The sequence below is a fragment of the Desulfococcus sp. genome, from assembly GCF_041737845.1.
Lineage (GTDB): Bacteria > Desulfobacterota > Desulfobacteria > Desulfobacterales > Desulfococcaceae > Desulfococcus.
The window spans coordinates 1-55,898 of sequence record NZ_JBGSQX010000146.1; the positions used below are offsets into that span (position 1 = coordinate 1).

Below are 55,898 nucleotides of genomic sequence, written 5' to 3' on the forward strand. Positions count from 1 at the left end.
ATAATAAAACCGCTTGCAGGCATACTTCTCATCGTCATGGCCACATGGGCCTACAAGACTTTTGACCTCATGGGGCTTTTCAGCCTGGACCGTATGACGGAATTCGTCAATTCTCTTGGTGCTTTTGGGCCAGTGGCGTTCATCTGCCTGTGCATTGCAGGCGTGTTTCTGCATGTGCCCGAGTTTTTGGTCATTGCTCTTGGGGGCGTGATTTTCGGCGGTGTCAAAGGATTTTTCTACGGCTGGATAGGAGCGCTTACCGGGTCGACAGCAACTTTTCTCTGCATGCGCTATTTCATGCGCGACACGGTGCAGGCATCACTCAACGGGAGGTTCAAACGGCTTGATGCTCTTGATGCACGTTTTGCCGAGCATGGTTTTCAGACCGTGCTCATGCTGCGGCTGATTCTTTTTATGGCTCCGCCGATGAATTGGCTCATAGCGCTCACGCGCGTACATTTCCTTCATTATATCGCAGCTTCGGCTCTGGGCATCATACCCGGTGTTGCCGTCATCTGCTACTGCGCAAGCACAATCGTCAAGGCCCGCTCATTCTCCGATGTGCTGACGCCTGAGTTTATCCTGCCGTTTGCACTGCTTGCAGCCCTTGTTCTGGGCAGCGCCCTTGCAGCCCGGCGCCTGCTCGGCAGCCGGCAGGAGGCATGATTTATGGGCTCTATCACCATAACCTCCGGAACATTGCGGGGCAGGCGCATACAGACGCCCGAGGGCAGCCAAACGCGGCCTCTGCTGACGCGGCTGCGCAAGAGTCTGGCTGATATTCTCCGACCGCGGCTTTCGCAGGCCCGGCTTCTGGACCTTTTCGGCGGCTCAGGCGCTATCGCCTTCGAGCTTCTGTCAAACGGCGCGGCAACAGCGGTGGTGGTTGAGCTTATCCCGAAAACAGCAGGGCTTATCAGTCTCAATGCCCGGTCGCTGGGGGTTGCGCAAGCAGTGGAGGTTGTGCAGGGTGATGGTATTGCCGCCATTGAGGGACTGTCACGGAAAAATGAAGCTTTCGACATCGTCATCGTTGCACCGCCCTATGGCCTCGGGCTTCAACAGAAGGCCGTTGCCTCTCTTGCCCGCCATCCGTTATTGAAACCAGGTGGGGTCATTATCGTGCAGCGCGAGGAGCGGGAGCCTCAGGTTGCGCCGCCCGATGGCCTTGCCTTTGTGCGCATGCGGGAATATGGCCGCACGGTGTTCGACTTTTATGCGCAAGGCGCTTTTGGCGTCCAACCTCTTCAAAAAGCTTAAATTTTTACTTGACGATGACTATGCTATTATATACTCTACCCAGCATTGTTGAAAGCCCACGCAATGCCAGGTATATTACTAGAGTGAAAGGTTAGACGCAGTATGGCAACGGAAAAAAAGGCCTCAAGCATTTCTCATATCAAGACTATCGGCGTGATCGGCGCCGGGCAAATGGGCAAGGGTATCGCCCAGGTGGCAGCTCAGGCTGGTTATACAGCCATCGTTGTTGAGCCCTATGACGAGGTCATTAAAAAGGCGAAGGCCTCCATAGAAAAAAGCCTGTACCGCGCTGTTGAGCTTGGCAAAGTAAAGAAAAAGGACAGCGATGCAGCCCTGTCGCGCATGCATTTTAAAAAAGAGCTTCAAAGCCTTGAAGAAGTTGATTATGTGGTCGAGGCCGCGGTGGAAAACGAACCCGTGAAAATGGATATTTTTTCAAACATTGACAAGATCTGTGCGCCGCATGTCATCCTGACCACGAACACGAGCTCCGTGCGTCTGGGCAGGCTGGCAACCGCAACCGGCAGGCCGGAGATGGTGCTCGGCATGCACTTCATGTACCCTGCGCAGATGATGAAGCTCGTTGAGATCATTCGAACGCCGGCCACCTCTGAAGAGAGCTATCAGACGGTGCGGGACCTTGCTCTCAAGATGGGCAAAACACCCGTTACCGTGACCGACAGCCCCTGCTTTATCACCAGCAGGCTTATACAAACCTTCATCAATGAGGCCATTTTTTGCCTGCACCAGGGCGTTTCGACCAGGGAAGAGATTGATACGGCCATGAAGCTGGGGATGAATCATCCCATGGGGCCGCTTGAACTCGCCGATTTTATCGGCCTTGATGTGGTGCTTGCCATGCAGCAGTCGCTGTATAACGGGTTTCAGGATCCCAAGTACCGGCCCTGCCCCCTGCTGATGAGCCTTGTCGAAGTGGGGCATCTCGGGCGCAAGACAGGCCGAGGCTTTTTTGAATACAATAAGGACGGCAGCAGGAAGGGCTGAAATGAGTCTGTGAAAACCCGTCTGCCGGAACAAGCAGTATGCCGCAGTGCCTTGCGCGCCGTGTATATGATGTTTCTTGCTTTAGTATGCAGAGTCTAAACCTTGACTATTGAATAGTGTTGTATGAAAAAAAATGATTTTTTAGCGGCCTCTGTTCTTTGTGCTTTCCTTGTATGCGGTGGTGCGGAAACGGCGCCTGCCCAGGTCGAAGAGGCCGGCGGCAGCGAGATGGTTTCGTGCGCCAATGGCATGATCAAGGTTGATGCGCCTAATGTGAAGCCAGAGGACCTGATTCGCGATATTGGCGACAGGTGCGGCATTAAGATTGTGGTATTCGGCGAGGCTTTCGACGAGAAGCCCATCGGCGTCAAATTTCAGCAGATGCCAGTGCGCATGGGCATCCAGCGGGTGCTGCGTATAGCCAATATGCCCAATTTTGTTTTGCACTTCGACAATAGCACGAGCCCCCGCATTGTCGAGCTTGATCTTATGGGCAAAAAAGGCGGCGAGCGCCAGTTGACCTCGGGTGAGGGGCGCCCGGCATCTTCCGGGCCTGTATCTGCCCCTGCATCGAAACCATCTTCAGTGCCCGCTTCCGTAAAGGTGCCGGAAAAGGCGGCGCCGCCGGTTAAGAGCGATGCTAAGAAATCCCCCACGCCCGATCCCAAGGATCTTTTTTCTGACAAGGCTCAGGAAGATTTCATGAGGGTCATGGATGAGATGATGCAAGCCCAGGAGTCGGGCGAAGAGCCGGATCCGGCCGAGGTTCTGCGGATATTCAATGAGGTGGTGCCGCAGGAGGTTCGCGATCAGATACCGCCGGATGTTCTCAAGGAAATTCAAGAGTTTGAGAAAAATCCGGACTCTTTTATGCCATCGGCAGCAGGCGGGAATTTGAAAAAGAATAAGTAGGCATTGCTGAAATCAAAAACACGCAGTGTTGAAGACACTAAACAAAAAACAAAAACCGCGCTACTTCAAGCGCGGTTTTTGTTTTTAGGCTTTTTTATCTCTATCAGGCTAAGCAACTCCAGGCGGTTTCAGCCGATTATGCTTTGGACAATGCTCACAAGCCGTGCAGGCTCGACGGGCTTCTGAATAATGCCGATAAAGCCAAGGTCGCGGATCTGCGTTGTTGCGGCGGTCATGTCAGCGATGCTGCTTAAGAGAAAAACGGGTATATCGTTGTTCAGTTTTTTGATCTGCTCGGCGGCCTGCATGCCTGAATCGATGGCTTCCATCATCATATCGCACAGAATCAAATCGGGATTGGCCTGCTGAGCAAGTTCAAAGCCCTGCTTGCCGCTGGATGCCGAGATAATGACATAGCCTTTGGCCGACAGTATCGTGTGTACGGTTTCAATAATATCGGGATCATCATCAATCACAAGTATTGTTTTTTTTTCTGCCATGGCTTTCTCCTTTGCAATGATTACCTCTCGCGCAGCGCCTCATGGACCGCATAGCTCACGAACATTTTTCTTAATATTATCCCGCAGAACAGACAAAACTGCAACATGATTTAAGGGCACGCCGTCAAGCTGCTCACGAAGCTGGCTGGTGTTGAAAGAGTATTCGCGGGCACCCGAGCGGCAGACAAAGCGTAGCTCGATATCTGGACTGGCAAGCAGCAGGGCTGCCACAGTGCCGGCCACATCCCCCAGCGGTTGCCGGTCGATATGGCTGTGCTGAAATACAGCGGTTATGCAGGTGCCCATCCCCTCCTGCGACGTGATGGAAAATGAGCCGCCCGCCCGCTGCGCGGCATTAGCCGCAAGCGGTATGCCAAGGCCTGTGCGGCGGGTTGTCTTTGTCGTGTAGAAGGGGTCGGAGACGCGGGCCAGAACTTCAGGGGACATGCCCCGGCCGTTGTCGGAGATGAGCACTGTGAGGGTGTCGGCAGCCTCATCGCGCTCCAGGGTGATGCCAAGCTCCGTTGCTCCCGCACGCAGGGCATTTTCTGAAAGGTCAAGAATATGCAGCGCAAGCTCTTTCATGGGAGGGGCTCCTCAACACATCGTCCGCCTCTGCGGGCAAGGGCGAGCTGTATCTCCGCAAAGCACGGGCTTTCGAGATACATCATGGTGCATGAGCGGCCCACATCGTTCAGGCAGTGGGCATCCGATGAGGTGATGAACGTGTACCGGGAAAGACCGGGGAACCGGCGCCTGCCGCCTGCTATGCCGAGGGCCGCCGATATTTCAAGCCCGTTAAAGCCCGCGCTTTCAGGAACGCAGCCGAGCTGGCTGATGATGCTGAAAAATGAGCGGTCGATATGGGAGGCTATGGCAATGCCGCCCAGGCTGTGGATGTTTCCGGTGACATCATTGAGCGCCATGGTTGTTGCGCTGAATAAAAGATGCGTATTAAATGCTTCAACCTCTTCCCGCTCATTGACGATGGGCTGGCAGCCGAAGCGGCGTTCGTCGTTATCGCCGGGCAGGCGGCTGTAAATTATTTCCTGGAACAGCCCCACAGTTTCAAGGCTTGCGAACAGAGCCAGCACATGAGCCTCTTCTTTTGTGGTCACCTCCATTCCGGGGATGACGACAAGAGGCGTATCACGGGCTGCCTGCATGACATGGACGATGTTTTCCGAGGCATTATGATCGGTAATTGCCACCAGGTCAAGACCCCGTGCAAGGCAAGCCGCAACGAGAGCTCTCGGGTGCATATCGAGCTGTGCGCAGGGCGACAGGCAGGTGTGGTTGTGTAGATCACAGGCATAGAGTCGGGCCATGGCTGCTCTCGGGAAGAAGGGGGAGAGAGTTTTTAGCTGTTCAGCAGCCGGTATATTTTGCCCACAAGCTCAAAAGACTGCAGGCTGCTTACCATGAGGGGGATGCCCTCGGCAGCAGCCTTTTCAATCGTGTCGGCTTCGGGTTCGGCTCCCTGCACGATGATGATGCCGGCATGGTCTTTGAGGGATGCCACGGCAATGATGTTCTGATGAGTCTGCCGGGTGATCCAGAGATGGCCGGCGGTGCTGTTGGCCATGACATCGCTGAGCAGGTCGCCCACAAACCCGCCGGTCACATCGGCGCCGAGGCGGTCGGGCCGGCACTTTACCGAAAGCTGAAGCTCTTTGACAATGCTTTGTACATCCATGGCTAGAGTTCCTTTATGTCATGATGTCTGTTGATGATGCTGCGCAGATAGGTCCCCTTGTTGACCTCTGAGGAAATTTCAAAGGTATCGGAAAATCGTTTTATGTTTGCCAGGCCCATGCCGGCGCCGAACCCCAGAGACCTGATGGTGTCATCAGCCGTTGAGTAGCCTTCCTGCATGGCAAGGTCAATATCGGGAATTCCCGGGCCGCGGTCGATGGCTTCAAGGGATATCTGCTCGGGGGCCACATAGCAGAAAATCGTGCCATGATCGGCGTAGGAGATGATGTTTACTTCAGCCTCAAAGGCAACGACTGCTACGCGCCGCACGATTTCTTCGGGTATGCCCTGGGTTCGCAATGTCTTTTTTATTTCATTTGCCGCGCGGCCTGCTTCGGAAAAGTTGCGGCCCTGCACCCGGTGGCCGCTTTCAAAACTTGCGGTCCCGAGCGAGATGTTCACCTCGGCGACATTAACGGCACACCGGCAGCCGGCCATGCCATGCTGAAAAAGCAGGCCGCAGGTTTCGAACATTATATGGGCAGTGGCAAGTATCGGTATGCCCAGTTCGCCAGCCATTTCAACGGCCTCGGGTAGCGGTTTTTTGCCGCGGCAGATGACTATGGCAGCTATGTCCAGAGCAAATGCCGTACGCACGGACTGGGCATTGGTAATTCCGGTAATCAGCAGGCAGTCGGGCTGGGCAAATGCCAGCACATCGCTCATGAGATCGGCGCTGAAAGCGGTTTTTACCTCAAGGCCGAGATGGTCATGACCGGTATACACAGCTGCTTTAAGAATATCTCGAACTTCGGCAAGCGTCATGCTAGATTCTTAGCACAGCCCTGGCATGCATGTCAATCAACAGGCTGGACTTCAGGGTGCTGAAAATGCCCCTATCCGCGGCAATCTGCTTGACCCTGAATCTGTTTCGGGTTATCAACCAGCATGGAAAGACAGGAGTCAGTCCGCCGCGGCGGATTGAAGACAGGAGTCGGAAGGGGCGGATAGGATTTCGGTGCGCAGGGGCGTTTGGCAAACGCCCTCTGGTTCAAAGTAAAGAATTTTATGTTGGGGCGGGCTTTATGCCCGCCCTGAGTGGACTCGCGAAGCGTACAACGTTCGGTTCAAATTTTCAACATGAGTCACGATAATAAATACTGCATCTATTTGCTTGAGTGCCGCGATGGTTCTTATTACTGCGGGATAACCACGGACATGGATCACCGGCTCAAGCAGCATAATGAGGGAACTGCATCCAGGTACACACGAGGACGCACTCCGGTTACAGTTCTTGCGCGAACCGGCAATTGCTACTCAAAAAGCATGGCCTTGAAGTTTGAGCGCCAAATCAAGAAGTGTCCTAAGCATAGAAAACCTTTTATGGTGACCATAATTACAAAAAAAGGGGAGTAAATAGCACCTCCCTATTATTTACCCGAAAGCAAAACCTGTATGAGTCATTTCAGAAACCACCGCACTATTGAATCGATATGCAACATGGGAGATACACATGAAAAAAAGAGAATTCAAAATTGAGATCGTTAGGGAAGGGGCTATAGGCACAATGATTCTGGGCGCCAGCAAGCTGCCGGTAAAAAAGATGGAAGAAGTTATGAACCGCTATGGTGCGGAAGGCTGGGAAATGAATTTTATGGTGCTTGAGCAGCACCGGATGCTTCTGTTCTGGGCGAGGGAAGCTGCTGTTATCACATTTTCACGAGAGATTGCCTGAACTCAGAATTTTCATGAGCCTTCAGGTATGGTTGAGGAACATATCCCGGTATCTTTTCATCAGGAGAAAACGCCATGATCCTGTATGTGGGAGCAACAGGCAAGCTGGGCAGCGTCGCGGTGCGGGAGCTCGCACAAAGGGGGAAAAAGATCCGGTGCCTGGTGCGCTCCGGCTCCGATGTGAGCGGTCTTGCGGCGACGGGCGCGGAGATGGTCCGGGGCGATCTGCGGGACCAGGCATCGGTGAAGCAGGCTTTGGAAGGCATCGATACGGTTATCAGCAGCTTTGCCACCAATATCGCCAAAGAGCGCAGCACAGCCACCCTCTGGGCCAATGACTATGAGGGCAATCTGGCGCTCATACGCCTGTCGAAGAAGGCGGGCGTCAGGAAGTTTGTTTTTGTGAGCTATTGGGGCCTTGCCAAGTTTGGCGATTTCGAGCACGGGAAGATAAAGAAAATGGTGGAGGACCTGCTCACGGTCAGCGGCCTTGACTATACGGTGTTCAGGGTCACCACGCTTGCCACGGACATGTCGGAGCTGCTGGGCTCCACGCTGCTTCGGAAGGGCCGCGTGCCGCTGCTCATGAAGCCCCATGAGAAGATCAGGCCCATACTGCTTGAGGATTTGGCCTGGTGCATGGCCGATGCCATCGACAACCCCAAAGCCTGCCGGCGGATCATCGAGGCGGCGGGAGAAGAGGAGTATGATTTCCGCAGCCTCGAGCAGCTCTTCTGCCGGGCGATGGGCAAAAAAGCTCGTTTCATTTTCGTGCCTCTGCCGCTTGCAAGCTTTGCCGCCTCGTGCATCGATTTCGCGACCGGCAACCGCTACAATGCCCGGGGCATACTCTCGGCCTTCACCGGCGGCAGCACCTGCGACATTAGCGATATGAAATCGATTTTTGACGTCCGGCAGGGCAGCTTTGCCCGGTACCTGGAGGATTTTTTTAAAGAAGCCCGCGGGCAGGCTGACAAGCATGCCTGAGTCTATGCCACTGGGTTAAAATGGTGGCGCAACCGACCCTGAGCTGAGGGATATCAAAGGAAGCTTGCCTTGAAAATGAGACGAGTCATCAAATTTGTACAAGTGTTTTTTGCCTGCGCAATCTTACTGGCGCATGATTATTCTTATGGCGCAAAAAAACCGGCATAGATAACAAATGATCTTTCTGCCAGCGGTACATTGGGGGTGGAGATAATCGAGTTCCCCAATCTTATTGATGCTGCCAGCGGCAGGAAAGTGCCGGTCAAGGCATTTGTGCCGGTCGAGGGCGGGCCGTTTCCGGTAGTTATCGTGTCGCATGGAGCGGGCGGAAACTGGGATGCCAATTTCGCACAAGCCCGCCATCTGTCCTCGCACGGGTATGCAGTGTTTGCCGTGGAACATATCGGAAGCAACACTGAAGCTTTGGAGCGCTCGATGCGCTTCATAGCCAACCTCAAGGCAATAACAAAGGATGCGGGCGAGGTGCTCGGCCGGCCAAAAGACATCAGCTTTGCCATCGACCGGGCGGATGAATGGAACAAGACGAACGATAAACTGCGCGGACGGCTGGACATGAAACATGTCGGCGTTCTGGGGCACTCATTCGGCGCGTATACTACGCTGGTCGTTGCCGGCATGCGGCCGGCATTGAAGTGGCTGAAGCCGGCTGTTGCGCCGGGCCAGGGGCTGGGGCCGGACCTGCGCGACAACCGTGTCATCTGCGGCGTTGCGCTGTCGCCGCAGGGACCGGGCGAGCCTTTCTTTATTGAAGCCAGTTATGCGTCGCTGAAGATTCCGCTGCTGGGCATCACTGGCAGTAAAGACAAGCAGCTGAACGCCGGGCCGGAGAATCGCCGCCGGGCGTTCGAGCTCTGGCCGCCCGGAGACAAGTATCTGATCTGGCTTGCAAACGCCGATCATCTTTCGTTTTCAGACGCAACGGGCTCGCGTCGCCACATGCTGCCGTCGCTTGTTCGCGGAGACGTGCAGCCTGTGGTACGGGCCGCGACGCTGCTGTTCTTCAACGCGTACCTTAAAAGGGATGCCAACGCACAGAAGTCGCTGACGACAACCGGGCTGAAGCCGTATTTGCGTGGAGCGGTCAACACTATCGAGGTGTTGAACAAATAACGTCTGTTTGAAAAATGGGAGACAACCTGCCCGCTATAGTTTCAGGTATTTGCCTTGACACACAAAAGCCCTGTGCCTGTCTTCTGTTTATCCAAAAGCTCGCTATGAGAATGCAGGGCTCCAGCAAAAATAAATGCTCTAGCGCTTTAAAAAAAGCCAGATAGTATTTATTTATTTATTTCAACATCGCGTACTTGAAATTCTGCTGATTAAAAGCTATGAGATACCTACTGGCAAGCTTAGTGTAGCGGCCTGCAGCAGCGCACGCATCATAGAGCTGAGGTGCCGCGGAATGATTCAGCGCCGGCGACAATCGGCCGGCATGCCTGCCGGTATAAACACTCTGAGTAAGGAGTACGCGCATGAAGAGAAATAGTCGTAAAAAAAGACCGCAGATCGCAGAACTTGCTCTGGCATGTGCCGTGCTGCTTTTTGCAGGCGGGTGCGCCACGACTTCCGGCAGCAGCAGCGCAGCTGCCATGAAAATAGCTGAAAGCGAGAGCTCCATTGCTGCCGCGCACAATGACTGCGTTCAAAACGCAGCAGATTTGGTAAACGCCGAGCTTAAGCTGACGCAGGCCAGGGCGGCTTTGGAGGCGCGGGATTATCTCACTGCAGCCTGGCGGGCGGAAGAGGCAACTGCTGATGCGAATTATGCCCGTACACAGGCCGCATTAGAGCAGGCCGAGCTGTCTGCAGAGCAGCTTCAAAAGTCAAACGCGAGACTGAAAATGGCTATCGGCAAATCCAAAAGCAATTAAGGGAGGAGTCATCATGACCTTTAAAATGCATGCCCTGTCCGGATATGGACTCATGCTGGCCCTTGCACTGATTTTTTCAGGCTGCGCAGCATCCCATCAGGAAATAATGGCGCGGGATCATCTGGCAAGAGCCCGGACAGCCTATACCATGGCAAAAGCTGATCCGATAGTGGCGGCCAATGCCCCTATACCGCTCATGGATGCCGGGAAAACCCTTGAAGCCGCTGAGCAGGCCCGCGATTTCAATGAAATGAACCACTTGACCTATATAGCTGAAAAACAGACTCACATCGCTGCTGCCATGGCGCGCATAAAAGTGGCCAGACAGAAAAGCGGGGAGCTTCGCCGCGAAAACGATCAGATGCTCGAGCAGTTAAACGCCCGCGCACAATCAGCAGTGGACCCTGAAGCGTCAATGCGTGAGGACCGCGCAAAGGCAGAGGAGGAGCGACGGCAAAGCAGGCAGCAGGGGGGGCCACACCTGTAATGATTGCACAATAAACTGCAGGCTAAAAAAGTGTGGTGACTGGAACTGCCCCCGATTATACCCTTGCCAGGGGCTCTATCTCAGGTTTTGGAGCGCTCAGAGTGGTGAGGGCCAGTGCGCTGAGTATGAGCACCATGCCAAGTATTTCCAGAGGCTGCGGGCTTTCGCCCAGCTGCCATGCGGCAGCCAGCAGCCCCACCACAGGTATGATCAATCCACTCAGCCCTGCGACGCCCGCGGATACATGTTTGAGCGCATACAGCCACAGGAGCCATGCCACAGCGCTTGCCGGAACCGCATTATACGCCAGCGCCCCGATAAAGGAGGCTGTCCAGTGAATCGGCGGATCTGACGATATGGCGCTTGCCAGCAGGATCGGCAGGCTGCCAAATGCCATTTGCCACGCGTTAAACGACAAAAGCTCCACAGGCTGTTTCCGGGTCAGCTTTTTTAACACAATCGTGGCTGCAGCCCAGGAAATACCCGCCAGAACCGCCAGCACTTTACTCATGAGGCCGCCGGCCATGCTGAAAGGCATCAAAATACATACCAGGCCGGGAAGAGCCAGCCACACACCCAGACCCTGCCGCCCGCTCAGCCGCTCTCCCAGAAAAAGCCAGGCAAAGAGCAGCGTCCAAAATGACATCGTATAGGTCAGAATCGCGGTTTTGCCTGCCCCTCCCTGAACCAGCGCCAAGGTAGACAACCCTATTAAACCGCCGCTTTGAAGCAGGCCGACAAGCGCGCTGCCCCAGAACACCTGAGGGCGCAGGGATTGACGGCGCAAGGCCATTACCAGGAAGATGCTCAGGGCTCCAAATACATTGCGCAGAGCTGCAAAAGCAAAGGCAGGGGCATCCCGGACCGCAATTTTCATAACGACCCAGTTGTATCCCCAGATCAGCGCCAGGAGCAGCAGCGCAACAATTGCCAGCTGTTGGGGCTTGAATGAAAGAGGTTTCGCGGGAAGAGGCATGGCTCTGCTGGTAATCTTTTTAAAGGAACTCGCTTTAGGAAGTGCAGACTATAAAGTCGGGGCGGTTGCGTGTCAATAAAAAGTTCGTTGCTGACCATTGCATGAAGAACGAAGGGCATGCCGGCTTTTTTTTTATAAACAGGGGCGGTGGGGGTGTTGAAAAAGTGTCATCCTCGAAGTGAAGGATCTCTGAATTCATTAAAACGACGAGATTCTTCGTCGCCTGCGGCTCCTCAGAATGACATTTATTTTAATTGTGACACAGCCTCCAAAGGCGGTGGGCCCAGGCAGACAATGAGGCGTACTTTTTGTACGTCGCAGTGAAGCATGATGAGCGCAATCCCGCTCCAGCGGGACAGATGGGCGTTTTTCAACAACCTGCTAGCGCAACTCCAGCTCCTGCCGCTCAAGCTCATAGAGCTGATCGCGCAGCTCAGCTGCCTTTTCAAACTCAAGGCTCTGCGCCGCCTCCATCATTTCCTTCTTCAATTTTTTTATCAGCTTCGGGATATCTTTCGGCGCTTTGTACAGGGCCTTCCGCTCGGCGGCCACGGGCACGGTCACATAATCCATCTCATAGACCGTGCCGAGTATGTTCCTGATGTCCTTTTTGATCGACGCGGGCGTGATGCCGTGCTCGACATTATAGGCAGCCTGAATGCTGCGGCGGCGGGCGGTTTCGCGCAGGGTGGCTTGTATGCTGCGGGTCATGACGTCGGCATACAGAATCACGCGGCCGTCCACATTGCGGGCAGTGCGGCCGCAGGTCTGTATCAGCGCCCGCTCCGAGCGCAGAAAGCCCTCCTTGTCGGCATCAAGTATGGCAACGAGGGACACCTCGGGCAGGTCAAGGCCCTCGCGCAGCAGGTTGATGCCGATGAGTACGTCGAATTTCCCGAGGCGCAGATTCCTGAGAATCTCCATTCGCTCAAGCGTATCCACCTCCGAGTGCAGGTACTCGACCCGGACCCCGAGTTCGCGGTAGTAGTCCGTCAAATCCTCAGACATGCGCTTGGTCAGCGTAGTGACAAGGGTTCTGTCGCCCTTTGCGGTCTGGCTGCGAATTTCGGCAAGCAGATTGTCAACCTGGCCGGTGACGGGCCGCACCTCGATCTGCGGGTCCATCAGGCCCGTCGGCCGGATCACCTGCTCAGCCACTATGCCGCCTGCCTGTGCAAGCTCATACTCGGCCGGGGTTGCCGAGACATAGACTATCTGCTTCATTTTTTTTTCAAACTCCTCGAACATGAGGGGCCTGTTGTCCAGGGCCGACGGCAGACGGAATCCGAAATCAATCAGCGTCTGCTTGCGCGACCGGTCACCGAAATACATGCCCCTGATCTGCGGCACCGAGATATGGCTCTCGTCGATGATCAGCAGAAAATCCTCGGGGAAATAGTCAAACAGCACCCATGGCGGCTCGCCGGGCAGGCGGCCGTCCATGTGGCGCGAATAATTCTCGATGCCGTTGCAGTAGCCCATGTTCTCGATCATCTCAAGGTCATAGAGCGTCCGCTCCTTGATGCGCTGCGCCTCGATGAGCTTGCCGTCTGCTTTGAAGGACTCAATGCATCCGGCAAGCTCCCGGCGGATGAGCCCGGCCGCCCGCTTGAGATTGTCCTGCGATGTCACGTAGTGGCTGTTGGGGTAGATGTGCATATGCCCCGCCGCGCGCAGCACTCTGCCCGTGAGCGGGTCGATCTCGGATATGGCATCGATCGTGTCGCCGAAAAACTCGACACGCACGGCCGTATCCTGCTGGTAGGAAGGAAATATCTCGACGCTGTCGCCGCGCACGCGAAAGGTACCGCGGTGAAAGTCGAAATCGTTGCGCTCATACTGTATGGCCACCAGCCCCGCCAGAAACTCGTCGCGCGACATATCTGCCCGGTCGCGCACCAGCAGCAGCTGGTTGCGGTATTCCTGCGGCGAGCCGAGGGCATAGATGCAGGATACGCTTGCCACCACGATCACATCGCGGCGCTGCAGCAGGGAGGCCGTGGCAGAGTGGCGCATGCGGTCAATCTCCTCGTTGATGGAGGAGTCCTTGGCAATATAGGTGTCGGACACCGGAAGATAGGCTTCGGGCTGATAGTAATCATAGTAGCTGACAAAATATTCGACGGCGTTTTGAGGGAAAAGGGTTTTGAACTCGTTGAAGAGCTGGGCGGCGAGGGTCTTGTTGGGGGCCATGACGAGGGTCGGACGCCCCAGGCGGGTGATGACGTTCGCCATGGTGAAGGTCTTCCCCGAGCCGGTCACGCCAAGCATGACATTATGGGGCTTTCCGTCGGTGATGTTGCGGCATAACGCCTCGACGGCGTCGGGCTGATCTCCCGTGGGAAGAAAATCAGATGTTAAGGAAAACAGCGGCATGATGATCCGGATTATTCCAGGAGCACGGCGCTCGTGGCGGCAATCCCCTCCCCGCTGCCGATCAGGCCCAGGCCCTCGGTGGTGGTCGCCTTGATGTTGATGCGATCCTCGGTTACCCCCAAGGCGGAGGAGATGTTCCGGATCATCCGGTTTCGGTAAGGCGCCATTTTCGGCGCCTGTGCAAAAATCGTCGCGTCGATGTTGACGAGGTTCAGGCCTTGCCGGATGACCATGTCGTAGGTTGCCCTGAGCAGCTTCATGCTGTCGATATCCTTGTAGGCCGGGTCCGTATCCGGGAAATGACGGCCGATATCCCCCAGGCCCGCAGCGCCCAAAAGGGCATCGCAGATGGCATGGAGCAGGACATCCGCGTCCGAGTGACCGAGCAGCCCCTTTTCGAAGGGGATGGCGACGCCGCCGATGATCAGTTTTCGGTCAGGCACCAGTTGATGGACATCGTGTCCCAGGCCGATTCGCATATGGCTTCTCCAGGAATGCTTCATGTGGGTTGCGTTGATTTTCCATACCATAATCCACTGCCCGGGTAAATACGGCGTGACGGCATGCAGGGCCCGACCCCGGTGCCAATGGCGTCCAATTATTGGACAATTTTTTGAGTATGATATTGTTAACGGTTAAAAACTCTGATAAAATAAAAGATTATGTTGCAAGACAACAAGATCGCCTGTCGAGCAACCTGAACCGATATGAATACTCTCTTCCATCTGCTTCGAGGAAAAAATGAAATCGTTTAAAATCAGTAACTACGACATTGGAATGCCTGCCATCTTAGCAGGCGCGGGTATTTTGACACTGATCATCTGCATGATTGTGCTGATTCCGGGCCGCGAGGCGCCGGATGAAAACACGGCGCTCGATGAGGCTGTCGCCCGCATGGAAACCCGGATCGCGGCGCTTGAAAGCCGGCTGGAGAGCACCATGGCGGCCCCGCCCCCCGCCGAACCCTCCGAGATCCCTGCCGACGCATTGTCGGAGTACGAGGTGCACGTCCAGTCCATAACCGATCAGATAGCCGGAATTCAGAAAAAAATAGACTATATCGACAAGCGCCAGGGGAATCTGGAGGAGCGCGTGGTGGGGTTTACCGCACCGCCGCCCAAGCGAGAGTCCTCACGGAAGCAGGCGGCCAATTCAGCACCGAAACAGGCTTCTTCACGGAGGCAGGAGGCCACTTCAGCGCCGAAACAGGCTGCGTCAACGAAACAGGCTGCATCAACGAAACCGGCCGCCGTCCCGGCGCCGAAAAAAGAGATTGCGGCCAAGCAGCCGACCCCGGCCCTGAAAAAAGAGCCTGCCGAGACAAAACAGGCACCCGCCAAGTCCGCGAAATACCATCTTGTCGCCCCAGGGGACACCCGGTACAGTATCGCGCGGCAGTATGGGCTGACCCTGGCGCAGCTCAACGCCATCAACGGCTTTTCAGAGCAGACGATCATTCAGCCCGGGCAGAAGATCGTCGTTCAGAAATAGGGGCGCAAGGCGGTCGGCATTCAGGATGACAGGGATCCGCCGCCGCGCCATACGTCTTCGGGAATGATATAGGGATCGAGGTCGTCGGTATCGACGTATATTTCCGAAACCGCCTTGTCTCTCAGGGAGATGCCCGCATCATGGACGGTTTCGGAACTGCCTGATATCAGGGGATGCCACCAGGGCAAGGGGCGGCCTTCCAGAATGCGGCGATAGGCGCAGGTCGGGGGGAGCCAGGTGCATTCGGATACAAGCGCCGGCGTCAGCGTGAGGCAATCCGAAATCAGCAGGGCCCGGTCCGCATAGGCTTTGCAGCGGCATCCATAAAGATCGAGGAGCCTGCAGGCAACACTCGTGTAAGAGACTTCGCCCGTGTCCGTGGCTTCGAGCTTGTGCAGGCAGCATCGGCCGCATCCATCGCAGAGGGTCTCCCATTCGGTCGGGGTGAGCTCTTCAAGCAACTTGTATTCCCAAAATTTCTTTCCGGACATGCATTCCTCCGGGAGGATTCCGATGGATTGCGGCTTTACTGCCGCCGGCGATTTGAGAAGAAAAGCGCCGCGGTTGTTGTTCACTGCCAGCAAAAAGGATTGTTATGTCTGGGTATTGTCTCGTAACCGTTACGTGCGCTTCCCGTGCCGATGCCGAGGGGCTTGCAGCCGGGATTTTGGAAAAGCGCCTGGCCGCATGTGTTCAACTATCAGAAATAACAAGCTTTTACGTCTGGAAGGGCACCCTCAACCAGGCGCCAGAGGTCCTTCTGCTCATTAAAACCCGGCAGGATCTCTATCCCATGCTGGAAACCCATGTTGTCCGGCACCACCCCTATGAGGTCCCCGAAATCGTCCGGGTTCCCATCGAAGACGGGTTGAAGGCGTACCTGGGCTGGATCGATGAGGTCACCCGATGACGCCGTCCCCGGCTTGCTTCCCGGCCAGATCCTGTTCCATGAGCCGAATCATCTCGACGGGGAGACCCGGAGATGCCAGGGTGGCGGGTGATGCTGTTTCGGGCAGCACAAGAGTGATGGACGCGGCGTGGAGCGCCAGCCTGCTGAAGCCCATGCTTTTCAAGTGCCGGATGGATTGCGGGGTGCCGTAGCGGGCGTCCCCGACCACGGCATGGCCGGCCATCCTGGCGTGGCGGCGGATCTGGTGCATGCGTCCGGTAACCGGTTCGCAAGCGATCAGGGTGTAGCGCGGGCTGTGGCAGAGGCTCCTGTATCGGGTCAGGCAGTGGACTTTTTTTCCCGTTCCCGCCGGATTTGACCGCCCGCCCGCGGTCTTCGACAGCGGCCAGGCCCACTCCCCCCACAAGGCCCCCTGCGGAATGGCGAGGTCCCCGTGTACAATCGCGTTGTATTCTTTGACAACGCGCTTTTCTTCGAACTGCCGTGAAATCCATCTGTGCGCCGCCTCTGCGCAGGCCATGATGACGATGCCGCTCGTTTCCTTGTCCAGGCGGTGAGGCAGATGAATGCCGAATCCGGCATCATACCCCATCGCTTCGGCCAGTTCGCCATGGGTTTCGACATATTGCGCCATTGCAGACAGGAGGTCGTGTCCGGGGTCATTATGAAGGCTGATGCCGGTCGGCTTTGAAACGGCCAGCCATCCCCTCCCCCACTTCAGCGGACCCTCCCGCAGGAGATCGGGGTCGCCCGCAGGCAGCGGGCACGGGTGTTTCAAGCGGCCTGTCCCATCATATTTGCGCCTATCCAAGGTAGGCCTTCCGGATTTCCGGATTCCCGGCCAGGGCATCGGCGGTGCCCTCCATGACGATTTCACCGGTATCCAGCACATAGGCGCGATGGGCAAATTTCAGGGCGAGCCGGGCATTCTGTTCGATGAGCAGGATCGTCATGCCCTGCTCGTTCAACTGCCGTAGGGTCCGGAACATGTCGTACATCAGAAGCGGCGCAAGCCCCATGGAAGGTTCATCCAGCAGGATGACCCTGCAGCCGGTCATCAGGGCGCGTCCAACGGCCAGCATCTGCTGTTCCCCGCCGCTCAGGGATTCGCTCCGCTGGGTGCGGCGTTCCACCAGACGGGGAAAGAGTTCGTAGACCCGCTGATAATCCTTTTGGATCCCGTCCGGGTCCTTTCGCGAGAAGGTCGCGAGCTTCAGGTTCTCCTCGACGGTCAGGTTCCCGAAGATATGGCGGCCCTCGGGCGCAAGGGCGATGTGGTAATCCCGGACGATGTTGTGGGCTTCGACCCCCTGGATGCTCTTTCCATTGTAGCGGATGTCGCCGGAGGAGATTTTGGGGCCCTCTGGCGGGGGCAGCCGCGTGATGGCGTGAAGCGTCGTGGTCTTGCCCGCGCCGTTGGCGCCGATCAGGGTGACGATCTCTCCTTCGTTGACATGGAACGAGATGCCGTGAAGGGCCTCGATGTTTCCGTATTTGACGACCAGGTCCTTGATTTCAAGCAGCATCAGATATTATCATCCCCCAGATAGGCCTTGATGACGGCGGGATTGTTCTGAATCTCCTCGGGGGTCCCCTCCGCGATGGTGACGCCGAAGTCTATGACCTTGATCCATGAACAGAGATTCATGACGACGGCCATTTGATGCTCAATCATCCAGATGGTGACATCAAAGGTTTCGTGGATCCACCGGATCATCTGAATCAATCCCTGGATGTCCGAGGAATTGAGCCCGGCGGCCGGTTCGTCGAGAAGCAGCAGGGACGGTTTGATGGAGAGCGCGCGGGCGATTTCCACCTTTCTCTGGATGCCGTAAGGAAGGTTTTTCGGGAACTCCCCGGCATACTGGCCGAGGTTCAGGGCGTCCAGCATCTCCATGGCCGTGTGATGGATCTTCCGTTCGCCATTTCCGTAGGCGCCGGTCCTTGCCAGGGCATCCCACAGGGAATATCCCATATTGTAGTGCTGGGATATCCGGATGTTGTCCAGCACGGTCATTTCGTTCCAGAGGCGGATATTCTGGAAGGTCCTGGCCACGCCCATGCCGGTGATCTGATGGGGCTTGAGCCCGATGATGCTGCGGTCCTTGAAGCGGATGTCGCCTCCGGAAGGGCTGTAGAACCCGCTGGTCAGGTTGAATACGGTGGTTTTGCCCGCGCCGTTCGGGCCGATCAGCCCCGTCAGCTCCCCGCCTTCGAAACGGATGGAAAAGTCGGATAATGCGCAAAGACCCCCGAAATTCTGGGTCAGGCCTTGGATTTCCAATAGAGACATGCCGCTGCCCTTTATCTAAAACAATACCATTTTTTGAGACGGGGAAAAATGTCGGGCAGCTCCTTGTTCCCCATGATGCCTTCAGGCCGGAATTGCATGAGGAGCACCAGGATCAGGGGGATGATCACCCATTTCCACACCTGGCTGACCTCGTAGGTATCCGGGAGGAGGTGAAGCCAGTGAAGGCCGCTGTTGATCCAGGGGATGACGAACCGAAGCCCCTCCAACAGAAGGGTGAACAGGATGGCGGAAATAACCGACCCGCTCAGGGAGCCCATACCGCCCAGGTAAACCATGACCAGACATTCGGTTGATTTGAGGATGCCGAATGATCCTGGATTGATATATCCCAGGATATGGGCGAAGAGCCCCCCGGCCAGGCCGGCCAGGCCGGATGAAATCATGAACGCCATGAGCTTCATGCGGTTGGTGTTGACGCCCATGATCTCCGCCGCGATCTCATCCTGATGGATGGCGATGATCCCCTTCCCGTAGGTGGAGGACACATAGCGCCGGATCAGCCATACGCTGAAGGTCGTTCCCAGGAGGACCCAGATCAGCATCCAGGGAAGAGCGATGACATCCTCCATGGCGAAGACGATCTTTTTCATCCCCATGAACCCGCGGGCTCCGCCAATGGCGCTCATGTTGATGATGGTGCTGGTGACGATGAAATTGGCGGCGATGGTGATGATGGCCAGGTAATCCCCGCGGATCTTAAAGGAGGGGATCGCGACCAGCATGCCGGCAAGGGCGGCTGCGACGGCGCCCGCCAGGATCACGAGGGGAAAGCAGTACAGCGCCAGCTCCGGGGGCAGCATGGGCGGCCCGAAGAATTTATCCTTGGTGAAGAGCAGTATGTTCAGGATGGAGGCGACATAGGCGCCGATGGCCATGAACGCGGCATGGCCGCAGGCGAACTCCCCCATGTACCCGTTGACGATGTTGAGGCTGGCCGAAAGGATGATGTTGATGCCGATGAACATGATGACGGATTGAATGTATAAATCCATCCATCCGGCATGGGAAGCGGCGACCAGGGTGCCGAAAAGCAGCATCAGCAGCAGGGGTACGGAAAATCGTTGCATCGCCGGCTCTATATCTTTGTGGTTTTCGCCACACCGAAAAGACCGGTGGGCTTATAGACAAGGATGATCATCAAAATGGAAAAGGCGATGAGGTCCCTGAACGTGGAGGGGAAGAAGGCAACCACGAGGATCTCCACAAATCCCAGCAAAAAGCCGCCGAGAAACGCTCCCCGGATATCCCCGATGCCTCCGACCACCGCCGCGATGAAGGCCTTCCAGCCGATCAGGGCGCCCATGTAAGGGTCGAGGATGGGGTAGGACATGGAATAGAGCAGGCCCGCGAGCCCCGCCATGGACGAGCCCAGAATGAACGTGAAAACGATCACGGCATCGATGGGAATCCCCATCAGGGGGACGGCGAACTTGTCGTAGGATATGGCCCGCATGGCCATCCCGATACGGGTTTTGGTGACGATGAACTGGAGCAGGACAAACACGAGAATTGCCGAAAAAATCACGGCGATTTTCAGGTTGGTCAGGCTGACCATCCCGATGGTGTACACCACCTTTTCGATCATTTCCGGAAAACTTTTTCGGCTGGCCCCCAGGAGCGCCAGATTGCCGTTTTCCAGGATCAGGCCGCACATCAATGCCGTAATGACCACATAGAGGCGGTTGGCGCCTTTCCGGCGCAGCGGGCGATAGGCGATCCGCTCCAGGGTCACGCCGACGCACGCCGTCAGGATCATGGTGAGGGGGATGCTCATGGCCAGCACCACCCATCCCGGGAGGTTCAGGGCTGTCAGGAAAAATGTGGCGACGAAAAATGAGATGTAGGCCCCGACCATGAAGATGTCGCCGTGGGCAAAGTTGATCAGCGTCAGTACGCCGTAGACCAGGGTATATCCCAGGGCGATCAGGGAATAGAAGCTCCCCCACTGAAGCGCGTTGAAGAGGTTTTGAATGATGCTATCGAACACGCAGGGTCCTTGCGATCGGGCACAGCCTCAGGGGTGAGTGCAACATGCCGACTGAAATGCCGCATGAAAAGATGGTCGTTCAGCGAAAAAAAAATTTTGGGGCAAGGGAGAGGTGGAGCGGATCTCCTTTGTAAATTCAGCAACCGAAACAGATGCCGCCGTCGATCTCGCACAACCTGCGCTTGAGATACGGGATCAAAAGGAATATCGCTCGAATATCGGATCAAATGACCACCCGCCGCATCAGAGATTCCACATCGGCCGAGATCCGCACAAGGACCGCGATCTGCAGGAAAAAGAACACCAGCGCCGCCTCAACAGGAACGTCAGATTCGGAAATCCGTCTTCAACTCTCCTTTTCGGTATCCATTTTCAGGACACCCGAAGCCCCAAACTTGTCAATAAGATGGTTTCACAAAGATGGTTTTGCATGGATCCTGGCCGAACCGTCCGATTACGGGCAGACGGATTCGGTGAATACAAATTCCCCGGCGTCGCTGATCTTGACTACGACGGCGCATTTGATGGGGTCTCCCTGGGCGTCAAATTTCATCTTGCCGGTGATGCCGTCGAACTCGGCAATATTTGCCATGGCCTCCCGAAGATTTTTTCGATCATCCGTGATCTTTCCGGTGATTTTGCCCATGTCCTGGATGCTCTTCAAGACGATGCGGGTGGCGTCCCAGGTCAGCGCGGCGACATCCGCCGGCTGATATCCGTATTTTTTCTGGTATCGGTCGATAAACTCCTTGGTGGCGCCGGTCGCGCCCGCGGCTGCGTAATGGGTCGAAAAATAGTGCCCCTTGCAGTCGTCGCCGCAGAGCGTCATCAACTCGGAATTGCCCCATGCGTCGGCGCCCATGAACGGCCCGGTCCATCCCAGGTCATGGGCCTGCTTGACGATGAGGGCGACCTCGTTATAGTTGTTGGGAAGAAAGATGAAATCGGGTTTGGCCGCGATGATCTTGGTCAACTGGGCGCTGAAATCCTGGTCCTTGTCGCCGTAGCTTTCATAGGCGACGACGGAGCCGGCCCCGCTCTTCTTCTCGAAGTCGGCCTTGAAGATCTCCGCGAGTCCCTTGCTGTAGTCGTTGGCCAGGGCGAACAGGACGGCCGCCGTTTTCGCCTTGAACTGTTTTATGGCAAAATCGGCCGCCACCGGCCCCTGAAACGGATCCAGGAACGCCGCCCGGAACACCCAGGGGCGGTCCTTGGTGGTGTCCGGATTGGTGGACCAGGGGGAGATCATCGGGGTGCGGTTGTCATCGCATACCTGGCCCGCGGGAACGGCCTGCTTGCTGGAATTGGGGCCCACGATGGCCAGGACCTGATCTCTTTCGATCAGCTTCAGGGCAGCAGAGACGGCGGATTCGGCTTTGGATTCATTGTCTTCGTAAATGAACTCGAGCATGTATTTTTCGCCGCCGATGTCAATCCCTCCTGCGCCGTTGATGTCTTCCTTGAGCATTTCACCGGCAAATTTGGATTCCTCACCGACCTTGGGAATATCTCCGGTCAGGGGGATGTTGAAACCGATTTTCACGGTTTTGCCCCAGGCGACCGGAGAGATGAGCATTACGGCCATCAGACATACAGCAATACCCAGTAATCTCTTCTGCATGGCGATCTCCTTAGATTTGGTTGATTAACGGTTTGGACCGAAATTATAACTTACAGATAGCTTACTGAATTCGGGCGTTTTGATATCATAATCCCAACCCTTTTTCAATCATTAATAATCGTCGTTTGTCATCGGACGGCGCCTTGTGATACTGTCCCCGATGGAAGCGGTCGGACGACCCGATGAACCCATGGACCGGCAGCAGGGTGAAAGTGTGATGTTCAAGAAGATCTTCGTCCTGGAAAATGAAATTCAGAGATATCCGTGGGGCTCCCCCACGGCGATCCCGGAAATGCTGGGGGTGCCGCCCTCCGGCATGCCCCAGGCGGAATTGTGGATGGGTGCCCATCCCAAAGCCCCGTCGAAGATCGAGATAAGCGGTGAATGGATCCCGCTGAACCTGGCCATCGAGCGGTATCCCGATGGCATTCTCGGTAAAAGGGTCGCCGGGGCTTTCGGAGGCGCGCTTCCTTTTCTGTTTAAAATTCTGGCCGCTGCCGCCCCCCTGTCGATTCAGGCCCATCCCAACCGGTCTCAGGCCGAAGATGGGTTCCGGGCCGAGAACCTGAAGAAAATCCCTCTGGACGCACCCAACCGGAATTATCGGGACCCCAACCACAAACCCGAATGCATTTGCGCGCTCACGCCGTTCTGGGGGCTCTGCGGATTCAGGGACGTTTCCGAAGCCTCGTTCTTTCTGGAACGCCTGTGCCCCGCAACCTTGGCGATGGAAATCGAAGGCCTTCGGAAAGACCCGCCTTTCAGCGCTTTCAGGCGGTTCTACAGAAGCCTCATGGCCTGTCCGGCAGACGCAGGGCAAGCCATTCTGAAAGAAGGCCTGGCCAATGCCGCCGCCCGCGCAGCGGAGCACCCGGTTTTCAGGTGGATTTCAGCACTCCACGAGACCTGCCGGGACGACATCAGTGTTTTGTCCCCGGCATTCCTGAATCTCTTTTGCCTCGACCCGGGCCAGGCACTGTTTTTGCCGGCGGGGGAGCTTCACGCCTATCTTGACGGGGTGGGGATCGAGCTGATGGCCAATTCGGATAACGTGCTGAGAGGCGGCCTCACCTCAAAGCATATCGACGTCGAGGAACTGCTCGGCATCCTGAACACCGAGCCTCGCCCGCTGGAGCTTATCGCCCCACGAACGGTAAGCGCGCAGGAGGCTGTTTATCCGACCGGCGCGGTGGAATTCCAGCTCTCGGTCATCTATGTGCCGGAGGGCCCCGACGGCATCCCCATGGGGAGTGACGGGGTCGAAATCCTGTTGTGCGTGGACGGCGACATCGATATTGCTGTTGACGACTCCCGGCGGCGGACCTTCCTGCCCCGGGGAGGCTCGGTGCTGATCCCCGGGGGAGTCGATCGATACACCCTCCGCGGCCGGGGGAAGATATACAAGGCGTCCGTTCCGGCATGACATCCCGCGGGTCCATGATCCCCTTGATCGGGTCGACCGTTTGAACGATGATGACGCTGTTCGTCAACCGCGCAGACACATGGGAATAAGCTGTTATGACACCACGACACCAGGACGCCGCATCTGAGGCGGGATCGCCGCAGGATCCGGGCTGGGATCCGGGCGTTTTTTTCAATCGCCCCCTCCGGGTCGGCCGAGCTGTCATTCCCAAGCGGCTTTTCCTCGCACCGCTGTCCAAACTGGGAAATGTAGCGTTCCGGGAACTGATCTCAGGCTTCGGCGGCTTCGGCCTCCTCTTTTCGGAAATGGCGGGATCCCGCGGGGTGGCATCGGGCGGCGGCCCGGCCCGTTCGGGATTCATGTGGCGAAAAGAAGAGCTGCCGCATCTCGTATGCCAGCTCTACGGAGACGACCCGGAGATCATGGCCCGGGCCGCAGAAAGGGTCGCGGCCGATGGGTTCATGGGGGTCGACATCAATTTCGGATGTTCCGTCGCCGTCGTGTGCAAGCACAATTGCGGGGCCGCGCTCCTCAAGGATCCCGTCCGGGCCGGGAAGATCGTCTCGGCGGTGCGAAAGGCCGTTCCCCTTCCCCTGTTTGTCAAATATCGGACCGGATGGCACGATGATGTGGCGGGCGCTGTGGATATGGCCCGGCGGTTTGCGGACGAAGGGGCGGATGCCCTGACCTTTCATCCCCGCGTCGCACCCGACCGAAGGAGCCGTCAGCCCAAGTGGGCCTATATCGGAAAGGTGAAATCCGCGGTCTCCATCCCTGTTTTTGGAAACGGAAATGTCTTCGACCTACGGGATTGTGAAAGAATGGTCTCCGAAACCGAATGCGACGGCGTTGCCGTTGGAAGGCTTGCGGTAGCGCGTCCATGGACCTTCGCTCAATGGACGGACGGCTTCGCGCCGGACGCCTGCATCTACCGGCGCTGCGCCCTTGGGCTCATCGATCTGCTGCTCAAGCATTTTGACGCCCCGACGGCGATGCGCAGGTACTGCAAGTTCTCCGGCTATTTTGCCGCGAATTTCAAGTTCGGACACACCTTTTTTTCGCTGGTCCACCGGGCGAAGACGATCGAAGCGCTCAGAAACGCCGTCACGGCCTTTTTTGAGACGGCGCCCGAGATCGCCGCAAGACCCAATATCACCATGCTCAGATGATTCCTGCCGGAAAACGCACATTCTTTGGGAGGATCGCCGGATGATGAGTTCAGAGAAAAGAGGGATTGTCGAGTTCTTCCTGAACATTTTCAAGCTTCAGATGAATCTGCCCGGACGGGCGGGGCAATACCGCATGATATCCGAGGAGGATGCGGCGGCCGATCAGATTTTCGAGCTGCGCGTCAAGGGAGAGGATCAATGGATATCCCGGCGGATGACGATCAGCCCCCTGGGCGAGGAGAGCGGCAGCAAAAGCAAATGCTTCAAGGTGATTTATGACGACATGATCGTCATCAAGATGCCGCCCTCGCCCATTACCGATTTTGCCAAATATGTCGAATCGATCCAGGCGGAGCGCAGGATCGCCCAGCACCTCGAACCCGATATCCGGTGCGTGACGCCCAGCCTCTCCGCCATCCTGCGCAAGATTCCGCCATTCTCCAATGAACTCGACACCGACTTCATGCGGTTCGAGGAGCGCTGCTATCAGAAAATACGGATTCTCCCGATTTTTGAGAAATATTTAAAGATAGGAGACGCCTTTGCTTTTTTCATGAATTTGTCCCGGTACAGCTTTCTGAAGCAGATTATCACCCGGATGCACGATATCCGCCAGGCGGTGCGGCGGGAGATATCAACCCAGACCGAGATTTTAGGCAATCCCATGTTGTTCGAGGAGATCTACGGGAACGACGGCGGCGTCTTTTTTGCCCTGGACGGCCTCTACGGGGCCTATGAAGAGGCGCTCCGTCGCCTGGAGCGGGATCATGCCATCTCTCCCGTTTCAAGTTTCAGCAGGAAGGACTGGTTCCTCTCCCACCTTGCCGGAAAGCCCGTGAATCAGGGTGGCGAGCAGGTCCCCCCCGGATTCGTCGATGACCTCAACGGGTTGATCAAACACATCATGGAGACCGATCCCGACGTGATCGACGCCTACCGAAAAGCGATGCGAAGGCACACCAGCCGGAAGCTGTTCGTCCAAAACCGGGCCCGCATGGGAGGCATCATTACAAACCTCCTGGGGAATCTTGCGGTCCTGAAGCGCAAGAAGACCGCCGTGAGGGATCTCAAGCCGGACAACGTCTTCATCGCGGGGGATTTGTCCGGAGAGCCCTTTCTGCTTGAAACGCCCGAAAAGTATTCCATCGGGCTGATCGATTTTGAGACCTCCGTTGTCTTTTATCAAGGGAGCGGGGATGATATTCCTCAACCCATGCTGGCGGGCACCCCTTCCTACGCCACCGTATCCCATTTGTTCCCGAACGATTTTCTTTCGGCGATGTATCCCAGTCTTGCCCGGATCCTACATCTTCAGGACTGGCACGCGGTGAGCACCATGATCTACAATGTCGTGACGGGGCAGCAGCTGGGCCTGGAAACCGGCAGGCTCATGCCGATGATGATCCGGGATATGAAGGCCGCCCAGGAAAAGAATGTTTCCAGGAATGACATCTACCGGAGATATACCCTCGTGTTCTGGACTGCCGCGGCCGGAGAGTTCGGCAGGAAAACCGGTCTTCATCAGAAGGTGCTTGCGGATGTCAGGGTCCAGATTCCCAAGTCTGCCAAAGAGATGCTGTCGGAGGAGATTGGAATATCCAAAACCGCGATATGGGAATGGATGAAGGTGCTGCTCAAAAACCCGTCGGTATCCCTGACCCAGAAAGATATCGACGGCATCTCAAATGCTTCCGGTGAGAAACTGGTCCAGTGGCGGAACCGGTGGGAAAAAGGGGCGAACGAGAAGGGGCTTCCCGAGGCCGCCCGGAAGAAGGTCCTTGGCGTGTTGAACGGGCTGGTGAAGCTGAAGCGGGACCGGGAAAGGATGGAGACGTTCCTGGATCGCCTTGGAGTGCCCAAACCCATCGTCCAGGCGGATGACCTCCTCGGGGTGATGTTCAACACGGTCCTCTATGGCATGCACAAGCCCGAATGGGGCGTGATCACCGGAGAGCCGGCGGCGCCGACCGCGGGAGCCCCTTCGGCGCACACCCCGGATGCCGCGGGGGGCTGCGAAAAAACCATGGCCCTCGACTGCGCCGTCAGGCGGATCGAACATCCGCCATCAAAAGCCGGAACATCCTAAAATGATTCAGCCGAGGCCTGCTCCCGCACATTGAATTCGAGCTTCCAGCGCCGGTCCGGCTCGACCTTCGAGACGCACCAGATTTCGAGGGTGCCGATCTCGGTCACCCGAATCTCCAGAATCACGGGGATCGCCGTGCCGGTGTCGCCGCTCAGGGTGGTTTCCATCGTCGTGATCTCCTCGATGTCATCTTCCCACTCTTCAACCACCTGACCGATCGTGTCTTCGATTCTGACGGAGGATCCCAGAAAATCGAATTTTACGGGCTCGCCGACCACGAGGACGAACTCCTGATTTGCCAGGGCCGCCTCAGTCCCCTCCTCCATGCCGAACGGTGCGACGCAGAGGGCCTTGATGGGAACGGGCATACCCGGCACCGCCGGCAGGGATGCCGCGACGCCGATGTAATAGGTCTTGTTGAGCCCGCCCCGGATGCGAACGCCTTCCCCCCTGCGGGCAAGGCCGTAATAGGCTGCTCCCCGGGCCACGCTGAGGTCGAAATCCCGCGTCGGAATTTCGCGGATGGCGGCATCGGACGGCGCCCAGGAGGACATGATCCCCACCAGGTGCCGGCGAAGGGCCTCCGCCTTCATGACGCCGCCGTTGAACAACACCGCCGTCGGCAGGCGATGGCGCCCGCCGCCATCCTTTTGCTGGCGGTGGAGAAAATGGGCCAGATGCCGGGTGATTCCCGGGTCGGCCTCGTATGCCAGCCCGACCTCCTGAATCCCGAATCTTTGCTTTGCCTCCGGAACCGCGTCCAGGCCGCACTGGGGGAAAAAGCCGTCAAGGAGAATCTTCTGGACGGTCTCACGGTCCAGGGAGACCTTCTGGGTGCCGCCGATCAGCTTGCTCCCCCGCCCCAGAACCGTTAGGGTATACTCCTCGATATCGGCATCCGAGAGGAGGGTCTCCTTCGCCTTCCGGCAGGCGTGCCAGAGGCTGCGCATCTGCCAGGCATCCGGCGCTTTCTTCTTGCCGGGCAATTTCTGGGAGGCGGCATAGGCCAGGGTCAGATCCATGTTGTCGCCCCCCACCAGAAGATGATCCCCCACGGCGATCCGTTCGAGCGACAGCTCGCCGCCGGCCTCGTCCACCTGAATCAGGCTGAAGTCGGAGGTGCCGCCGCCCACGTCGAAAACCAGGACGAGGTCGCCTTTGTGGACATTCTCCCGCCATTTTTCCTCAGATGATTCGATCCATGCGTAAAAGGCCGCCTGGGGCTCCTCCAGCAGGGTGATCCGGGTCAGCCCCGCCATTTCAGCCGCCTTCACGGTGAGATCCCTGGCCACCGCGTCAAATGACGCCGGCACGGTCAGGAGAACCTCCTGCTGCTCGATGCGGAGGCTGTCGTCCCCGGCCGCCATGGCGTAATCCCATGCATCCCGAATATGTTTGAGAATCTCCGCCGCCGCGGCCACCGGAGAGAGTTTGTCGAGATCATCGGGGCCTTCCCAGGGGAGGATCGGCTTGTTTCGGTCCACCCAGGTATGACACAGCCAGGATTTGGAGGAGGCGATCAGCTTCTGGGGCAGCTCCGCCCCCCTGTTTTTGGCGAACTGTCCGACGGCCAGGGTATTGTCCTCCGACCAGGGGAGCCGGAGGGCGTCCCGCGGAACGTCGTGGGGGCCGGGCAGGAGGATGAACGACGGGAGGATGCTCTGTTTTTCCACAACCCCGGCGTCGGTTAGCTGGGGAATCTCCAGGACGCGGATATCCGGTTTTTGACCCTTCTTGAGGTTCGTCTCGGTATAGGCGACGACGCTGTTGGTTGTGCCCAAATCAATGCCGACAATATAGACAGGATCTGACAATGATAGCCTCCTCATGTGACCATGGAATCGTCTCGGGCGGGGGAATCGGGTTCCCGAGCGAACGGGCTTTCGCCCTTCGGTGGGTTATAAGATTTCGACCTCGGCCGGGGCGATGATGCGCGGGTCCCGGTCGCCGGACAGGGTCGGCATCCCGATTTTCTCGGCTTTCCAGCCTTTGTGTCGCAAAATCCCTTTGAACGGAGGATTTCCCGTGACATTACCGGTCAGTTTGACGGCGTTGGGATCGAAGCCGGGTGCAATCGTAATCTCGCTGTCCTCTTCATCAGACAGGATGGATTGCGGAACGATATACTTGTCGACGATTTTCCGGCAGTTTTCATGGATGTTGCGGGCGGCGGCGCCGATGTCCCCGTCGGTGTAGCCTTCGATCTCCTCGGCAAGGAAATCCATGAGCCGCCCTTCCCGCTGCAGCAGCGAGAACAGATGGAGATAGAGGCGCTCCTGATTCATCCTCAGGGTTGCCGGGTCGAAAACCTCCGGAGCGGCCTTGCGGGCGGAGACATCCGACGGCGGCCGTTCGGCTGATGCGCCGCCGGCCTTTCGGAGCGCGCCGGAGAAGGAAAGCCTCAGGCACAGCCACAGCAGGACGGCAAACCCCAGGGCGAGGAAGACGGAAACAGGGATGTAGAAATCGGCAATCATGTCGAGCCAGGCCCTGAACTGCAGCACCAGTTCCCGGTAATCCGCAATCCCCGCATCCCCCCCCAGCACCGATAATTTCAGGGAAACGATATGGATCGCGACGTAGATGGCCGCATCGATCACCAGCCAGAGTATCAGGCTGAAAAACAGGACCCAGAAGAGTGTCCGGCGGGAAAGGGATTTGACGGCGTTCATGAAAGATGTCTCCTTGAAGTGATCAATGATGTGATCCGTCCATCCCGTCCAGCATCCGATGGGCTTTCCGCCTGGCCTGTGCCCGGGGGATGTCGCGAGAAGGGCCGGCGACCATTCTTCCTCGGGATGAAGATCTATGAAGGATCGTTTATTGGAAATTTGAACGTATACCAAAAAGGTTTTGAAAGATCAATCGGCTGAAAAAATATTTACAGGGCGGACGCATGTGGGAATGTCTGAAAGGGTCTTCGCAAGGCGCTCCCGGCGGTGCGGTCATTCTCTTTGCCTTGCCAGAATGACTTTTACATGGTAAATATTGACGGTTTCGCAAAAAGGCCGATATCTGCGTTACGCTTCATCCATCGCTCCTGCGGCGTACTGTAAGTATACTGCATTCCTCGGGATTCGCAAGTCTTGATCTCGGCCTGTTTGCCAAACCGTCTGGAAATCGACTTTTTGCGGACGCATCAATACTCGGACATTAACTTGAAAACAGCTTTCACAGCTCATCGGCACGGTCATACCCGTTGAGACACCGTGCCCGGATCGACGAAACCTTATGACCATCTACAAATTCAGATTCGATTTTGAAGTCGGCACATTAATGAAAAGCCCCTGCAAGAATTGCAAGGACAGGGAAGAATTTCCTGAATGCATGACGGAATGCAAATGGCTTGACAGGATCCAGACGGTCCTCGCCGCAACCAGATCGTCCACCCGGAGCGCGTGAAAGACCCGGGCGGCCGATGATCCGTCAGGAGGCCCATCGCTTGCAGGCCCGCCATCAAGCCTTTCCGATTTCATTGATTCTTTTTAAGATAGTTCATTACATCCGCCTTTTTCCAATCGGGGTTCTCCGATAACAGACCGGATATGACGTTGGAGACGTATGCGGCGGCCACGGACGTCCCCGCGTAGAGGCCGGCCTCGCCCCTGTATCCCACGGGCAGGTTGGCATAGCCGGGGGCCGCAACCGAAACAAAGCTGCCGTAATTGGACTGCCGCCAGCGGGTCCCATCCGGAGCCAGGGCGCCCACCCCCAGCACCGAGGGGTAGGCTGCGGGATAGACAGGCTTTCCAGTGGGTTCGTTCCCCGCCGAAGCCACGACGATAAGCCCCCGGCTGTCGGCGTAATTCAGGGCCTCTTCCAGAAATCGGCTCGGCGTTTCAGAGCCCCAGCTCATGCTCAGAACCCTCGCCCCATTCTGAACCGCGAAATCAATCCCCCGCATGACGGCGAAGTTGGATGTCATGCCGTTGTCGTCAAAGGTTCGGATCGGGATGATCGGCGGCGTCGCCCCGTGATCCCCCACCGCACCCATGGGTCGGACCATGCCGGCGGCGATCAGCGCCATCTGGGTCCCGTGGCCCAGGCCGTCCGTGACGGGCATCTCGGGCCGAACCGCATCCAGGGCGGCGATCACGCTCTCCTCCAGCCCGTATCCGGCGAGCACGCCCGAATCCAGGACCGCGATCGGAGCGCCCCCGCCGTCCGGGAGGGCTGCAGCGGCTTTGGTCTCCCGCGGAATCGCGGCGCCGGCCCCAGACCACTGCGGGGCAAGGATGGGAAGGGCATGATTCGGCTCCGCGATCAGCCGCCCTTCCTTCTCCTTGAGCTGATCCAGGAAATCAGGGATATCGATGCCGTCGGGCAGGCGGGCCCGATAGATGCCCAGGACATCGTTCTTTTCAAGGATGGTGCCCCCGGCGCCGGCGATGAGCCGCTCGATGAGATGGCCGTCCGCGCCCGGCCGGGCCTGAAGCAGGATTTCATTTTTGACGTAAAGCGTTCCGTCTCCGGGATTCCTCGCCACGGCAAATCCGGTCTCCGCCCCGTCGGCATCGCCCCCGGTCCGGGATCCTGGAGCGAACACCTGGATTTCCGACAGGCGCAGCTTTCCGCCATTCCGGTTCCGTTCCCAGAAAAGGACGTACCCGTAGGGATTGAGGATGGCCCCAAACCCTTCGTGAACCGGTTTGTTTTTAAATTCCGCCGATATCCTGGGGTTGATCTCGGGCGCGGAGGTTACTTTGATGCCGGCGGCGGCAAGCCCGTCCAGGATTTCCCGGAGGGGGACGCCCTGGGCATGCACGGAGAGGCGATCTCCATCCACCTCGACTTCGACGGCGCGGATGAAAGACGGAAAGGCGATGATCCCCGCAAGGATCAAGATTGACGTGAAACGATGGACTCTCAATGCCAATTTCCCAAAGTGAGCCCCTTGCGACAGACAGGGCGCCACCTATTTTTTTTTGTTCTTGATCTCCCGATACGCATCCGCCAGGTGGATGAAGGCATCATGATCCCCGCCCTTGTCCGGGTGCATCTCCTGGGCTTTCCTGCGAAACAGACGGGACAGCTCTTTTTTGGATAACCGTCTCATTTCGTCCTCGGAAATTCCGAAGATGGAACCGGCCTCTTTGAAGGAGACCGCTGGCTTCCTTTCGGGGAAACGGAACCCCCGGCGGCTGTTCATCCAGCTCTGGAGAAGGTCTTCGAGATAGCCGCTGCGGCCGTAGTCATTGTCGAAAAATGTGACGAGATACCTCACGAGATATTCGTGAAGGTGATTTTTCAGGCGGAGATCCGCCCAGAAACGATCGTCCCGGTTCAGACGGCAGATGTCCTGGACAAAAAGGGTGTCGACCGCATTCTGGTCCAGCCCCTGGGGCATGGATCTGGCAAAATGTTCGGAAAAATGCCGCTGAATGTCGAAGATGACAAAGACGTAGGATTTCAGTTCATGGGGCTTGAGAATCTGCTCCGACAGCATGAAGTGCTGTTCGATTTCATCCCTTGATTTACGGGCGAGACCCTTGAAGAGCTTGGGGGAAGCCATCCCGATCCGCCCCTGGTCGGTCTGGCCGAACCGGAGAAAATGCACCCGGCGCCGATCGAAGAGATGAAAATTCAGGTTTTCCGAAGGGTCATCCGTAGGATGGTTCGCGCCGGATGCGCCCCTTCGCCGAAAATAGGCCTGGGCTTTCTGGATATCCGGGCGGACGAAGGCCCAGAAGACCTCGTCCAGTTCGTCCATGTCGTATGTCACGTGCAGCGACCGGAGCTGATCCTCGATGGCCTCGTGGACATAAAAGGCATTTCCCCCCGGGTACCGGAGAAAGGCGCCGGGGTCTTCGCCGAGGTCGATCAGGTCTCGGCTTCGAAACATGTCGTCGTCCGGGTAGGATTCCCGGATGGCATAACGGGTTTTCCCCTCTGCTTGATAACGCGCCAGATACACGCTTCCCCCTGTCGGTGTATGTTCAGAAGCATATCAATTTGATAAAATATGGCCGGATTTCATGAAAGCAAACCTTGCCATCTTCATGGCGGCCTGCAGCGGTTTTGCTGCCCCGGCCTGCCGGACCTTCCGCCATCCTTTCGGGATCATTTTCTGGAGAACAGATCCAATTGAATGCTTCGCTTCGGCTGGAAGGATCCGCCTGTCTCCCGCCGGTCGATCAAGTGGCGGGAGATGTCCGAAACAAACGGGGAGAGACGTCTTTTTTCGGATTTTCCATGGATCAACCGGGTTCCTGCGCAGGAAAGAAACAGGGCATCCATGGCGCGGGTCATGCCGACATAGAAGATCCGCCGCTCCTCTTCCACGTTTTCGCATCGGTTTTCCCGGTTTTTGAAAGGAAGAAATCCGTCTTCGCACCCGACGATAAAAACCACCGGAAATTCGAGGCCCTTGGATGCGTGGAAGGTCGCCAGGGTTACTTTCTGGGCGGCGTCGTCACGGGCGTCGGCATCGGCGTCCAGGGCGGCCATGTCGAAAAAATCCGCGCCGCTCTCGGCCGAAATGCCCGCCGCCCTGTGAAGCAGGCGCTTCATCGCCTCGGTTCTGTCCGGGGAGGACGCGATCCTCTCCTGCAGCACGGTGTGCTCCTTCAGGTGGATCAGGGCCGCTTGGGGCGGCTTTCCCAGAATGGCGCCCCGCAATTCCCCCAGCGTCTCCTTCATCGCCCTAAGGCGATGTTTCACCGCCGGGGGCATGTCATCCGGCGGGCGGTTCTCATCCCAGAGCAACGCGCTCATGGAAACATCCCGATCATAGAACCAGGCCTTGAAGGCGCGAAGGGTCTCTTTTTGCCACCCGAGGCCGGGAAGCAGGCAGACGCGTTCAAAATCGTTCAGAATTCCTCTCCCGGAAAGGAGCTTGTAGAGCGACATCAGCTCCCGCACCCCCGGCTGCCCGTATATCTTGTCGCGATGGGCCATCTGGCAGGGAATCCCCGCTTTTTCAAAGGTTTCGAGGAAGATGCTTCCCTGGGCGTGGCTTCGATAGAGCACGGCGAAATCGGAGAAGGCGCGGTCCTTTTCATTCGGCCGCCCGTCGCCGGGACCGAAGTCGATGGCGGAAAAGCCGAAACCGCCGACCATGGATTCGATCAGCCTGCCGACGGCGACGGCCTCGCTTCTGTCGGTGGGCGCCTCCATGACCGTGAGGGTTTTCATCCCTTGGATCTCCGAGTAGGCGCGGACCCCGGGCGCGTTGAGGCTGTGGCGGCGGATCATATGATGGGCGGCCTCCAGGATGGCTTCCACGGAACGGTAGTTCCGGCTCAGGTGGATAACCCGGCTGCCGGGGTAGTCGTCCATGAAGCGCTGAAAGTATGCGACATCGGCGCCCCGAAACCCGTAGATGGACTGATCCGGATCCCCGATGACAAAAAGTTCTCTGCCGTCATCCGGACACAGGGTCCGGATGAGCCGGTATTGGGCGGGGTTGACGTCCTGATACTCGTCAACCAAGACATGCCGGAAGCGGTCGACGAGATGCCGGCGGAAACGGGGGTCCGCCTCGAGGCGCCGAACCGTTTCCATGATGAGGTCGTCGCAGTCCATCAGCCCTTCGGCCGCGAGCATCCTCTGGTAGGTCCGGTAGACCCCTCTGAAGTTTGGGGCGGCGTCCGCCTCCGCGAGATGGGCGTGGGCATCTTCCGGCCCCAGAAGGTATTGCTTGGCCCGGGATATCCACTCCGAAACCCGTCGGACCGGGAGACTGCCGGGGGGAAGCGGCCGGGCATGTCTGTCGAAAGCCGCCTGGATCAGGAGCTGCCTGTCGGGCTCGTCGATGATGGCGCGGGGCGCTGCGCCGGCCTCCCTCAACATGGCGGAACAGAAGCCGTGGAAGGTCCCGATGGCGGGCAATTCTTGCAGGGGCTCCGGCATCGGCGGCAGGAGGGCCTTCAGCCGGGTTTTCATCTCCCGGGCGGCCTTGTTGGTGAAGGTGACGGCCAGGATGTTCCCGGGGGAAATGTTGCGGACCGCCATGAGATGGGTGATGCGATGGGTGAGGGTCCGCGTCTTTCCGGTACCCGGCCCCGCGATGATCAGGAGGGGGCCCCCCTGGTGGCGGACGGCCGACGCCTGAGCGTCATTGAGCCCGCTCAGGCTGAAAGGACCGGATGTCCCGGGCGAAGCCGGCCGCGCCTCCACGGGCTTCGCACCCTCTCCGATCGATGATTCCCCTGCCCTGCCGGGGCTTGGCTGCCGGGGAATCCGTGGAGATGCTTTTTCCGCGGGCGGGCGCTTCGGCCTCCCCTGAAAGAAGAGGGTCTGCTGGCCCTTGAGGGCCTCCTTTTCCCCTTCCTCGAAGACCCGTATGCGACCGTATTCGCCGTCAAATCCAGGGGAAATATGAACGCGGCCCCGGCGCATGCGATGGACGGCCTCCCCCAGGAGCGGGATGCCGGCCTGATGGATGACATCGATGGGGCAGTCCTTCAGGATATGAAGTTCCGGGCCGAGGTGATGGATCGCCTTTTCACAGTCGCGCGCCACCTTCTGGCTTTTCACTCCTGCGCCGCATATTTCGGAGAGGATCTCCGTCAGGGGAATGAGATGGTGGCTGGGGGGCCTGTCCGGAATGACCGTGCCCTCCGGCCGGTCGGCCAGGGACTCGACGCGATGCAGAACCCCCAATGTCATGGGCGCGCCGCATTCCGGGCAGCGGTATCCGGTCTTGGCCCCCTCCGACGGATGACGCCACACCCTGCATTTGCGATGACCATCCATGTGGTACTTCCCTTCCTCGGGATACATGTCGATGGTCCCCAGGCATCGGGCCGTGTCTCCCGAGGCGAGGGCGTCCCGCAGCCCGGAAAAGGAGAGGTCCGCATCCAGGATGTTTGCATTTCTCCCCAGGTTCGACGGGGAGTGGGCATCGGAATTGGAGACGAGGGTCCGGCCGTCCAGTTCGGACACCCGCCAGTTCATGGGGGGGTCTGAAGACAGGCCGGTTTCCACGGCGAATATCCTGTCGGAAAGATCCTCGAAACAGGATGCCAGGGAGTCGAACCCCGACCTGGACCCCAGAAGTGAAAACCAGGGCGTCCAGATGTGGGCCGGTATCAGGAAGGCCTCTTCCGAGCATTCCAGCAGGGTCTCCAGGAGGTTCCTGGCATCCAGGCCCAGGATCGGCCTGCCGTCCGACCGGATATTGCCGATGGCGTCCAGCCGGGTGTTGAGGGTTTCGGCAATCTCGAAGCTCGGAACATAGATAAGGTTATGGTTTTTCCGGGTAGTTGCGTTTTTTTTGTAGATATTGCTGATCTCGCTCTCCAGGATGAAGCGGACCGATCCGGGGCAGGATGCGGGGAGCTCGGCATCGCAGCCTCGACGGATGTCGTCCCTCAATGCGAACAATCCCGGTTCGGCCGGGACCAGCTTTTCCCGGAGCTCTTGAAACCAGACCGGATGGGTGAAATCCCCCGTGGCGACAAGGGTGATCCCCTTGCGTCTGGCGCTGATGTAAAGCCCTTCCAAATCGAGGTTTCTGGCGGTCGCGCGCGAATACCTGGAGTGAACATGCAGGTCTGCAATGAATTTCATGCGTTACGTTCCGATTTGGCTCGGTCCACGGGAACGGACTGTTTCAACAGCGCATACACCTCAAGGCTCCTTGACCGCGTCTGGTCAAGGGTTCCGGAATTGTCGATCAGGATATCCGCCCGTTTTTTTTTCTCTTCAATGGAAATCTGACTGCGGATTCGCGCCATGGCATCCGCTTCGGACAAATGGTTTCGTTCCATGAGGCGGGCGATTTGAAGGGGCTCCGGGATGTAGACCACAATGATTCTGGGCAGCCGGTGGTGCATGCCGGCCTCAAAAAGCAGGGGGATATCCTGGATGACAACGGCATCGGGGTCGGCCTCCTGAATTTTTTTCATCTGATCCGCCATGCCTTCGAAGACGAATGGATGCACGATCTGGTTCAATGTCTCCTTCCGGCCGGCATCGTGAAAAATGATCCGCCCCAGTTTTTCCCGGTGGATCTCTCCATCCTCCTGGAGGATCTCCCTTCCAAATGATTCGACGATGTTCCGCCATGCCGGGAGCCCCTGGCGGACCGCATCGCGGGCGATGCGGTCCGCATCGATGATGACGGCGCCCGCCTGTCTGAGAAATGCCGCCACCGTCGTCTTGCCGGTCGCAATCCCTCCCGTAAGGCCTGCAATGATCATATGTGCTTCTCCAGAACCCGACAATGCAAATCAATGGGATTTTCATAGAGGGCTTTTGCGGTTTTGGCAAGGGCCAAAGAAGATCAGAGATTATGAGAGTTAATTATTGACAAGATGGGAAAGGTATGACTAATGTTTCAGTCAAAATAAAAGTAATAACGCCAACTGGAATCCCATGCCCGCAGGGGCTGGAGAGGTTTATGAAAAAGCTGCGGAAATGCATCCCTCCAGACTTTAGCCCGAAAGAGATAAGGTTTTTCGAGAGGTTGAATGAAGACGGATCGAAGCTGTCCGAATATCGCCGTTTTTTCAATATCACCATGCTGATCGGCGTGACCTGGGGGCTGGTGTTCCTGTCGACGGTGATCTGATGCGTCTCGTCCCAATGGGCGCGACGTAGCCCTCCGGCCGAAAATGCCGGCAGCGGCGTCGCCTGTCGACCGCCGATCCGTGCACACTGCCTTGCCCCAAACATTGTTCACCGGGAGGCTGTCAACCACCCCTGAGCCGCCGCCTTCCCCCGACTGTCCGGTTTGCGATCCCCTCAGCCCTGTTTGTGTTTTGAGAAGGTCGGAATCAGCGTCTGGGTTTTCCGAACCCCCGGAACCTTCCGGATGTGTTTGTAGACAAAGTAGCCGATCACTTCCGAGTCGGAGCTGAGCCAGTCCCGTTCCATGACGATTTTTACGATGAGATCAAACTCGCCCGGAACATCGTAGATTTCCGTCACCTCCTCGAGGGCAAAGATCTTCTCCATGATTTTGTATTCCTCTCCGGCCTTGACCGAAATCAATACGAACGCCGTCATGAGGTGCTTCATTTCCGGAAATTCAAACCCTTGCTGGTTGGCCATTTTCGCCCGAAACTCCTCCATGTTTTTCGGAATGATCTGATCCAGGCCGATGCCGTAGCGCCGATCTCTCCCTTTTTTCCATTGATGAAGGGAGATATAGGCATACAGGTCGGCTATCGTCCGGTTCTGAAATGCCGCGGGCAGATGACTTTTTTCGATAATCGAGACAAACGGCAGAAAAACGGTCTTATGCCAGTCTTTCGCGGCGTCTTGAAACGAAACCGGATTTTCATGGATCGCCGTGAGGGACGCCTGATGTTCGCCGATCTGCTCCAGCAGATAGGCATACTGGCCGACCTCCGTCAGTTCAATCGGGGATGTGATCCCTGTTTTTTCCATGAAATCGACTTTTTCCCGGTAGAGAATGTTCTCAATGGTTTTCCGGGAAGGGAGGAATTCAAGGATATGGGCGTGGATGGTCTTCCATCCCCGTTCCTTTGCAACGGAAACGCGGTGGTTGCCGTCAACGATATAGTATTCGTCCTTGATCTGGTAAAGGGTAATCGGCGGCAGCGGCTTGCCGTCACGGACCGCCTGTTTGACTTTCATCAGCCGCTCGGAGGGGAGTCCGGTTTTCAGCCGAAACCGATTATCGAAATCCTGATACCGTCCCACGCTTCCGACGATCTTGTCCACTTCGACTTCCCTTAACCCCAGATCCCGGGTGTCGAAGGCCTCTTCATTTTCCTGATCTTCCCTGAAGCTTTTCAGTTCATTTTTCTGGCGCCGATTCTTTAAAACCGTGAGAAGGCTGTCAAATATTTTATTTTTCATTGATCTCCAATAAAAAGTAGCCGACGGTGTTGATAACCCGGGTATTTTTCACGATTCGGATTCGTTCTGAGGGATCATTGAAATGAGCATGAATATGGCCGTGGATAAAATATCTGGGCGAAAAACGATCAATCAGGTGATGGAAGCTCCTGAAACCCCTGTGACAGAGATCTTCGGCATCACCAATGTAACGCGGCGGAGCATGGGTGATGATGATATCCACACCGCGCCACCACCATAATTTGGGCCATATCCTGAATATTTTTTTTTTCATCTGGGTATCGGTATATTGAATTGGATTGCCGTTATACCACCTGGAGCCCTCCAATCCGAGTATGCGCAGGTTATTGAATCGAATCAGCTGAGAATCAATGTTATTGCAGTTTAGAGGGGGAGATTCGGCATATCTGATATCATGGTTTCCCCTGACGTAATATAAGGGCGAATCGATCCGTGACGATAAAAAAGAAAGGTACTCCGGTTGAAGATCGCCACACGACAAAATAAGATCGATATCCTTAAATAGTTCTGGATTGAATTTATTATAAAGAACAGGCTCAATATAGTCTGATACGCTCAATATTTTCATATGTGTATAATATTCATTCAATGGAATAAATATAAAAGATTCATGTCTAAGCTATTTTAGTCTTCCAAAATAGACTTAATGCCATTTTTTTCCATATCATCCATGGACATATCATTATATCTCTTTATAAAGCTTTCAATGGCGACTTGAAGCATATCTTCGATGGATAATTCAAATTCTATGGACATTTTCTTGAATTCTTTGAGTTGTCGCTTATTGAGCGTAACGGACAATCTTCCAGATTCTGGTGTAATATGGTATTTGGTTCGTGCCATTGCAAATCTCCATTTGAAATTATATATGGAAAGCCATGGCAACCGATATCATATTAATAGCCCATATTCAATTAATGATGCGTTGGTTTTGATTTAAGGTGGAAAAAAATATTACCCCCGTTTTTGGATACGGTTTGTGCTGTAAATTATTTCAAAATTATAGCAAGATTAATCTACTAAACATGAATCGAACGAATATAATGAGATAAATAACATAAATTGCAGAAAACGAAGGCTCCGGCAGACAAAATATTGCACAATATGTAAATATTGTGATATTTTTGAACCCACTTGACACGATTCCGGGGCAGGTCTTCCTATGGCATCGGAAAAAATAACGCCGCCTGGAGGGATTGACTATTGTGCAATAATAGAATATAAAGCATGTATAAATATAGATTTTGTATCATAAATTGCTTTAAATTTAAAATAACGACAGATATGGCCATGAAAAACTCCTTTCAACCTGAAAAAGATCATACGGTGCATGAAGCTATAAATGGCTATTTGGATGAAAAAATAGGTATTGGCTCTTTAAGTAAAACATCGGTGATAAACAGGAGATATGAGCTAAACAGGTTTGAAAAATTTTGTAAAGAGAATAAGATATGCAAACCATCAAATATACATAAAAATTTAATAATATCCTATTTAAAATCCCTTAAAATCTCAAATTCCTCAAAATTGAGCATTATATATGTATTAACCGGTTTCATGGATTATTTGGTGGATCAAGGCCTTATTGTTGAAAATATTGCATCTTTAATTGCTAAGCCCAAAATATATCCTCCAGCCTTTGATTATCTCAGTTATAGTGAACTTGAGAGGGTTTATCAGGTTACTGCTCAAAAAACCGGAAAAAAAACTGTCGATCGAAATTTATTATTAATAAGTCTATTTACAGACATTTGCCTTCGTGTATCTGAATCTATTCAGTTAAAGCTATCTGATGTTCGCTTAGATGCAAAAGAGTTATGGATCACGCGAAAACGCAATAAGGTCGATAAAATACCATTAAATGAAGATTTGGTGAAAAAGTTTCTAAGATGGTATGATGTTCGGGTTGAGTATAAAGGGAGTGAAACGGACTGGGTTTTTCTATCCAGTCATGGAAAACCGCTGAAACCTCGACAGGTGCATTATATCGTCAGCAACGCCCTTGAACATGCGGGAATCATCAAAAGAAAGCACGGACCCCACCTGCTGCGGCATTCCGGTGCCAGCTTGAAAGCCCAACTGGGGGAGAATTTGATCATGATTCAATACCTCTTGGGCCATGAAAATTTGAACACCACCCGAAGATACCTTCATTTCAACTGGGACGACCTCAAGGAAATGGTGGAAAGAAGCCCGATCCTGGGGAATAAATAGAATACATGGTCGCTTTTAGCGAGGCTACGGAGGATTGTGATCGTATGGAGAACCGTTTGATGCAGCTTGCAGGATTTCAGAAAAAATATTTGAGAGGCCTGGCGCACGGGGCAAAGCCAGTCGTTTATGTGGGGCACCAGGGCCTAACCGATGCCGTCATCCGCGCTGCGAATGAGGCATTGAACGTCCATGAACTCATCAAGATCAAATTTATCGATTTCAAGGAGAAATCGCAGAAGGCAACCCTCTCCAGTGAGATCGAGCGGCAGACCGGATCCGCGCTCGTCGGAATGATAGGCCATATCGGCGTGTTTTATCGCCGGCATGAAGATCCCGAGCGCCGGAGGATCTCCCTGCCGGAACGGGGCCGCTAACCCGCGTTTCCGGGCTGGGCACTCAAAAAGGCCGTCGGGTTTGTTTCCTCCATATACCCCCGGATGCCTTTGACGATGGCCTGGCACAGATCCTCCTGGTAATCGGCGCTCGTGAGGCGTTCGCACTCTCTTTTATTGCTGATGAAGGAGGTTTCAACCAGGATCGAGGGCATCTGAGCCCCGAGGAGAACATAGAACGGCGCCTGTTTAACCCCTTTGTTGCTGATATGGCTGTACTTTCTTTTCATGTGCCGGTAGAGGGAATTCTGAACGGAGCCGGCCAGTCGGCTTGATTCGTTTATTTTTGAATTCTGCATCAGGTCGTTGAGGATGCTCTGGAGGTCGCTGATGGACTTCCGGGAGGTGGCGTTTTCCCGGGCAGCCACCAGAATGGCGTCGTTGTCCGTCGCCAGGTTGAGATAATAGGTTTCGATACCATATAACCCATTGTTTTTGCTCGCGTTACAATGAATGGAAATAAAAAGGTCCGCATTCTTCGTGTTGGCGATGGCGGTGCGCTCCTCTAGGGTCAGAAACCGATCCGAATCCCGGGTCATGATGACCTCGCATCCCAGCTCCCTGCGGATTTTCTTCGAAAGGCGCCTTGCGATGCCCAAAACCACGTCTTTTTCCCTCACGCCGCGGAGGTATCCAGGCGCTCCGCCGTCATGCCCGCCGTGCCCCGCATCAATCACGATTCGGCGCACCCCCAATGCGAACTGCTTGGCCAGATCATGGGGGGTGACCTTTTGTTTGCCTCGGACGGCCTTGCCGGTATCATACGATTTGGGCGTCACGGAAGGCTTTTTATGGGGCTGCGGATGCGGGGCCGCCCGCTTTTTTGCGGCATGGGCCACGGCCGGAGCCTGATCTTCCTGCTCTTTCCCCCATACGTCGATGATGGTCCGAAAGGGGTTTTTCAGGGAGAAAATTTTATAGGTTTTGAAGGATTTGATGTCGACGACAACACGGACGTCGTCGGGCGTGCATTGTCCGGCCCTGGCGCTCTGCAGCAGGTCGTCGTCAATGGGGATGACCTTCTCGAAACCTCGTCCGAGACGGCTTTTTTTGAAATCAATGTATAACCGCTGGGGTCTGCTGGTCGGCAGGTCCGGGTCCAGGAGCTTGTGGGTAAAAACGGTTTCCTTGCTGCCGTCGATGACGATCCGGGTATAGTTGGGATTGGACCAGAACCGGAGCCCGGTGATCTTTGTTGGTGACCCGTCCCGGGGCGGTTTGGATGTCCGTTCCGCTTTCGAAAATGCGGCGGGATCGCAGGTCTCCTCGATAACGATCAGCCGGGAGATCGGGTCTTCCCCTTGTTCAGGGGCTTTCGGAGCCTGAGGCGTGGATTTGTATGCGGTCTTGGCCTGTTTAAAGAACCTGTCGCGCTCTTTCACAAAGCTGGATTCCCCGCCGGAGCCCCCATTCCCCTGAAGCCTGCGGCTGTTCCGGGCAGTCTTCGTTTTTTCGTCGGCAGCGTACCCCGGCATTGCCTGCCCTGAATCCCCGGGCGGGGCGGTTGCATCCTGCTTTTGGTTCCGGGCGCCGGATTCCCCCGGCGGGTCCGCTCCCCTGCTCCGGGGGGATGCGGTCGCTGAATCGAATTCCGCCAACGCCGCCTGGGCCCTCGCCCGATATTTGCTCTTGGGGTGCCTGTTGATCAGCCGGTTGAAGATGTCCGCGGACTCTTTGCGATCCGATGATTTCCGCGAAAGGGTGTAGAGGTCCTGATAGATTTTGCCGGCCATATAAAGATTTGCCGCGGCATAGTCGCCGGTTGGATTGCTGCGGTAGGCCGCCTGGAACCGCAGAATGCATGCCACCCAGTTTTCTCTGTATTTCTGTTTTTCCGGGCTCTTCAGAAATTTTTCATAATAATCTTGAGCGCCGTAATACGCCGCTTTATCCGTATCCGCCCATGAAATGCGCGATACAGACAGTATCGCGAGGATGGCGGAGATCAGCAGAAAAGCCGCGGCATTGTTATGAGTCCTCATGTCATGTTCCAGATGATGTTTCCATTCTCGTCATCGACAGGGTGTGGATCCGATCTGATTTCAGTGAAATCGGGTTTTTTCTTGAAGCTCGCTCAGAAAGATCATGGCGTCAAGGGGTGTCATCCGTGAAATGTCAAGTGACTGAAGCGCCGCCACAAGGACTTGTTCCCCCGCGCTGAAAAGGCCCAGTTGAAGGGGCTTTGCGTCGGCCGGTTTTCTTGGATTCGATGCGCCCTCTCCCTTTTTGAGGATCCGGCCCTCGGTTTCGATCCTGCGCAGGATCGACGCGGCGCGGTCGATGACCTCCCCGGGAATTCCGGCCAGCCGCGCGACCTGAATGCCATAGCTGCGGTTGGTGCCCCCCTCGACGAGTTTGCGAAGAAAAATGATCCGGTCCTGGATCTCCTTGACGGCGATGGAGTAGTTCTTGACCCTGGATTTCGTTTGTTCGAGTTCCGTCAGTTCATGGTAGTGCGTGGCAAACAGGGTTTTCACCCCCCGGCCTTTCAGGTCATGGAGGAACTCCGCCACGGCCCAGGCGATGCTCAGCCCGTCGAAGGTGCTCGTTCCTCTGCCGATCTCATCCAGAATCACGAGACTCATGGGGGTGGCGTTGTTCAAAATGTTGGCCGTCTCCTGCATTTCCACCATGAAGGTGCTCTGTCCCTGGGAAAGGTTGTCCAGTGCCCCGACCCGCGTATAGATTCTGTCGGTGACGGGGATACTGGCGCGGGCCGCCGGGACGAATGCACCGATCTGGGCCATGATCGTAAGCAGGGCGACCTGCCTCAGGACCGTCGATTTTCCGGCCATGTTCGGGCCGGTGATGATCAGGATCTGGTTTTCCTGGTTGTCCAGCCGGATGGAATTGGGAACGAATCGTTCACCGGTGATCATTTTTTCAACCACGGGGTGCCGCCCGTCTTCAATCGAAAGAATGCCGTCGGTGTTGATTTCCGGCCGGTGATAATCGCTCCTTACGGCGACATGGGCAAGACCCAGCAGGCAGTCGAGCCTGGCGACAACGTCCGCGGCATCTTGAATGTACCGGCGCCGGTTGTTGATTTCCATTCGAACGTCCGCAAAGATGTCATATTCCAGCCTGGCCCGCTTTTCCTCCGCGTTCAGCACCGTCGCTTCGAACGTCTTCAACTCTTCGGTGACATAGCGCTCCGCGTTGACCAGGGTCTGTTTGCGGATGAAATGGCCGGGGACTTTTTCGGCATGGGTTTTGGGCACCTCAAGATAATACCCGAAAACCTTATTGTAGCGCACCTTCAGGGAGGTTATCCCTGTTTTTTCCTTTTCACTGGCCTCCAGGCGAACCAGCCATCCTTTACCATCTTTGCTGATTTTAATCAACTCATCCAGGTCGCTGTTGAAGCCGCTTTTGATGATGCCGCCTTCGGTCAGGGTGTTCGGCGCATCCTCCCGGATGGCATTTTCGATCAGGTCCGCAATAGCCGCGAGCGGGGCTGTTTCGCCTTCCCATGCGAACAGGGGCGCCCTGAGCCGCACCGCTGACTCCAGGATTTCCGGAATCTTCATCAGGCTCCGTTTCAGGGCGACCATGTCCCGCGGGCCTGCAAGCCCCATGGAGAGCCGGCCTCCGAGCCGGTCCAGGTCGGAGACATCCTTGAGGGTTTCGCGGATCTTTTCGGAAGCCGTCCGGTTCAGGCATGCCTCTTCAACAGCGTCCAGGCGTCCCCGTATCGCGTCGGGATTCAGGAGGGGATATCGAATCCAGTTCAGCAGGAGGCGGCCGCCCATTGCCGTCACGGTCTGATCCAGGACGCTGATGAGCGTGCCGCGCCGCTTTCCGGATCTCAGATTCCCCAGAAGTTCCAGGTTGCGCCGGCTTTGATCGTCGATCGCCATGTAATCGCTCAGAAGATAGGTTTCGATTCCCTTGAAGTGGGCAATCTTCTGCTTCTGGGTCTCGATCACGTAATGGAGAACCGCGCCCGCGGCGCCCACCCCGGCCTCCAGGTGCTCGCATCCGAAGCCTTCCAGGGAGAGGGTGCCAAACTGTTCGGTCAGAAGGGATTTGCCGAAAGCATGGCTGAAAAACCGGTCGTCGAGAAAGCTGACGGATCTTCGGGGTTCTGACGGAATCAGGGCGCCGGGGAAAGGATCATTTCGAAAAGATTCGGGAAAGAGAATCTCCCGGGGCGATACCCTGGCGATCTCGTCTTTGACGGCGTCGGCTTCGTCGGACTGCGTGATCCGAAACGTTCCCGTTGAAATGTCCAGATAGGCCAGGCCGACCACCTGGCTGTGCCGTGCGACCGCGAGCAGAAAGTTGTCGGATTTTGCATCCAGGAATTCGTTCTCGACGATCATCCCCGGGGTGATGACCCTGACCACCTCCCGCTTGACCAGGCCCTTGGCCTGGGCCGGATCCTCCACCTGATCGCAGATGGCCACCTTCAGGCCGCGTTCGATGATGCGGGCGATATAGCCCTGAACCGCCCGCCAGGGCACCCCGCACATGGGCACCGGCGCCGCCTGGTTCTTGTTTCTGGATGTCAGCGTGATCTCCAGGATTTTTGAGGCCTTCTCCGCATCCTCGAAGAACATCTCATAAAAGTCCCCCATGCGGTAAAACAGGAGGGCGTCTGGATACTCGGCCTTGATGGCCAGGTATTGCTCGATCATCGGTGTCGGTTTTGTCTGCATGGATTCGAACTGCCGGGTCAGAGACGGCCTGCCGTCCCTGCCGTTGTGAAAATGTTTCGGGTCCTCCGCGGCGGCGGCATTACCGGCGGCGGCTGTTCATTCTGACGGCTGTCTGCCCATGGGCACAATCTCCAGGCTGCCCCAGGCCCCCAATCTATCGCCACGGATGATCAGAATGCCCTCGATCCCGGAAATTTTCTTTCCGAAGGCCAGGGCGCGCTTGATATCCGCGGCTGATCGGACGACATTTCCGACGGCCGTGGCCGACGCATCGGCCAGCGCACAGGATGAGGATACCACACAAACGGCATCGGCGGAACCGAAACTGAGGGAGTGGCCGATGGTTCCCGAGGAGGTGCACACCCCCACCCCATGCCCGGACCCGTTGATTTTCAGGCCGACCTTCATGCTGAGCGGCGAATTTCCGGCAAAAACGGCGATGGTGGCCGGGTCGTCCGTCCGGATGAAAATATCCCCCCCGTTCTCCACGATCACGTCGGGGGAACGGGTCAGCAGTTCACGGCCGACATATTCCGCAACGGCGCCCGCCACCGCCGCCATCGGCCCGACGCGCGCTTTCCGGCCGGCTTCGATCATATCCCGGACGATGGCCGGAGCGTGCCGATCCTCCTGAACCGGGATCAGCGAATCCGAAAAACCGGGGTGATGCCGGATGTATGCCTCGATGTAGGAGCGGTATTTCAGTGTCAGGTCGAGGGCGAGGGCCTCGAGATGATGCCCGGCATGGATGAAAAGGTCCGTCTCTTTGACCCTGACCTTGAAAAAGAAGCGCCGGGGGGCGATGGCATCTCGGTAGACGCGGGGCTCGTGCATCATCCATGCTCCTGGCCTATGAAAATGGCAGTTTGAAGGGCTTCGGCCTCAGGCTTTCAGGGCATTGCTTGAGAAAATAAGAGTCCGTCATGCCGGCGATGAAGTCCCGGGCCATCTCTTCGCGGGTGTGAGCAGCTTTATAATCATCCGACATCTCAGAAAAAAAATGGGTATGGATCCCTGCATGTTCATCGCCCTTCCGAAGGTCTTCCACGCAGCGGTCAAAGAGGATGCCGAAAAGCCTTTCCAGGGTTTTCGAGTGCTGTTTGATGAGCGGATTCAGATAAATGTGCTCATAGTTGAACGCCTTCAACGCCTTGAGCGCATCGGAGACCTCGTCGCTGAAGGCGATGGAGGGTTTGCCGATGCTCGATTCGATGATATCCGTGACCAGGGTGTAGACGATCTGCCCGTTGGTATTGCCCAGCACCGCCGCGCTCTTTTCCGGCAGATCGGCGCGGCGGATCAGGCCCAGGCGAATGGCATCCTCGATATCCCGGCCGATATAGCCGATGGTATCCGAGAACCGTACGACGCATCCTTCCAGGGTCATCGGTGTGAGGGAGACTCCGGGATCGTCTGTTTTCGCAGTCATGGCCATGTTCAGGGTGTCGAAGGTCTTGTTCCTGTCCGGCGTGATCCTTTGGTCGTGTATTTCTCCGTCATGGCACAGGATGCCGTCGAGTGTCTGAAGGCAGAGATTCCATCCCCTTCCCTTTCGTTCCACCCTGTCCAGAAACTGAACGCTTTGAACATTATGGCAGAAATGGCCGATTCCATAGCGCTGACAGAGCGCCGACAGGAACTGCTCGCCCTCGTGTCCGAAAGGCACATGGCCGATATCGTGCCCCAGCGCGATCGCCTCGATCAGGTCCTCATTCAACCCTAAGAACCGGCCGATGGTTCTGCTGATTTTCGATACGAGCTGAACATGAAGCACGCGGTGCGTGATATGGTCATTTTCCACCAGATAGAACACCTGGGTCTTGTCGATGTACCGCGTGTAGGCCAGGGAATGGAGGACCCGGTCCACATCCAGGGAATACGCCTGCCGATACCCTGCCACGATCGTGTCTTCATGCCGTTTTCGCAACCCGTCCCTGCTGAGGGCCGCCCGGGGGGAGAGCATGCGGGCCTCCCGCAGGTCGAATGCCGTTTGCAGCCCTTTCAGGTCTTTCATGTCCAAACCATTCCAAACCATGTCTTCACGAACCGTCCTGATATTCAAACAATTGTCGTATCCGATCGGTGATCCGCCGGCTGTGGCTGCCGCGCCAGTAAAACCGGCCGCACTCGGGGCACTGGTCGACCCTTTCCGCGGTCTGCCAGACATGGTCCGGAACACGGTTGAGGGCCGATGCCTTGTTCCGGGCGGAGGTGGCATGGTTGCAGCGGATGCATCTTGAAAATGGGCGAATATCGGTGATTGAAATACCGATCTGACGGATGACCTGTCTCAATTGTCCAACAGGATCGTTTGCGTGAATGAAAATCGTCCGGTCCCCGTTTGGAATGCCTTTCACTGCCGTGATGCGCGTGAGCAGGAACTGCCGCTCCTCTGTGGGAATGAGCCCCTTCAGGCTGGAAGCCTCCCGCACCTGAAGCGCGTCGAACCCGAGAATTCGGAGCCACTTGCACAGTTTTCCGAGGCTTGGATCAACGATGAAGCGGGTATGGCGGATCACATTTCCGATTCGACAAGCATGAAGGTGGACGGCGGCGCCTCTGCCCGGGCCCAGTATCTTTCGATTTTCAGCAGCAGACGGTCTTCTCCGCCCGTGATATCGATGCGAAACGGCACGCTGAAGCCGCCCACGTCGCGGACATTCGAGAATTTCAAGGTATACCCTATCCTCCCGGATGGATCGAACATCTCCACCACGGCAGGGGTTTCGTTGTCCGATTCAAAATAGACTTTTTCCAAAACCCTGCCGCGCCGGCTGGAGAGGATCAGTGTTCTGGCGCCGGTCCGCGGGTCGGTTGCGGCGCGGGCCTGATCAAACTCCCGGAGCGGGACCTGCCCCCTGAGGATTTGAATGACCTCGCGGGCTTTCAGCTCCATTCCGATCAGTTTTTTGAGGCTCGGGTTCTGGGATCGGGTTTTATAAAAATTTTTCGGCGCGTGGGAGGCCATGAAGAAATAATCTCCGTCGGCGGCCATGGTCGTCGTCGGCATCCCCCCGATGTTGAGGATGGACAGCCGGAGTTTATCGGGCGCCTTTCCGATCCAGGCCACACGAGCGGTTCGCCGGTTCCGGGTTTTGGGGTTGAAGCGGACCGTCCCCATGCCCTTGAAGGTTTCGAGTTCCGCATTTCGAAGGGTCAGGCAGTCCATCAACGCCCGGGTGTCGGCCGCCATTTCAGGCGCCGGCAGGGTATCTCTCTGGACGGCGCAGCCGGAAAGCAGCATCAGCGCCGAAGCCAGCAGAATGGATATTCGGTGTTTCATATCATGGTTCATTGGCGGGCATCTCTACTTTCCATCGCATCCCGAATCTTGTTTTGGATCTCCACCCGGTCGGTCCGTTCCCTTTGATTTAATGACATCTGATAATATTTCAAGGCATTATTGAAATCATTGAGCTTGAAATAGGCATCGCCCACATGCTCCAGGATGACCGGATCATCCGGGACCATGTCAGCCGCCTGGATCAGATATCTCAGCGCCTCTTCATATTCTTCCCTCTGAAAATACACCCATCCCAGACTGTCGAGGATATATCCGTCATCCGGTTTGTATTTCAATGCCTCGCGGATCAGTTCTTCCGCGATTTCAAGATTTTTGCCCATATCGGCATAGGTGTACCCCAGATAATTCAGGGCGTCGGCATTCTGCGGATCCAGAGTAATGACCTTTTTCATCATCTCAATGGACTCATCCTTCCGCTCCAGTTTATCGTAGACCACCCCGAGGCGGAAATAAAGCTTGGGGGCGTCGGGTGCGAGTTTGATGCCGTCCACGAGGGTTTTTTCGGCCAGGCCATACTGTTTCGCCTCTTCATAAACCGTGGCGAGGTAGAGAATGAAATCCGCATTTCCCGGAGCCCTCCGATTCACGTCTTTCAGGTATTCAATGGCGGTCTCGGACTCCCCTTTCTCCTGGTGGAAGAAGGCGATGCTGACCACGGCATTCGGATAGAAAACCGACTCCGGCCCTACCTGTTTGAGGTGCTTCAGCATTTTTCTTTCGTTTTTCAGGCCGTCGTAGGCGACACCCGCGATATAGTGGATGTCCGAGTTGGACGGCATGCCTCTCAGCATGCCTTCGGTGATGACGGAGGTCTCACCGTACCTTTTCTGTTCGACGTAAAATTGAATGACGGTTCTGATGATCTCCGGCTGCTCCGCACTCTCCTTTCCCAGTCGGGATAGAATTTCGTCGGAGCGATTCTGGTTTCCGATGCTGTGATAATAATATCCAAGCCCGATCATCGCCCGGATGTTGTCCGGCTCCTTCTCAAGCAATTCCTGGTAGATCGCTATCGCCTGCCGGTTTTTTCCCTGAAGCTGGTAGATATTGATCAACTCGAACCGGGGCTCCTCTAGATCGGGTTCCAGCGTCAGCGTGAGCTTGAATTTTTCCTCAGCCTTATTGAGGTACCCCTGGTCATAATAGATTTTTCCCATGAAAAAATGGCCGGCATAGGCATCCGGGTGTTCCCGGACAAGACTCTGATAAATCCGGAAGGCGTTTTCGACGTCGCCTTTTTCCATGTAAATGGCGCCCAAGCGCAGATAGATCTCCTTCTGGGACGGATCTTCCTTCAGCACTTTCTCGTATACGTCCTCGGCCTCGACGTCCCGTTTCAGCCCCTGGAGCAGCTTGCCGTATAATATCATGAGCGTGATATCTTCCGGCTTTTCTTTCAGCATTTCCTGAACGAGGGCCAGGGCCTTCTCCGTCTTTCGCTGCCTGAGAAAAAGATTGGCCAATTCCCTTTTGATATAGGCGGATCCGGGATCAAGCTCCAAGGCTTTTTCGAGAAAATAGATCGCGTTTTCGAGATCTCCCCGTTTGCGCATCATTTGAGATTCGACGAAATAGAAATATCGATCGCCGTTCTGATACGGTTTCGCGCCAAGGGGTTTGAGAAATTCCTCCGAAGTGTCGGGCACAAAGGTGGGTGCGTCGGTGGCTGACGGCGTCGATTTTGATGGTGATGGCTTGTTCGGCAGACATCCGGAACTGACCGAGAGGCACAATAGGCAGATGAGTGCGGCAACAACCTGCGGTTTATAAATAGTTTTCATGAATGGGTTTCTGATGGCGGAATCGTGGGATTCACGCTGTGTTGTTGATTTAGGGATGACGGTATGTCAAAGGTTGCGTCCGGATCATGTCCGGAAACGAACAGCCGCCCGCGCATCCGTCAGGGGATGCTGTCCCCTTCCCTGTATGCGTCGAAGTCGACGATCTCCCTTTTGAAAAATTCACGCATTTTTTTTACGACATTTTTTTCCACCTGTCGGACGCGCTCCCTGGAAATCTGGTAACGGTCTCCGATATCCTGGAGGGTCACCGGGCTGTCCGAAAAAATCCTGAGATTGAATATTTCAAGCTCTCTCGGGGTCAATTTCTGTTTGAATTCATCGATCTTGTTGTGGAGGAGGACGTCCATCTCCTTTTTGGCGACCTTGTCTTCGGCCGATTCCGCACCGGTGCTCAAAAAGTCGATGCGCTCGGTGTCCGAGTCGTCCTTGAGCGGCGCATCCAGGGACACATCCCAGCCGTCCAGGCGCTGGTCCATGTCGATGATTTCCCTTTCGGAGACGCCCAGGCGCTGGGAGAGGAGCTTGGGTTTGGGATCGAATCCCTGGTCGATGAGCTTCTGCTTTTCTTTTTTCAGCTTGAAAAAAAGCTTTCGCTGCCCCTGGGTCGTCCCGATTTTTACCAGCCGCCAGTTGTCCATGATGAACTTGAGGATGTAGGCCTTGATCCAGAAGGACGCATAATAGGAGAACTTCACATTTTTGTAGGGGTCGAATTTCTTGACCGCCTGCATCAGACCGATGTTGCCTTCCTGGATGAGGTCAAGCAGGTTCTGCATCCAGACCCTCTGGAATTCCAACGCGATCTTGACGACAAGCCTGAGATTGGACGTCACCAGGCTGTATGCCGCGTCCCGGTCGCCGTACTCCCGAACCTTGATGGCGAGCTCCCTCTCCTCGTCCCGTGTCAGGAGCTTATATCGGCTTACCTCCGAAAGGTAGCGCTGCAGGGGATCGAATTTTACGAGCGATTTGTCGGTGGTGCGCTTGGAGCTCGCCTTTTTTTTTATTTTTTCGGCGGTTGCCGCCTCGGGGATATCGTTGCTCTCTAAATCTTCATTCTGCAATTTCGTCATAATTCGCCTTATCATCCATTACAGCCAGCCGATACAGCCATCCGCAGACTGGATTGAAGCTCTCGCGGGAAATGTTCTTATACACCATTCATGGGGAATATTTCAAGGGATTAAAGAATGTTAAGTTTAATCCTGGTCAGCAAGGTTTTTTGTGGACACAGGAAGTGTCGTATGCTATAGGCCTAACTCACTTTTTTTAGCGCCCGTAGCTCAGCTGGATAGAGCAACGGACTTCTAATCCGTAGGTCGCAGGTTCGAATCCTGCCGGGCGTACCACAGAAACACAGGGGAGCAGCGCATCGTGCTGCTCCCTTTTTTTATGGGTCTGAATCAATTTGGGAAATGGCTTCCTGACCGCCTGATCTCTACCATATTTGGGCTTCCGGTGCAAATAATGTTTTCTTGCAGACAGCCGGATTCGGGGGTGACAACGGCCCTGCATGGAGGGTTTCGTTCAAGGCGCTTTCACTTCTTTGCGGAATTCCCGAATATCGGTGAAGGGCGGGGATGCCGGAAATTCCGCCGGCCATTCGTTATGGCGGCATCAGAAGAAAATAGGCCTTTTTCAGGAAAAGCGCGGCAAATATCAACAGCGCGATACCGAGGCCGCGAACCACGAGAACGTGGCAGCGGCGGTTCAGGAGGGCCCTGGATTTTCCGACGGTGAGCGCGATGAATACCTTGGACCCCACCAGGAGGGCATAAAACGCGGAGATGAAAGCGACCGCGGCGGCCGGATGAGACCGCCAGGCGTCCACCATGAGCGGGGCGCCGATGGAAACCCAGAACAGGTAAGGGCTGGGATTCAGCAGGTTGGCGATGACGCCCATCCGAAGGGATTTGGGGCTTTCGAGATCCGGGCCTGTCGGCTCCGCGCCTTTGAACATCAGGCTTCCGTATCCGAGATAGACGCTGAACAACCCGCCCAGCAGGGAGACAACGCCCATGAGCGGCAGGTGCCCCGACAGCCGCGAAATCCCCAGCACCGCCAAGGCGACAATCGGGATATCCGTAAACAGGGGCGAAAAGGCGATTTTGATGCCCTCCCGCGGGCCGTGCTTGAGGGTTTCACTCATCACGAGCGTCAGGAGGGGACCGGGGGAGACCCCGGCGCTCACCCCCAGGAGGGCTCCTGAAACCAGCGACCCCGCCACGGCGCCCATCATGGTCTGCGTCTTCGCCAGATCCGCTTGCCCGGCCTCCCCATCGGCGATCCGGACGTCAAATCGGTTCCATCAACCTCAGCAGACCGCATGCCGGGCACGCCCTTCATTCCTCTTTTCCCGCCTGCCTTTTCTGAACCGTTTGGTGACCGGCCGAAGACGGAGCAGGACATAGGTTGCACCGGCCCCGCCGTCACAGTTCCTTGCGCTGGTGAAGGCCAGCACCCACTTTCTGATGGCGCTCCGGGTCAGCCATGACAGGACCTGGCTCTTGAGGACCGGCGCCGCGGGAGAGGAGAGCCCTCTGCCGTGCACGATCAGCACCCCGCGCTTGCCGGCGGCGATGGCCGATGCCATGAAGGCTGAAAAAGCCTCCCGGGCGTCCGCCGCGCTGAGTCCATGCAGGTCGATATGATCCTGGATGGAAAAATCTCCGTTGTAGAGCCGGCGCGTCACCTCCCGGCCGACATTGTATCCCCTTCCCTCCATGTATTCCGGCGTATGGCATACCTCGAAACCGTGACCGCACGCCACAAGCCGCCTCAGGTGATCCATGACGCCTGTTTCGCCGGTGTCGCTTTTCGCAGGCTGCCCGGCCTTATTCCGTGCCAGGGTGTGGCGGTTCGCGCCGCTGATGGGCCTAACGTCCGCCATGGCATCCATGAAGAGTTGCCGCTCCGTCTTTTCCCCCTCCCCCGCAGGAGGCGCCGTGCTGCGCGGAGGGGGTGTCGAGAAGGGTTCGGCAGGGTGTTTTTTGAGGGAGTGCCCGTCCAGGAGGTCTCGGAGATGTTCAAACGGTCTGAAACCGTTGTCCGCATTTTCGCGCCATGCCGGGTTTCTTTTCATAGCTGTCTCCCGTAAAAGAGGGGTGATGCGGGGCTTCAAACGGCCGCAATCATGGCCGCGCGGTGGCTACCCTGTGTCCGCCGCCGACTGCAGGATGCGGACATCCGGCCTTTTGCCAAGGGCTTTGTAGGTGCAATAGTCCTGAATGATGCGGGCGTGATCGAAGGCGATGTCGGCGGGAAGCGCGGTCGGAGTGAAGATGCCGATATCCCTGGCATCATCCCTGGCCGCGGGAACTCCGGAGGCCCGGCTGATGTAGACCGTAGTCAGGGTGTGCCGCCGGGGATCCCGGTCGGGATCGGCGTAGGTGTAAAACTGTTCCAGAAGGATGACATGAAGGGAGGTCTCTTCCAGCGCCTCCCGCACGGCGGCCGATTCAAGGGATTCTCCGTAATCGACGAACCCTCCCGGCAAGGCCCATCCATGGGGAGGGTTTTTTCGTTCGATGAGAACGATGCCTCCAGCCGTCTCGATGATGATATCAACGGTGACCAGGGGGTTTCGGAATTTATCTGCCATGGTGATCGGCCCTCGATCCCTTCAGCTCGGGCGGTTTGGATTCATGCGCAACCACACCCATATTCATTATCACGGTTTAAGGGGAATGGCAACGGGCGACGGCCGGTTCATGACGAAATCCTTGACGTCCGAGGGGCGCTTTGGATATAGGCATGAAGGCTGCTCCGGAGGGCGCGCCGCACATATCAGCTATAGATCGGATGAGGCCAGGGATGAAATATACCTGTACGGAATACCGGGAAGAGATGCTCCTCCTGGCGCTGCGAAAGCAGCTCAGCCGGAACGGGCTGTCGGATGAGGAAAAAAGAAGGATTTCAGAGGAGATCAGGAAGCTGGAGGCGAAGATGGACATGGCCTGAGGGGGGCGGTGTTCTTCCGCCGCCCGCAGGGCCGCTGCCGCAAGCCTTCTCATCCCCCCGCTCATCCGACGTTATGGACGGATGCCGGGCGCTTCATGGAAATGGGTCAGGGCCGGTTTCCCGATGGGAAACACATTGAAGCCGATCCCATGGAGGCGCTGGTGATCCAGTATGTTCCGTCCGTCGAAAATGAACGCGGGTTGAACCATGGTGCGGAAGATCCTGTCATAGTCCAATGCCGCATATTGGGGCCATTCGGTAATCAGCGCGATGGCGTCGGCGCCGGAGGCCGCCTCGTAGGGATCCTCGACGTACCGGATGTTCCCCTGGACATCCGCTAAATCCCGGCGGGCGTTTTCAAGCGCCTTCGGGTCTGAGATGACCAGTTCCGCCTGCTCCTCGATCAGCCTTTTCGCGACGAAGATGCCGGGGCTCTCCCGGGTGTCGCCGGTGTCGGCCTTGAAGGCGAAGCCGAAAAGGCAGATTCTTTTGCCGCTGAGGGTGTGGAACATCGTACCCAGCATATTGACGACAAAGCGCTCTTTCTGATACTCATTGATGCGCACCACGCCCTCCCAGTAGTCCGCCACCTCCTCCAGGCCGTAATACCGGCAGAGGTAAACGAGATTCAGGATATCTTTCTTGAAGCAGGACCCTCCGAAGCCGACGCTGGCGTTGAGGAACCGGCTTCCCAGGCGGCTGTCCATCCCCACGGCTCTGGCGACCTCGCTGATATCGGCATCGGTCTTCTCGCAGAGGGCCGATATGGCATTGACGGATGAGATCCGCTGGGCGAGAAAGGCGTTTGAAACCAGTTTGGAAAGCTCGCTGCTCCAGATGTTGGTGGTCAGGATGCGGTTTCTTGGAACCCAGCGGGCGTAAACGTCGACCAGCCTGTCCCGCGCCTGGATGCCGGCAGGGGAGGCATCCGAACCGATCAGGACGCG

The 55,898-nt window shown here is 56.4% G+C and carries 55 protein-coding genes and 1 tRNA gene (1 of these 56 running past the window's edge); 20 read left to right on the forward strand and 36 right to left on the reverse strand.

Features of this window, described 5'->3' with window-relative positions:
* The 4 genes from ACEW8N_RS17115 to ACEW8N_RS17130 form a co-directional block, all read left to right on the forward strand.
* Positions 1–666 (forward strand): TVP38/TMEM64 family protein (locus ACEW8N_RS17115; protein ID WP_373501067.1); only part of this gene is annotated, 666 nt, incomplete at its 5' end.
* A gap of 3 nt (positions 667–669) precedes the next feature.
* Positions 670–1,260: an RsmD family RNA methyltransferase gene (locus ACEW8N_RS17120; protein WP_373501068.1), complete on the forward strand. Its 591-nt coding sequence runs from the start codon at positions 670–672 to the stop codon at positions 1,258–1,260.
* Positions 1,261–1,362: 102 nt separating this feature from the next.
* Complete coding sequence (locus tag ACEW8N_RS17125; protein WP_373501069.1) at positions 1,363–2,265, forward strand: 3-hydroxyacyl-CoA dehydrogenase family protein; 903 nt, start codon at positions 1,363–1,365, stop codon at positions 2,263–2,265.
* A gap of 123 nt (positions 2,266–2,388) precedes the next feature.
* The gene (locus tag ACEW8N_RS17130; RefSeq protein ID WP_373501070.1) at positions 2,389–3,177 is read left to right on the forward strand and encodes a hypothetical protein; all 789 of its coding nucleotides are present in this window, start codon (positions 2,389–2,391) and stop codon (positions 3,175–3,177) included.
* 128 nt (positions 3,178–3,305) lie between these two features.
* Here the strand turns inward: ACEW8N_RS17130 and ACEW8N_RS17135 are convergent, their stop codons facing one another.
* The 5 genes from ACEW8N_RS17135 to ACEW8N_RS17155 are packed head-to-tail and all read right to left on the reverse strand — an operon-like array spanning position 3,306 to position 6,197.
* On the reverse strand, positions 3,306–3,677 hold the full coding sequence (locus tag ACEW8N_RS17135; RefSeq protein WP_373501071.1) for a response regulator transcription factor: 372 nt from the start codon (positions 3,675–3,677) through the stop codon (positions 3,306–3,308).
* Positions 3,678–3,716: 39 nt separating this feature from the next.
* Positions 3,717–4,262: an ATP-binding protein gene (locus ACEW8N_RS17140; protein ID WP_373501072.1), complete on the reverse strand. Its 546-nt coding sequence runs from the start codon at positions 4,260–4,262 to the stop codon at positions 3,717–3,719.
* The gene (locus ACEW8N_RS17145) at positions 4,259–5,005 is read right to left on the reverse strand and encodes a PHP domain-containing protein (protein WP_373501073.1); all 747 of its coding nucleotides are present in this window, start codon (positions 5,003–5,005) and stop codon (positions 4,259–4,261) included. The genes ACEW8N_RS17140 and ACEW8N_RS17145 overlap by 4 nt, the downstream gene beginning before the upstream one ends.
* Positions 5,006–5,037: 32 nt before the next feature.
* Positions 5,038–5,373 (reverse strand): hypothetical protein, encoded by a 336-nt coding sequence (locus ACEW8N_RS17150; protein ID WP_373501074.1) that lies wholly within the window; start codon positions 5,371–5,373, stop codon positions 5,038–5,040.
* 2 nt (positions 5,374–5,375) lie between these two features.
* Positions 5,376–6,197 (reverse strand): ATP-binding protein, encoded by an 822-nt coding sequence (locus ACEW8N_RS17155; RefSeq protein WP_373501075.1) that lies wholly within the window; start codon positions 6,195–6,197, stop codon positions 5,376–5,378.
* Between the two features lie 315 nt (positions 6,198–6,512).
* Between ACEW8N_RS17155 and ACEW8N_RS17160 the strand changes: the two genes are divergently transcribed.
* From ACEW8N_RS17160 to ACEW8N_RS17185, 6 genes are all read left to right on the forward strand, one after another.
* Positions 6,513–6,788: a GIY-YIG nuclease family protein gene (locus tag ACEW8N_RS17160; RefSeq protein ID WP_373501076.1), complete on the forward strand. Its 276-nt coding sequence runs from the start codon at positions 6,513–6,515 to the stop codon at positions 6,786–6,788.
* A 97-nt stretch (positions 6,789–6,885) separates the two neighbouring features.
* Positions 6,886–7,107, forward strand: coding sequence for a DUF4177 domain-containing protein (locus ACEW8N_RS17165; protein WP_373501077.1), 222 nt, complete (start codon positions 6,886–6,888; stop codon positions 7,105–7,107).
* Between the two features lie 74 nt (positions 7,108–7,181).
* Positions 7,182–8,093 carry an SDR family oxidoreductase gene (locus tag ACEW8N_RS17170; RefSeq protein WP_373501078.1) on the forward strand — a complete coding sequence of 304 codons (912 nt, stop codon included), beginning with the start codon at positions 7,182–7,184 and terminating at the stop codon, positions 8,091–8,093.
* 204 nt (positions 8,094–8,297) lie between these two features.
* Positions 8,298–9,224, forward strand: coding sequence for an alpha/beta hydrolase family protein (locus tag ACEW8N_RS17175; protein ID WP_373501079.1), 927 nt, complete (start codon positions 8,298–8,300; stop codon positions 9,222–9,224).
* Between the two features lie 362 nt (positions 9,225–9,586).
* Positions 9,587–9,985, forward strand: coding sequence for a hypothetical protein (locus ACEW8N_RS17180; RefSeq protein ID WP_373501080.1), 399 nt, complete (start codon positions 9,587–9,589; stop codon positions 9,983–9,985).
* A gap of 13 nt (positions 9,986–9,998) precedes the next feature.
* Positions 9,999–10,472 carry a DUF4398 domain-containing protein gene (locus ACEW8N_RS17185; protein WP_373501081.1) on the forward strand — a complete coding sequence of 158 codons (474 nt, stop codon included), beginning with the start codon at positions 9,999–10,001 and terminating at the stop codon, positions 10,470–10,472.
* Positions 10,473–10,527: 55 nt separating this feature from the next.
* Here the strand turns inward: ACEW8N_RS17185 and ACEW8N_RS17190 are convergent, their stop codons facing one another.
* The 3 genes from ACEW8N_RS17190 to ispF all read right to left on the reverse strand — a co-directional run bounded on the left by ACEW8N_RS17190 (position 10,528) and on the right by ispF (position 14,303).
* Positions 10,528–11,448: a DMT family transporter gene (locus ACEW8N_RS17190; RefSeq protein ID WP_373501082.1), complete on the reverse strand. Its 921-nt coding sequence runs from the start codon at positions 11,446–11,448 to the stop codon at positions 10,528–10,530.
* Positions 11,449–11,829: 381 nt separating this feature from the next.
* Complete coding sequence (uvrB, locus tag ACEW8N_RS17195) at positions 11,830–13,824, reverse strand: excinuclease ABC subunit UvrB (RefSeq protein ID WP_373501083.1); 1,995 nt, start codon at positions 13,822–13,824, stop codon at positions 11,830–11,832.
* Between the two features lie 11 nt (positions 13,825–13,835).
* Positions 13,836–14,303 (reverse strand): 2-C-methyl-D-erythritol 2,4-cyclodiphosphate synthase, encoded by a 468-nt coding sequence (ispF, locus tag ACEW8N_RS17200; RefSeq protein ID WP_373501084.1) that lies wholly within the window; start codon positions 14,301–14,303, stop codon positions 13,836–13,838.
* A 262-nt stretch (positions 14,304–14,565) separates the two neighbouring features.
* On the opposite strand from ispF, the gene ACEW8N_RS17205 reads away from it, so the two are divergent.
* Complete coding sequence (locus tag ACEW8N_RS17205) at positions 14,566–15,315, forward strand: LysM peptidoglycan-binding domain-containing protein (protein ID WP_373501085.1); 750 nt, start codon at positions 14,566–14,568, stop codon at positions 15,313–15,315.
* Positions 15,316–15,335: 20 nt separating this feature from the next.
* Here ACEW8N_RS17205 and ACEW8N_RS17210 read toward each other — a convergent pair whose 3' ends face one another.
* A complete protein-coding gene (locus ACEW8N_RS17210) occupies positions 15,336–15,806 on the reverse strand; it encodes a YcgN family cysteine cluster protein (protein WP_373501086.1) in 471 nt (156 codons plus the stop codon).
* Positions 15,807–15,910: 104 nt separating this feature from the next.
* On the opposite strand from ACEW8N_RS17210, the gene cutA reads away from it, so the two are divergent.
* Entirely contained in the window at positions 15,911–16,225 is a 315-nt protein-coding gene (gene cutA, locus ACEW8N_RS17215; protein WP_373501087.1) for a divalent-cation tolerance protein CutA, read from the forward strand.
* Here cutA and ACEW8N_RS17220 read toward each other — a convergent pair.
* From ACEW8N_RS17220 to ACEW8N_RS17245, 6 genes are all read right to left on the reverse strand, one after another.
* Positions 16,215–17,003 (reverse strand): RluA family pseudouridine synthase, encoded by a 789-nt coding sequence (locus ACEW8N_RS17220; protein ID WP_373501088.1) that lies wholly within the window; start codon positions 17,001–17,003, stop codon positions 16,215–16,217. The genes cutA and ACEW8N_RS17220 overlap by 11 nt on opposite strands.
* A gap of 25 nt (positions 17,004–17,028) precedes the next feature.
* A complete protein-coding gene (locus ACEW8N_RS17225) occupies positions 17,029–17,751 on the reverse strand; it encodes an ABC transporter ATP-binding protein (protein WP_373501089.1) in 723 nt (240 codons plus the stop codon).
* Complete coding sequence (locus tag ACEW8N_RS17230; protein WP_373501090.1) at positions 17,751–18,518, reverse strand: ABC transporter ATP-binding protein; 768 nt, start codon at positions 18,516–18,518, stop codon at positions 17,751–17,753. Before ACEW8N_RS17230 ends, ACEW8N_RS17225 begins: the two co-directional genes overlap by 1 nt.
* A gap of 11 nt (positions 18,519–18,529) precedes the next feature.
* Positions 18,530–19,606: a branched-chain amino acid ABC transporter permease gene (locus ACEW8N_RS17235; protein ID WP_373501091.1), complete on the reverse strand. Its 1,077-nt coding sequence runs from the start codon at positions 19,604–19,606 to the stop codon at positions 18,530–18,532.
* 8 nt (positions 19,607–19,614) lie between these two features.
* On the reverse strand, positions 19,615–20,526 hold the full coding sequence (locus ACEW8N_RS17240) for a branched-chain amino acid ABC transporter permease (protein WP_373501092.1): 912 nt from the start codon (positions 20,524–20,526) through the stop codon (positions 19,615–19,617).
* Between the two features lie 454 nt (positions 20,527–20,980).
* Positions 20,981–22,147: an ABC transporter substrate-binding protein gene (locus ACEW8N_RS17245; protein WP_373501093.1), complete on the reverse strand. Its 1,167-nt coding sequence runs from the start codon at positions 22,145–22,147 to the stop codon at positions 20,981–20,983.
* Between the two features lie 145 nt (positions 22,148–22,292).
* Between ACEW8N_RS17245 and manA the strand changes: the two genes are divergently transcribed.
* From manA to ACEW8N_RS17260, 3 genes are all read left to right on the forward strand, one after another.
* A complete protein-coding gene (gene manA, locus ACEW8N_RS17250; RefSeq protein WP_373501094.1) occupies positions 22,293–23,570 on the forward strand; it encodes a mannose-6-phosphate isomerase, class I in 1,278 nt (425 codons plus the stop codon).
* Between the two features lie 95 nt (positions 23,571–23,665).
* Positions 23,666–24,739, forward strand: coding sequence for a tRNA dihydrouridine synthase (locus ACEW8N_RS17255; RefSeq protein WP_373501095.1), 1,074 nt, complete (start codon positions 23,666–23,668; stop codon positions 24,737–24,739).
* Positions 24,740–24,779: 40 nt separating this feature from the next.
* A complete protein-coding gene (locus ACEW8N_RS17260; protein ID WP_373501096.1) occupies positions 24,780–26,825 on the forward strand; it encodes a hypothetical protein in 2,046 nt (681 codons plus the stop codon).
* Here the strand turns inward: ACEW8N_RS17260 and ACEW8N_RS17265 are convergent.
* The 6 genes from ACEW8N_RS17265 to coaE all read right to left on the reverse strand — a co-directional run bounded on the left by ACEW8N_RS17265 (position 26,822) and on the right by coaE (position 36,970).
* The gene (locus tag ACEW8N_RS17265; protein ID WP_373501097.1) at positions 26,822–28,639 is read right to left on the reverse strand and encodes an Hsp70 family protein; all 1,818 of its coding nucleotides are present in this window, start codon (positions 28,637–28,639) and stop codon (positions 26,822–26,824) included. The two genes, ACEW8N_RS17260 and ACEW8N_RS17265, sit on opposite strands and share 4 nt — an antisense overlap.
* A gap of 84 nt (positions 28,640–28,723) precedes the next feature.
* Positions 28,724–29,497: a DUF2760 domain-containing protein gene (locus tag ACEW8N_RS17270; RefSeq protein WP_373501098.1), complete on the reverse strand. Its 774-nt coding sequence runs from the start codon at positions 29,495–29,497 to the stop codon at positions 28,724–28,726.
* Positions 29,498–30,297: 800 nt separating this feature from the next.
* Positions 30,298–31,695: a S8 family serine peptidase gene (locus ACEW8N_RS17275; RefSeq protein ID WP_373501099.1), complete on the reverse strand. Its 1,398-nt coding sequence runs from the start codon at positions 31,693–31,695 to the stop codon at positions 30,298–30,300.
* 45 nt (positions 31,696–31,740) lie between these two features.
* A complete protein-coding gene (locus ACEW8N_RS17280) occupies positions 31,741–32,739 on the reverse strand; it encodes a J domain-containing protein (RefSeq protein WP_373501100.1) in 999 nt (332 codons plus the stop codon).
* A 146-nt stretch (positions 32,740–32,885) separates the two neighbouring features.
* A complete protein-coding gene (locus ACEW8N_RS17285) occupies positions 32,886–36,338 on the reverse strand; it encodes a UvrD-helicase domain-containing protein (protein ID WP_373501101.1) in 3,453 nt (1,150 codons plus the stop codon).
* Positions 36,335–36,970 (reverse strand): dephospho-CoA kinase, encoded by a 636-nt coding sequence (gene coaE / locus ACEW8N_RS17290; RefSeq protein ID WP_373501102.1) that lies wholly within the window; start codon positions 36,968–36,970, stop codon positions 36,335–36,337. The genes ACEW8N_RS17285 and coaE overlap by 4 nt, the downstream gene beginning before the upstream one ends.
* Positions 36,971–37,095: 125 nt before the next feature.
* On the opposite strand from coaE, the gene ACEW8N_RS17295 reads away from it, so the two are divergent.
* Positions 37,096–37,341 (forward strand): hypothetical protein, encoded by a 246-nt coding sequence (locus ACEW8N_RS17295; protein ID WP_373501103.1) that lies wholly within the window; start codon positions 37,096–37,098, stop codon positions 37,339–37,341.
* Positions 37,342–37,514: 173 nt separating this feature from the next.
* Here the strand turns inward: ACEW8N_RS17295 and ACEW8N_RS17300 are convergent, their stop codons facing one another.
* Genes ACEW8N_RS17300 through ACEW8N_RS17310 form a run of 3 tightly spaced genes read right to left on the reverse strand, consistent with a single transcriptional unit; the run spans position 37,515 to position 39,461 of the window.
* Positions 37,515–38,597, reverse strand: a complete 1,083-nt coding sequence (locus tag ACEW8N_RS17300) for an Lrp/AsnC ligand binding domain-containing protein (RefSeq protein WP_373501104.1) — start codon at positions 38,595–38,597, stop codon at positions 37,515–37,517.
* Positions 38,587–39,186: a metallophosphoesterase gene (locus ACEW8N_RS17305; protein WP_373501105.1), complete on the reverse strand. Its 600-nt coding sequence runs from the start codon at positions 39,184–39,186 to the stop codon at positions 38,587–38,589. The genes ACEW8N_RS17300 and ACEW8N_RS17305 overlap by 11 nt, the downstream gene beginning before the upstream one ends.
* A gap of 56 nt (positions 39,187–39,242) precedes the next feature.
* A complete protein-coding gene (locus ACEW8N_RS17310; protein WP_373501106.1) occupies positions 39,243–39,461 on the reverse strand; it encodes a hypothetical protein in 219 nt (72 codons plus the stop codon).
* 447 nt (positions 39,462–39,908) lie between these two features.
* Between ACEW8N_RS17310 and ACEW8N_RS17315 the strand changes: the two genes are divergently transcribed.
* The gene (locus ACEW8N_RS17315) at positions 39,909–40,832 is read left to right on the forward strand and encodes a tyrosine-type recombinase/integrase (protein WP_373501107.1); all 924 of its coding nucleotides are present in this window, start codon (positions 39,909–39,911) and stop codon (positions 40,830–40,832) included.
* A gap of 44 nt (positions 40,833–40,876) precedes the next feature.
* Positions 40,877–41,206: a YhbY family RNA-binding protein gene (locus tag ACEW8N_RS17320; RefSeq protein WP_373501108.1), complete on the forward strand. Its 330-nt coding sequence runs from the start codon at positions 40,877–40,879 to the stop codon at positions 41,204–41,206.
* On the opposite strand, the gene ACEW8N_RS17325 is transcribed toward ACEW8N_RS17320, so the two are convergent.
* The 8 genes from ACEW8N_RS17325 to ACEW8N_RS17360 all read right to left on the reverse strand — a co-directional run bounded on the left by ACEW8N_RS17325 (position 41,203) and on the right by ACEW8N_RS17360 (position 52,064).
* A complete protein-coding gene (locus ACEW8N_RS17325; protein WP_373501109.1) occupies positions 41,203–43,206 on the reverse strand; it encodes an N-acetylmuramoyl-L-alanine amidase in 2,004 nt (667 codons plus the stop codon). The two genes, ACEW8N_RS17320 and ACEW8N_RS17325, sit on opposite strands and share 4 nt — an antisense overlap.
* 60 nt (positions 43,207–43,266) lie before the next feature.
* Positions 43,267–45,885, reverse strand: coding sequence for a DNA mismatch repair protein MutS (mutS, locus tag ACEW8N_RS17330; RefSeq protein WP_373501110.1), 2,619 nt, complete (start codon positions 45,883–45,885; stop codon positions 43,267–43,269).
* Positions 45,886–45,981: 96 nt separating this feature from the next.
* Positions 45,982–46,722: a UPF0280 family protein gene (locus ACEW8N_RS17335; protein ID WP_373501111.1), complete on the reverse strand. Its 741-nt coding sequence runs from the start codon at positions 46,720–46,722 to the stop codon at positions 45,982–45,984.
* 13 nt (positions 46,723–46,735) lie between these two features.
* A complete protein-coding gene (locus tag ACEW8N_RS17340; protein WP_373501112.1) occupies positions 46,736–47,899 on the reverse strand; it encodes a deoxyguanosinetriphosphate triphosphohydrolase family protein in 1,164 nt (387 codons plus the stop codon).
* Between the two features lie 25 nt (positions 47,900–47,924).
* A complete protein-coding gene (locus tag ACEW8N_RS17345) occupies positions 47,925–48,404 on the reverse strand; it encodes a Mut7-C RNAse domain-containing protein (RefSeq protein WP_373501113.1) in 480 nt (159 codons plus the stop codon).
* Positions 48,401–49,168: a DUF4292 domain-containing protein gene (locus ACEW8N_RS17350; RefSeq protein ID WP_373501114.1), complete on the reverse strand. Its 768-nt coding sequence runs from the start codon at positions 49,166–49,168 to the stop codon at positions 48,401–48,403. Before ACEW8N_RS17350 ends, ACEW8N_RS17345 begins: the two co-directional genes overlap by 4 nt.
* An 8-nt stretch (positions 49,169–49,176) precedes the next feature.
* Positions 49,177–50,970 carry a tetratricopeptide repeat protein gene (locus ACEW8N_RS17355; protein ID WP_373501115.1) on the reverse strand — a complete coding sequence of 598 codons (1,794 nt, stop codon included), beginning with the start codon at positions 50,968–50,970 and terminating at the stop codon, positions 49,177–49,179.
* 119 nt (positions 50,971–51,089) lie between these two features.
* Entirely contained in the window at positions 51,090–52,064 is a 975-nt protein-coding gene (locus tag ACEW8N_RS17360) for an RNA polymerase sigma factor RpoD/SigA (protein WP_373501116.1), read from the reverse strand.
* Between the two features lie 199 nt (positions 52,065–52,263).
* On the opposite strand from ACEW8N_RS17360, the gene ACEW8N_RS17365 reads away from it, so the two are divergent.
* Positions 52,264–52,340, forward strand: a tRNA-Arg gene (locus ACEW8N_RS17365).
* A 257-nt stretch (positions 52,341–52,597) separates the two neighbouring features.
* Here the strand turns inward: ACEW8N_RS17365 and ACEW8N_RS17370 are convergent.
* The 3 genes from ACEW8N_RS17370 to ACEW8N_RS17380 all read right to left on the reverse strand — a co-directional run bounded on the left by ACEW8N_RS17370 (position 52,598) and on the right by ACEW8N_RS17380 (position 54,592).
* Positions 52,598–53,230 carry a LysE family translocator gene (locus ACEW8N_RS17370; protein ID WP_373501117.1) on the reverse strand — a complete coding sequence of 211 codons (633 nt, stop codon included), beginning with the start codon at positions 53,228–53,230 and terminating at the stop codon, positions 52,598–52,600.
* A 75-nt stretch (positions 53,231–53,305) separates the two neighbouring features.
* On the reverse strand, positions 53,306–54,073 hold the full coding sequence (locus tag ACEW8N_RS17375; protein ID WP_373501118.1) for a Smr/MutS family protein: 768 nt from the start codon (positions 54,071–54,073) through the stop codon (positions 53,306–53,308).
* A gap of 66 nt (positions 54,074–54,139) precedes the next feature.
* Positions 54,140–54,592, reverse strand: a complete 453-nt coding sequence (locus tag ACEW8N_RS17380) for an NUDIX domain-containing protein (protein ID WP_373501119.1) — start codon at positions 54,590–54,592, stop codon at positions 54,140–54,142.
* Positions 54,593–54,804: 212 nt separating this feature from the next.
* Between ACEW8N_RS17380 and ACEW8N_RS17385 the strand changes: the two genes are divergently transcribed.
* Positions 54,805–54,951 carry a hypothetical protein gene (locus tag ACEW8N_RS17385; protein ID WP_373501120.1) on the forward strand — a complete coding sequence of 49 codons (147 nt, stop codon included), beginning with the start codon at positions 54,805–54,807 and terminating at the stop codon, positions 54,949–54,951.
* 71 nt (positions 54,952–55,022) lie between these two features.
* Here the strand turns inward: ACEW8N_RS17385 and ACEW8N_RS17390 are convergent, their stop codons facing one another.
* On the reverse strand, positions 55,023–55,898 hold the 3' portion of the coding sequence (locus ACEW8N_RS17390; RefSeq protein ID WP_373501121.1) for a nucleotide sugar dehydrogenase. 534 nt of this gene lie beyond the right edge of the window; only the last 876 of its 1,410 coding nucleotides appear in the window; its start codon lies off the right edge, out of view; the stop codon is at positions 55,023–55,025.

What these genes read in the sequence shown, in the direction of transcription:
- ACEW8N_RS17190 (WP_373501082.1), bottom strand. Translation starts at nt 11,448, where the DNA reads ATGCCTCTTCCCGCGAAACCTCTTTCATTCAAGCCCCAACAGCTGGCA.
- ACEW8N_RS17255 (WP_373501095.1), top strand. Translation starts at nt 23,666, where the DNA reads ATGACACCACGACACCAGGACGCCGCATCTGAGGCGGGATCGCCGCAG.
- ACEW8N_RS17335 (WP_373501111.1), bottom strand. Translation starts at nt 46,722, where the DNA reads ATGATGCACGAGCCCCGCGTCTACCGAGATGCCATCGCCCCCCGGCGC.
- ACEW8N_RS17230 (WP_373501090.1), bottom strand. Translation starts at nt 18,518, where the DNA reads ATGTCTCTATTGGAAATCCAAGGCCTGACCCAGAATTTCGGGGGTCTT.
- ACEW8N_RS17385 (WP_373501120.1), top strand. Translation starts at nt 54,805, where the DNA reads ATGAAATATACCTGTACGGAATACCGGGAAGAGATGCTCCTCCTGGCG.
- ACEW8N_RS17150 (WP_373501074.1), bottom strand. Translation starts at nt 5,373, where the DNA reads ATGGATGTACAAAGCATTGTCAAAGAGCTTCAGCTTTCGGTAAAGTGC.
- ACEW8N_RS17235 (WP_373501091.1), bottom strand. Translation starts at nt 19,606, where the DNA reads ATGCAACGATTTTCCGTACCCCTGCTGCTGATGCTGCTTTTCGGCACC.
- ACEW8N_RS17205 (WP_373501085.1), top strand. Translation starts at nt 14,566, where the DNA reads ATGAAATCGTTTAAAATCAGTAACTACGACATTGGAATGCCTGCCATC.
- ACEW8N_RS17260 (WP_373501096.1), top strand. Translation starts at nt 24,780, where the DNA reads ATGATGAGTTCAGAGAAAAGAGGGATTGTCGAGTTCTTCCTGAACATT.
- ACEW8N_RS17135 (WP_373501071.1), bottom strand. Translation starts at nt 3,677, where the DNA reads ATGGCAGAAAAAAAAACAATACTTGTGATTGATGATGATCCCGATATT.
- ACEW8N_RS17145 (WP_373501073.1), bottom strand. Translation starts at nt 5,005, where the DNA reads ATGGCCCGACTCTATGCCTGTGATCTACACAACCACACCTGCCTGTCG.
- ACEW8N_RS17270 (WP_373501098.1), bottom strand. Translation starts at nt 29,497, where the DNA reads ATGAACGCCGTCAAATCCCTTTCCCGCCGGACACTCTTCTGGGTCCTG.
- ACEW8N_RS17300 (WP_373501104.1), bottom strand. Translation starts at nt 38,597, where the DNA reads ATGAAAAATAAAATATTTGACAGCCTTCTCACGGTTTTAAAGAATCGG.
- ACEW8N_RS17355 (WP_373501115.1), bottom strand. Translation starts at nt 50,970, where the DNA reads ATGAAAACTATTTATAAACCGCAGGTTGTTGCCGCACTCATCTGCCTA.
- ACEW8N_RS17165 (WP_373501077.1), top strand. Translation starts at nt 6,886, where the DNA reads ATGAAAAAAAGAGAATTCAAAATTGAGATCGTTAGGGAAGGGGCTATA.
- ACEW8N_RS17120 (WP_373501068.1), top strand. Translation starts at nt 670, where the DNA reads ATGGGCTCTATCACCATAACCTCCGGAACATTGCGGGGCAGGCGCATA.
- ACEW8N_RS17295 (WP_373501103.1), top strand. Translation starts at nt 37,096, where the DNA reads ATGACTAATGTTTCAGTCAAAATAAAAGTAATAACGCCAACTGGAATC.
- ACEW8N_RS17375 (WP_373501118.1), bottom strand. Translation starts at nt 54,073, where the DNA reads ATGAAAAGAAACCCGGCATGGCGCGAAAATGCGGACAACGGTTTCAGA.
- ACEW8N_RS17125 (WP_373501069.1), top strand. Translation starts at nt 1,363, where the DNA reads ATGGCAACGGAAAAAAAGGCCTCAAGCATTTCTCATATCAAGACTATC.
- ACEW8N_RS17315 (WP_373501107.1), top strand. Translation starts at nt 39,909, where the DNA reads ATGAAAAACTCCTTTCAACCTGAAAAAGATCATACGGTGCATGAAGCT.
- mutS (WP_373501110.1), bottom strand. Translation starts at nt 45,885, where the DNA reads ATGCAGACAAAACCGACACCGATGATCGAGCAATACCTGGCCATCAAG.
- cutA (WP_373501087.1), top strand. Translation starts at nt 15,911, where the DNA reads ATGTCTGGGTATTGTCTCGTAACCGTTACGTGCGCTTCCCGTGCCGAT.
- ACEW8N_RS17155 (WP_373501075.1), bottom strand. Translation starts at nt 6,197, where the DNA reads ATGACGCTTGCCGAAGTTCGAGATATTCTTAAAGCAGCTGTGTATACC.
- ACEW8N_RS17320 (WP_373501108.1), top strand. Translation starts at nt 40,877, where the DNA reads ATGGAGAACCGTTTGATGCAGCTTGCAGGATTTCAGAAAAAATATTTG.
- ispF (WP_373501084.1), bottom strand. Translation starts at nt 14,303, where the DNA reads ATGCGAATCGGCCTGGGACACGATGTCCATCAACTGGTGCCTGACCGA.
- ACEW8N_RS17370 (WP_373501117.1), bottom strand. Translation starts at nt 53,230, where the DNA reads ATGATGGGCGCCGTGGCGGGGTCGCTGGTTTCAGGAGCCCTCCTGGGG.
- ACEW8N_RS17140 (WP_373501072.1), bottom strand. Translation starts at nt 4,262, where the DNA reads ATGAAAGAGCTTGCGCTGCATATTCTTGACCTTTCAGAAAATGCCCTG.
- ACEW8N_RS17170 (WP_373501078.1), top strand. Translation starts at nt 7,182, where the DNA reads ATGATCCTGTATGTGGGAGCAACAGGCAAGCTGGGCAGCGTCGCGGTG.
- ACEW8N_RS17360 (WP_373501116.1), bottom strand. Translation starts at nt 52,064, where the DNA reads ATGACGAAATTGCAGAATGAAGATTTAGAGAGCAACGATATCCCCGAG.
- ACEW8N_RS17160 (WP_373501076.1), top strand. Translation starts at nt 6,513, where the DNA reads ATGAGTCACGATAATAAATACTGCATCTATTTGCTTGAGTGCCGCGAT.
- ACEW8N_RS17350 (WP_373501114.1), bottom strand. Translation starts at nt 49,168, where the DNA reads ATGAAACACCGAATATCCATTCTGCTGGCTTCGGCGCTGATGCTGCTT.
- ACEW8N_RS17340 (WP_373501112.1), bottom strand. Translation starts at nt 47,899, where the DNA reads ATGAAAGACCTGAAAGGGCTGCAAACGGCATTCGACCTGCGGGAGGCC.
- ACEW8N_RS17210 (WP_373501086.1), bottom strand. Translation starts at nt 15,806, where the DNA reads ATGTCCGGAAAGAAATTTTGGGAATACAAGTTGCTTGAAGAGCTCACC.
- coaE (WP_373501102.1), bottom strand. Translation starts at nt 36,970, where the DNA reads ATGATCATTGCAGGCCTTACGGGAGGGATTGCGACCGGCAAGACGACG.
- ACEW8N_RS17325 (WP_373501109.1), bottom strand. Translation starts at nt 43,206, where the DNA reads ATGAGGACTCATAACAATGCCGCGGCTTTTCTGCTGATCTCCGCCATC.
- ACEW8N_RS17310 (WP_373501106.1), bottom strand. Translation starts at nt 39,461, where the DNA reads ATGGCACGAACCAAATACCATATTACACCAGAATCTGGAAGATTGTCC.
- ACEW8N_RS17185 (WP_373501081.1), top strand. Translation starts at nt 9,999, where the DNA reads ATGACCTTTAAAATGCATGCCCTGTCCGGATATGGACTCATGCTGGCC.
- ACEW8N_RS17380 (WP_373501119.1), bottom strand. Translation starts at nt 54,592, where the DNA reads ATGGCAGATAAATTCCGAAACCCCCTGGTCACCGTTGATATCATCATC.
- ACEW8N_RS17285 (WP_373501101.1), bottom strand. Translation starts at nt 36,338, where the DNA reads ATGAAATTCATTGCAGACCTGCATGTTCACTCCAGGTATTCGCGCGCG.
- ACEW8N_RS17130 (WP_373501070.1), top strand. Translation starts at nt 2,389, where the DNA reads ATGAAAAAAAATGATTTTTTAGCGGCCTCTGTTCTTTGTGCTTTCCTT.
- ACEW8N_RS17225 (WP_373501089.1), bottom strand. Translation starts at nt 17,751, where the DNA reads ATGCTGCTTGAAATCAAGGACCTGGTCGTCAAATACGGAAACATCGAG.
- uvrB (WP_373501083.1), bottom strand. Translation starts at nt 13,824, where the DNA reads ATGCCGCTGTTTTCCTTAACATCTGATTTTCTTCCCACGGGAGATCAG.
- ACEW8N_RS17245 (WP_373501093.1), bottom strand. Translation starts at nt 22,147, where the DNA reads ATGCAGAAGAGATTACTGGGTATTGCTGTATGTCTGATGGCCGTAATG.
- ACEW8N_RS17180 (WP_373501080.1), top strand. Translation starts at nt 9,587, where the DNA reads ATGAAGAGAAATAGTCGTAAAAAAAGACCGCAGATCGCAGAACTTGCT.
- ACEW8N_RS17305 (WP_373501105.1), bottom strand. Translation starts at nt 39,186, where the DNA reads ATGAAAATATTGAGCGTATCAGACTATATTGAGCCTGTTCTTTATAAT.